At 41.5% G+C, this 57,363-nt stretch carries 56 protein-coding genes (2 of these 56 only partly in view); 37 read left to right on the forward strand and 19 right to left on the reverse strand.

What is annotated here, in order from left to right; all coding sequences use genetic code 11:
- Positions 1–593, forward strand: partial view of a glutamate-5-semialdehyde dehydrogenase gene (locus tag ACVCDT_RS10705; protein ID WP_447132769.1) — the 3' portion only. It extends 658 nt beyond the left edge of the window; the window shows 593 of its 1,251 coding nt (coding positions 659–1,251); its start codon lies off the left edge, out of view; it ends in the stop codon at positions 591–593.
- Positions 594–659: 66 nt separating this feature from the next.
- Here ACVCDT_RS10705 and ACVCDT_RS10710 read toward each other — a convergent pair whose 3' ends face one another.
- Both ACVCDT_RS10710 and ACVCDT_RS10715 read right to left on the reverse strand, forming a co-directional pair.
- A complete protein-coding gene (locus ACVCDT_RS10710) occupies positions 660–1,775 on the reverse strand; it encodes a TonB family protein (protein ID WP_447132770.1) in 1,116 nt (371 codons plus the stop codon).
- Between the two features lie 16 nt (positions 1,776–1,791).
- Complete coding sequence (locus ACVCDT_RS10715) at positions 1,792–3,273, reverse strand: M20 family peptidase (RefSeq protein WP_447132771.1); 1,482 nt, start codon at positions 3,271–3,273, stop codon at positions 1,792–1,794.
- 75 nt (positions 3,274–3,348) lie between these two features.
- Here ACVCDT_RS10715 and ACVCDT_RS10720 point away from each other — a divergent pair, with 75 nt between their 5' ends.
- Positions 3,349–4,248, forward strand: coding sequence for a DMT family transporter (locus ACVCDT_RS10720; RefSeq protein ID WP_447132941.1), 900 nt, complete (start codon positions 3,349–3,351; stop codon positions 4,246–4,248).
- On the opposite strand, the gene ACVCDT_RS10725 is transcribed toward ACVCDT_RS10720, so the two are convergent.
- Positions 4,235–4,489, reverse strand: a complete 255-nt coding sequence (locus tag ACVCDT_RS10725) for a hypothetical protein (RefSeq protein ID WP_447132772.1) — start codon at positions 4,487–4,489, stop codon at positions 4,235–4,237. The genes ACVCDT_RS10720 and ACVCDT_RS10725 overlap by 14 nt on opposite strands.
- Positions 4,490–4,689: 200 nt before the next feature.
- On the opposite strand from ACVCDT_RS10725, the gene ACVCDT_RS10730 reads away from it, so the two are divergent.
- From ACVCDT_RS10730 to ACVCDT_RS10755, 6 genes are all read left to right on the forward strand, one after another.
- A complete protein-coding gene (locus tag ACVCDT_RS10730) occupies positions 4,690–5,187 on the forward strand; it encodes an RNA polymerase sigma factor (RefSeq protein ID WP_447132773.1) in 498 nt (165 codons plus the stop codon).
- Positions 5,180–5,767, forward strand: a complete 588-nt coding sequence (locus ACVCDT_RS10735) for a hypothetical protein (protein WP_447132774.1) — start codon at positions 5,180–5,182, stop codon at positions 5,765–5,767. Before ACVCDT_RS10730 ends, ACVCDT_RS10735 begins: the two co-directional genes overlap by 8 nt.
- A 276-nt stretch (positions 5,768–6,043) precedes the next feature.
- On the forward strand, positions 6,044–7,195 hold the full coding sequence (locus ACVCDT_RS10740) for a GGDEF domain-containing protein (protein WP_447132775.1): 1,152 nt from the start codon (positions 6,044–6,046) through the stop codon (positions 7,193–7,195).
- Positions 7,196–7,293: 98 nt separating this feature from the next.
- Positions 7,294–7,884 carry a carbonate dehydratase gene (gene can / locus ACVCDT_RS10745; RefSeq protein ID WP_447132776.1) on the forward strand — a complete coding sequence of 197 codons (591 nt, stop codon included), beginning with the start codon at positions 7,294–7,296 and terminating at the stop codon, positions 7,882–7,884.
- Positions 7,881–8,366 (forward strand): SixA phosphatase family protein, encoded by a 486-nt coding sequence (locus ACVCDT_RS10750; RefSeq protein WP_447132777.1) that lies wholly within the window; start codon positions 7,881–7,883, stop codon positions 8,364–8,366. The genes can and ACVCDT_RS10750 overlap by 4 nt, the downstream gene beginning before the upstream one ends.
- Before the next feature lie 108 nt (positions 8,367–8,474).
- Positions 8,475–9,734 carry a multidrug effflux MFS transporter gene (locus ACVCDT_RS10755; RefSeq protein WP_447132778.1) on the forward strand — a complete coding sequence of 420 codons (1,260 nt, stop codon included), beginning with the start codon at positions 8,475–8,477 and terminating at the stop codon, positions 9,732–9,734.
- A 121-nt stretch (positions 9,735–9,855) separates the two neighbouring features.
- Here the strand turns inward: ACVCDT_RS10755 and ACVCDT_RS10760 are convergent, their stop codons facing one another.
- Positions 9,856–10,188 (reverse strand): hypothetical protein, encoded by a 333-nt coding sequence (locus ACVCDT_RS10760; RefSeq protein WP_447132779.1) that lies wholly within the window; start codon positions 10,186–10,188, stop codon positions 9,856–9,858.
- A 369-nt stretch (positions 10,189–10,557) separates the two neighbouring features.
- A complete protein-coding gene (ilvC, locus tag ACVCDT_RS10765; protein ID WP_447132780.1) occupies positions 10,558–12,042 on the reverse strand; it encodes a ketol-acid reductoisomerase in 1,485 nt (494 codons plus the stop codon).
- A 159-nt stretch (positions 12,043–12,201) separates the two neighbouring features.
- On the opposite strand from ilvC, the gene ilvY reads away from it, so the two are divergent.
- Positions 12,202–13,056 (forward strand): HTH-type transcriptional activator IlvY, encoded by an 855-nt coding sequence (gene ilvY / locus ACVCDT_RS10770; RefSeq protein ID WP_447132781.1) that lies wholly within the window; start codon positions 12,202–12,204, stop codon positions 13,054–13,056.
- Between the two features lie 3 nt (positions 13,057–13,059).
- On the opposite strand, the gene ACVCDT_RS10775 is transcribed toward ilvY, so the two are convergent.
- The gene (locus tag ACVCDT_RS10775) at positions 13,060–14,571 is read right to left on the reverse strand and encodes a YifB family Mg chelatase-like AAA ATPase (protein ID WP_447132782.1); all 1,512 of its coding nucleotides are present in this window, start codon (positions 14,569–14,571) and stop codon (positions 13,060–13,062) included.
- Between the two features lie 62 nt (positions 14,572–14,633).
- On the reverse strand, positions 14,634–15,263 hold the full coding sequence (locus ACVCDT_RS10780) for a trimeric intracellular cation channel family protein (protein ID WP_447132783.1): 630 nt from the start codon (positions 15,261–15,263) through the stop codon (positions 14,634–14,636).
- 226 nt (positions 15,264–15,489) lie between these two features.
- On the opposite strand from ACVCDT_RS10780, the gene ilvD reads away from it, so the two are divergent.
- The 6 genes from ilvD (at position 15,490) to ACVCDT_RS10810 (ending at position 22,953) form a co-directional block, all read left to right on the forward strand.
- The gene (gene ilvD, locus ACVCDT_RS10785; protein ID WP_447132784.1) at positions 15,490–17,337 is read left to right on the forward strand and encodes a dihydroxy-acid dehydratase; all 1,848 of its coding nucleotides are present in this window, start codon (positions 15,490–15,492) and stop codon (positions 17,335–17,337) included.
- Positions 17,338–18,888, forward strand: coding sequence for a threonine ammonia-lyase, biosynthetic (gene ilvA, locus ACVCDT_RS10790; protein WP_447132785.1), 1,551 nt, complete (start codon positions 17,338–17,340; stop codon positions 18,886–18,888).
- Positions 18,889–18,897: 9 nt separating this feature from the next.
- Positions 18,898–19,818: a glutaminase gene (locus tag ACVCDT_RS10795; protein ID WP_447132786.1), complete on the forward strand. Its 921-nt coding sequence runs from the start codon at positions 18,898–18,900 to the stop codon at positions 19,816–19,818.
- Between the two features lie 177 nt (positions 19,819–19,995).
- Positions 19,996–20,349, forward strand: a complete 354-nt coding sequence (locus ACVCDT_RS10800) for a cupin domain-containing protein (protein WP_447132787.1) — start codon at positions 19,996–19,998, stop codon at positions 20,347–20,349.
- The gene (locus ACVCDT_RS10805; RefSeq protein ID WP_447132788.1) at positions 20,346–20,555 is read left to right on the forward strand and encodes a hypothetical protein; all 210 of its coding nucleotides are present in this window, start codon (positions 20,346–20,348) and stop codon (positions 20,553–20,555) included. The genes ACVCDT_RS10800 and ACVCDT_RS10805 overlap by 4 nt, the downstream gene beginning before the upstream one ends.
- Positions 20,556–20,679: 124 nt before the next feature.
- Positions 20,680–22,953 carry a hypothetical protein gene (locus ACVCDT_RS10810; RefSeq protein ID WP_447132789.1) on the forward strand — a complete coding sequence of 758 codons (2,274 nt, stop codon included), beginning with the start codon at positions 20,680–20,682 and terminating at the stop codon, positions 22,951–22,953.
- An 83-nt stretch (positions 22,954–23,036) separates the two neighbouring features.
- Here the strand turns inward: ACVCDT_RS10810 and plsB are convergent, their stop codons facing one another.
- Positions 23,037–25,472, reverse strand: coding sequence for a glycerol-3-phosphate 1-O-acyltransferase PlsB (plsB, locus tag ACVCDT_RS10815; protein WP_447132790.1), 2,436 nt, complete (start codon positions 25,470–25,472; stop codon positions 23,037–23,039).
- A 197-nt stretch (positions 25,473–25,669) separates the two neighbouring features.
- Here plsB and ACVCDT_RS10820 point away from each other — a divergent pair, with 197 nt between their 5' ends.
- Positions 25,670–26,344 (forward strand): peptidoglycan recognition protein family protein, encoded by a 675-nt coding sequence (locus ACVCDT_RS10820; RefSeq protein WP_447132791.1) that lies wholly within the window; start codon positions 25,670–25,672, stop codon positions 26,342–26,344.
- 23 nt (positions 26,345–26,367) lie between these two features.
- Here ACVCDT_RS10820 and ACVCDT_RS10825 read toward each other — a convergent pair whose 3' ends face one another.
- Positions 26,368–27,195: a hypothetical protein gene (locus ACVCDT_RS10825; RefSeq protein WP_447132792.1), complete on the reverse strand. Its 828-nt coding sequence runs from the start codon at positions 27,193–27,195 to the stop codon at positions 26,368–26,370.
- A 9-nt stretch (positions 27,196–27,204) separates the two neighbouring features.
- The gene (locus ACVCDT_RS10830) at positions 27,205–28,212 is read right to left on the reverse strand and encodes a S66 peptidase family protein (RefSeq protein WP_447132793.1); all 1,008 of its coding nucleotides are present in this window, start codon (positions 28,210–28,212) and stop codon (positions 27,205–27,207) included.
- A 286-nt stretch (positions 28,213–28,498) separates the two neighbouring features.
- On the opposite strand from ACVCDT_RS10830, the gene ACVCDT_RS10835 reads away from it, so the two are divergent.
- The 6 genes from ACVCDT_RS10835 (at position 28,499) to ACVCDT_RS10860 (ending at position 34,528) form a co-directional block, all read left to right on the forward strand.
- Complete coding sequence (locus ACVCDT_RS10835) at positions 28,499–29,221, forward strand: hypothetical protein (RefSeq protein ID WP_447132794.1); 723 nt, start codon at positions 28,499–28,501, stop codon at positions 29,219–29,221.
- 101 nt (positions 29,222–29,322) lie between these two features.
- The gene (gene lexA, locus ACVCDT_RS10840; RefSeq protein ID WP_447132795.1) at positions 29,323–29,946 is read left to right on the forward strand and encodes a transcriptional repressor LexA; all 624 of its coding nucleotides are present in this window, start codon (positions 29,323–29,325) and stop codon (positions 29,944–29,946) included.
- A 392-nt stretch (positions 29,947–30,338) separates the two neighbouring features.
- Positions 30,339–31,448, forward strand: coding sequence for a cytochrome c oxidase subunit II (gene coxB, locus ACVCDT_RS10845; RefSeq protein WP_447132942.1), 1,110 nt, complete (start codon positions 30,339–30,341; stop codon positions 31,446–31,448).
- 12 nt (positions 31,449–31,460) lie between these two features.
- On the forward strand, positions 31,461–33,053 hold the full coding sequence (ctaD, locus tag ACVCDT_RS10850; protein ID WP_447132796.1) for a cytochrome c oxidase subunit I: 1,593 nt from the start codon (positions 31,461–31,463) through the stop codon (positions 33,051–33,053).
- A gap of 18 nt (positions 33,054–33,071) precedes the next feature.
- Positions 33,072–33,629, forward strand: coding sequence for a cytochrome c oxidase assembly protein (locus ACVCDT_RS10855; protein ID WP_447132797.1), 558 nt, complete (start codon positions 33,072–33,074; stop codon positions 33,627–33,629).
- Positions 33,630–33,646: 17 nt separating this feature from the next.
- Positions 33,647–34,528, forward strand: coding sequence for a cytochrome c oxidase subunit 3 (locus tag ACVCDT_RS10860; protein ID WP_447132798.1), 882 nt, complete (start codon positions 33,647–33,649; stop codon positions 34,526–34,528).
- Positions 34,529–34,568: 40 nt separating this feature from the next.
- Here the strand turns inward: ACVCDT_RS10860 and ACVCDT_RS10865 are convergent, their stop codons facing one another.
- The gene (locus tag ACVCDT_RS10865; protein WP_447132799.1) at positions 34,569–34,778 is read right to left on the reverse strand and encodes a DUF2909 domain-containing protein; all 210 of its coding nucleotides are present in this window, start codon (positions 34,776–34,778) and stop codon (positions 34,569–34,571) included.
- A 30-nt stretch (positions 34,779–34,808) separates the two neighbouring features.
- On the opposite strand from ACVCDT_RS10865, the gene ACVCDT_RS10870 reads away from it, so the two are divergent.
- From ACVCDT_RS10870 to ACVCDT_RS10895, 6 genes are read left to right on the forward strand one after another with little or no spacing between them, the layout of a single operon-like run.
- Entirely contained in the window at positions 34,809–35,540 is a 732-nt protein-coding gene (locus ACVCDT_RS10870) for an SURF1 family protein (protein ID WP_447132800.1), read from the forward strand.
- Positions 35,527–36,093 (forward strand): redox-active disulfide-containing membrane protein, encoded by a 567-nt coding sequence (locus ACVCDT_RS10875; RefSeq protein ID WP_447132801.1) that lies wholly within the window; start codon positions 35,527–35,529, stop codon positions 36,091–36,093. The genes ACVCDT_RS10870 and ACVCDT_RS10875 overlap by 14 nt, the downstream gene beginning before the upstream one ends.
- Positions 36,094–36,103: 10 nt before the next feature.
- On the forward strand, positions 36,104–37,081 hold the full coding sequence (locus tag ACVCDT_RS10880) for a COX15/CtaA family protein (protein ID WP_447132802.1): 978 nt from the start codon (positions 36,104–36,106) through the stop codon (positions 37,079–37,081).
- A 9-nt stretch (positions 37,082–37,090) separates the two neighbouring features.
- A complete protein-coding gene (gene cyoE, locus ACVCDT_RS10885; RefSeq protein ID WP_447132803.1) occupies positions 37,091–38,002 on the forward strand; it encodes a heme o synthase in 912 nt (303 codons plus the stop codon).
- A 2-nt stretch (positions 38,003–38,004) separates the two neighbouring features.
- A complete protein-coding gene (locus ACVCDT_RS10890; protein WP_447132804.1) occupies positions 38,005–38,646 on the forward strand; it encodes an SCO family protein in 642 nt (213 codons plus the stop codon).
- Positions 38,647–38,659: 13 nt separating this feature from the next.
- The gene (locus ACVCDT_RS10895; RefSeq protein ID WP_447132805.1) at positions 38,660–39,283 is read left to right on the forward strand and encodes a GNAT family N-acetyltransferase; all 624 of its coding nucleotides are present in this window, start codon (positions 38,660–38,662) and stop codon (positions 39,281–39,283) included.
- A 113-nt stretch (positions 39,284–39,396) separates the two neighbouring features.
- On the opposite strand, the gene ACVCDT_RS10900 is transcribed toward ACVCDT_RS10895, so the two are convergent.
- On the reverse strand, positions 39,397–41,010 hold the full coding sequence (locus ACVCDT_RS10900) for a hypothetical protein (RefSeq protein ID WP_447132806.1): 1,614 nt from the start codon (positions 41,008–41,010) through the stop codon (positions 39,397–39,399).
- Between the two features lie 52 nt (positions 41,011–41,062).
- Positions 41,063–41,353, reverse strand: coding sequence for a RyR domain-containing protein (locus tag ACVCDT_RS10905; RefSeq protein ID WP_447132807.1), 291 nt, complete (start codon positions 41,351–41,353; stop codon positions 41,063–41,065).
- 217 nt (positions 41,354–41,570) lie between these two features.
- Between ACVCDT_RS10905 and ACVCDT_RS10910 the strand changes: the two genes are divergently transcribed.
- Positions 41,571–42,998: a hypothetical protein gene (locus ACVCDT_RS10910; RefSeq protein ID WP_447132808.1), complete on the forward strand. Its 1,428-nt coding sequence runs from the start codon at positions 41,571–41,573 to the stop codon at positions 42,996–42,998.
- 157 nt (positions 42,999–43,155) lie between these two features.
- Here ACVCDT_RS10910 and ACVCDT_RS10915 read toward each other — a convergent pair whose 3' ends face one another.
- Positions 43,156–44,211, reverse strand: coding sequence for a polysaccharide deacetylase family protein (locus tag ACVCDT_RS10915; RefSeq protein ID WP_447132809.1), 1,056 nt, complete (start codon positions 44,209–44,211; stop codon positions 43,156–43,158).
- A gap of 16 nt (positions 44,212–44,227) precedes the next feature.
- Between ACVCDT_RS10915 and ACVCDT_RS10920 the strand changes: the two genes are divergently transcribed.
- Positions 44,228–45,565 (forward strand): MATE family efflux transporter, encoded by a 1,338-nt coding sequence (locus ACVCDT_RS10920; RefSeq protein ID WP_447132810.1) that lies wholly within the window; start codon positions 44,228–44,230, stop codon positions 45,563–45,565.
- On the opposite strand, the gene ACVCDT_RS10925 is transcribed toward ACVCDT_RS10920, so the two are convergent.
- Positions 45,528–45,773 carry a hypothetical protein gene (locus ACVCDT_RS10925; protein WP_447132811.1) on the reverse strand — a complete coding sequence of 82 codons (246 nt, stop codon included), beginning with the start codon at positions 45,771–45,773 and terminating at the stop codon, positions 45,528–45,530. The two genes, ACVCDT_RS10920 and ACVCDT_RS10925, sit on opposite strands and share 38 nt — an antisense overlap.
- 30 nt (positions 45,774–45,803) lie before the next feature.
- Positions 45,804–46,382 carry a Fe-S biogenesis protein NfuA gene (nfuA, locus tag ACVCDT_RS10930; RefSeq protein ID WP_447132812.1) on the reverse strand — a complete coding sequence of 193 codons (579 nt, stop codon included), beginning with the start codon at positions 46,380–46,382 and terminating at the stop codon, positions 45,804–45,806.
- A 139-nt stretch (positions 46,383–46,521) separates the two neighbouring features.
- On the opposite strand from nfuA, the gene ACVCDT_RS10935 reads away from it, so the two are divergent.
- Positions 46,522–49,080 carry a M14 family metallopeptidase gene (locus ACVCDT_RS10935; RefSeq protein ID WP_447132813.1) on the forward strand — a complete coding sequence of 853 codons (2,559 nt, stop codon included), beginning with the start codon at positions 46,522–46,524 and terminating at the stop codon, positions 49,078–49,080.
- On the opposite strand, the gene ACVCDT_RS10940 is transcribed toward ACVCDT_RS10935, so the two are convergent.
- Positions 49,064–49,741, reverse strand: a complete 678-nt coding sequence (locus ACVCDT_RS10940) for a ComF family protein (RefSeq protein WP_447132814.1) — start codon at positions 49,739–49,741, stop codon at positions 49,064–49,066. The genes ACVCDT_RS10935 and ACVCDT_RS10940 overlap by 17 nt on opposite strands.
- 48 nt (positions 49,742–49,789) lie before the next feature.
- Here ACVCDT_RS10940 and bioH point away from each other — a divergent pair, with 48 nt between their 5' ends.
- The 3 genes from bioH to ACVCDT_RS10955 all read left to right on the forward strand — a co-directional run bounded on the left by bioH (position 49,790) and on the right by ACVCDT_RS10955 (position 51,961).
- The gene (gene bioH / locus ACVCDT_RS10945; protein ID WP_447132815.1) at positions 49,790–50,560 is read left to right on the forward strand and encodes a pimeloyl-ACP methyl ester esterase BioH; all 771 of its coding nucleotides are present in this window, start codon (positions 49,790–49,792) and stop codon (positions 50,558–50,560) included.
- A 108-nt stretch (positions 50,561–50,668) separates the two neighbouring features.
- On the forward strand, positions 50,669–50,992 hold the full coding sequence (locus tag ACVCDT_RS10950; RefSeq protein WP_447132816.1) for a hypothetical protein: 324 nt from the start codon (positions 50,669–50,671) through the stop codon (positions 50,990–50,992).
- Between the two features lie 9 nt (positions 50,993–51,001).
- Positions 51,002–51,961: a putative metalloprotease CJM1_0395 family protein gene (locus ACVCDT_RS10955; protein ID WP_447132817.1), complete on the forward strand. Its 960-nt coding sequence runs from the start codon at positions 51,002–51,004 to the stop codon at positions 51,959–51,961.
- Between the two features lie 74 nt (positions 51,962–52,035).
- On the opposite strand, the gene ACVCDT_RS10960 is transcribed toward ACVCDT_RS10955, so the two are convergent.
- Positions 52,036–54,339 carry a Tex family protein gene (locus tag ACVCDT_RS10960; protein ID WP_447132818.1) on the reverse strand — a complete coding sequence of 768 codons (2,304 nt, stop codon included), beginning with the start codon at positions 54,337–54,339 and terminating at the stop codon, positions 52,036–52,038.
- A gap of 127 nt (positions 54,340–54,466) precedes the next feature.
- On the opposite strand from ACVCDT_RS10960, the gene greB reads away from it, so the two are divergent.
- A complete protein-coding gene (gene greB, locus ACVCDT_RS10965; protein WP_447132819.1) occupies positions 54,467–54,943 on the forward strand; it encodes a transcription elongation factor GreB in 477 nt (158 codons plus the stop codon).
- A 445-nt stretch (positions 54,944–55,388) separates the two neighbouring features.
- Here the strand turns inward: greB and bamJ are convergent, their stop codons facing one another.
- Positions 55,389–56,141 (reverse strand): BamJ family beta-barrel-assembly machinery protein, encoded by a 753-nt coding sequence (gene bamJ / locus ACVCDT_RS10970; protein WP_447132820.1) that lies wholly within the window; start codon positions 56,139–56,141, stop codon positions 55,389–55,391.
- Between the two features lie 79 nt (positions 56,142–56,220).
- On the opposite strand from bamJ, the gene ACVCDT_RS10975 reads away from it, so the two are divergent.
- Positions 56,221–57,210: a WD40 repeat domain-containing protein gene (locus ACVCDT_RS10975; RefSeq protein ID WP_447132821.1), complete on the forward strand. Its 990-nt coding sequence runs from the start codon at positions 56,221–56,223 to the stop codon at positions 57,208–57,210.
- Positions 57,210–57,363, forward strand: the 5' portion of a protein-coding gene (locus ACVCDT_RS10980; protein ID WP_447132822.1) for a SlyX family protein. It continues 59 nt past the right edge of the window; only the first 154 of its 213 coding nucleotides appear in the window; the start codon lies at positions 57,210–57,212; its stop codon lies off the right edge, out of view. Before ACVCDT_RS10975 ends, ACVCDT_RS10980 begins: the two co-directional genes overlap by 1 nt.

Genomic DNA, 57,363 nt, shown 5'->3' on the forward strand with positions numbered 1-57,363 from the left:
TGATCCAACATTACAAAGGGGTCTGCCATTTATATGTTGATAAAGCTGCGGATGAAAGCAAAGCCTTAGCCCTATTAAAAAATGGCAAAACCCAAAGAACAGGGGTGTGTAATGCCCTAGAAACCTTGTTAGTTCATCAAGATATTGCCGCAACATTTTTACCCAAAGCCGCCGCGCTTTTAGCCGAACATAATACTGTGGTGCATGCTTGTGAAACCAGCATAGAATATTTTGCAGGGGCACAAGCGGCTACCGAAGATGACTGGCATGCCGAGTATTTAGCAATGGAAATTGCAGTAAGAGTGGTAGCTGATTTTGACCATGCTATTGAACATATTGAAGATTACGCCTCGGGGCACACAGAAGTGATCGCCACCCAAGATTATTCTACTGCGCAAGAATTTATCAGACGGGTTAACTCAGCTGTCGTAATGGTTAACGCCTCTTCAAGATTTTCTGATGGTGGCCAATTAGGCTTAGGCGCTGAAATTGGCATATCTACCAGCAAATTACACGCCTACGGGCCAATGGGTGCAGCATCCCTTACAACTGAAAAGTTTATTGTGATGGGGGATGGTGAGGTGAGAGCTTAGTGATAAGCGAGCTTGCATTAGCAAGCCAAGCTAAGCCAAACCAACCTAATACGCATAGGGCTAGGGTTAAGATTTAGATAATTTGAAGTCTAGTTGTACCTCAAGGTTTTTGGCCTTAATGGCTTTGCCATTTTCAAACCTTGGGGCATAGCGCCATTTTTCTAATGCTTGAATCGAAACTTTGCCAAAGTCTTTTCCGCCTTTAACTTCTTGCAAGGTTATATCTTTTACAAAGCCCATTTCATCAATGCTAAACGACATTTTTGCATAACCTTCGCGACTATTTCTGGCGGCAGACATAGGGTATTTGGGCTCTATTCGATACAAAGGCATGGGTTCTAGTTCGTCTTGCCAGGGTGTCATTTGGCCTATTTGTATGCAGTGTTCTGTGGCTTTTTCTGATTGTCCTTTAGCTTCGTATAATTGCACTAGCCGACTGCGCGCACTTAATTCATAGGGGTGAGAGGTGTCTAATTGGGCCTCTATGGTACTAATGAGATTTTCGTATAGGTCTATGGCTTGGTTGGTTTTTTTCAAGCCAGTTTTGATGGTTGCTAGGGTAAATTGCATTTCGAGGGTGCGCAGGTCGTTGTTGCCTATGCTTGCTAATAAGCCTGAATAGGCCAGCTCTGTGGCTTTAATGGCATCTCGCCTTACATGAAATACAACTGGGTGTTGGGTGATGGCTTTGCTTAATTGATAATAATAAAAAGGGGCTTTTTTACTCGAGCGCTTTGCCAAGGCTTCGGTGACCTCAACCGCTTGTTTGGCAATAGGCTTAAGTTGTTGTTTTTGTTTGCTAATATTGCTTCCAAGAGTGGAGGGGAAATAGCCAATTTGTTCTAACAAGGCACCTAATAATTGTTCAGAGTGTTCACCATAATGCGCTTTGAATCCAGCAGTGACCTTGTGCATAGTTTCAAAGGCCAGTTGATGTTGTTTGGCAGCGGCATAAGCAGCCGCCAAGTTATATTGCAGATTTATGCTATTGATTGTTGTTTCGCCAAATTTTTGTTGGCCTAACTCAGCGGCTTGTTTAGCTAGGGCTAAGGTTTGGGTTGTGTTTTGAGTTTGCTGCGAAGCTAAATAGTCTTGATAGACTTGTGAAAAAGAGGCAGCCATGGCGTTTGCCGCCACGGCTAAATTAAGTCCTAGTGCTAAACTGAGTATGCGAATTTGCATGGCTATTCCTTTAGTATTAATGGGTTACTGCTACCGGCTTTCCTGCTGCGCTTTGTTCTAACATGGCGTAATAAAATTGTATGGCATTGATATAGTCTTGCACTGCTATTTGTTCGTTTAATCCATGAAACTGATTCAGACTCGTTGGGTTTAACGAGACCATCATAAAGCGGTAAATATTATCTGATAACCCTTGGAAGTGTCTGGCATCTGTGGCGCCAGTGACTAAGTAAGGGGTGACTAATATATTTTGGTCTAAACGCCTAATGGTTTGCTCTATCAGCTTAAATCCAAGATGCTCAGTGGGAGACACGCCCGAGGCTTCGTTGGCTAACTCTACCGACATTTCAACTCTTGGATCATTAATCACTTGTTTTAAATGCGCTTGAATACTGGCGATGGTATCACCGGGTAATATTCTTAAATTCACCACTGCTGTGGCCAGGGTAGGTAATACATTGGATTTGGTACTACCAGACAACATAGTCACGGCTGTGGTAGTGCGAGCGGTGGCCGCTGAGCCTGGACTATTAACTAGGGTGCTAAGAATAAGGGGTTCAAGTAACCACAGGTTGGCTAAGGGCAAACGATGTGCCAAGGGTAAGGTAAAACCTATGTTATCAAACATTAACTCAAAAAAGTCCATGCGCGGTTCAAAAGGATTGTTTTCAACCGCTACTATGGCTTTGGCTAAAATGCCTGCCGCTGTATGTGCTGGTGGCTGTGAAGAGTGGCCGCCTTGCCCTTTTACCGACAAGCGAATATTCACAAAGCCTTTTTCGGCAACCCCCACTAAAGCCACTGGCTCGCTTACACCTGGCACTAAGCCTTTGGCAACAACTCCGCCCTCGTCTAATACAAACTCAAATGTGATGCCTTGCTGGGCAAAGTGTGCGGCTATGGCTTGGGCCCCTTCACCTCCCACTTCTTCATCGTGACCAAAGGCAAAGTAGATGTCGCGTTGTGGCGTTTTCCCTTGCGATAAATAGGCTTCCATAGATTCCATTAGGGCTATAACACTGACTTTGTCGTCTATGGCGCCTCTGCCCCAAATAACTTCATCGACTATCTTGCCGCTAAAAGGTGGTTGTTGCCATTGTTCGCGGGTGTGTTTGTCTACCGGAACAACATCCATGTGGCCCATAAATAATACCGGCTTTAACTCTGGGTTTTGCCCTTTAAGGTGATACACCAAGCTGTAATCTTTAAAGGTTTTAATTTGGGTGTTGGCATGAGTTAGGGGAAACGCCTCGGCTAAATAATGATGAAAGTCGGTAAAAGCCTGATGGTCGAGCAAGCTGGGATCGTCGTAAGAAATGGTTTTAATTTGTAGGGCTTGGCTAAACCTGTTTAGCACTTCGGGTTTATCTAGCTCAATGTGAGTTAGCGGCTGAGTAACTTGGTATTGGTGGTTGGTAAATTGGGTTTCTGCGCGAAATAGCATAAAAACTATAAGTAACAGCAGAATTATCCCTAAAGATAGCAATATTTTTTTCATTGTTAGGGCTACGGTTTTGATTTTACTGGTTACAATAGCACATAGCATAAACCTTTCATTTTGAGTAATAAACCCTTGTCTAACCTAGTGCTTTTTTCTGTGGTGGTGCTTATTTGGGGCTCCACTTGGCTAGCCATTACCTTTCAGTTTGGGGAAGTTGACCCTACCCTTTCTGTGGCCTATAGATTTTTAATTGCGGCGCTTATTTTATACGGCTACTGCAAATTTAAGGGCTTAAGCCTGAGTTTACCTAGGCATATTCACTATAAGTTGATGGGGGTTGGCTTATGTTTATATACCCTTGATTACACTATGCTGTATCAAAGTCAGCAATATATTATTAGTGCCATAGTGGCCTTAATGAGCTCGGGTATGGTGTACATAAATGTGTTGCTACGACGAGTTTTGCTAAACAAGCCTATTCGTGCCGAGGTCATTGTGGGCGCCACCTTAGGCATGTTTGGCATTGCGCTGATATTTTTACCTGAATTTTCTAAGGTGAGTGCCAATCAGTTTTTATTATTGGGTATAGGTTGGGCTTTAGGTTCGTTCTTTTTTGCCTCTTTAGGCAATGTGATTTCTGAACGGGTGTTAGATCACGGTACCCCTATTATTCAAATGAACTTTTGGGCCATGGGGTATGGAGTGATTTTTATCTTTATTGCCGCTTTAGTAAATGGCGCTGAGTTTACTCTGCCCACCCAGCCTCAATATTATTATTCTATGTTGTATTTAGCGGTTTTTGGCAGTGTTTTAGCCTTTGGGGCTTATATGCAACTGGTTAAACAAATGGGCTCAGATAAAGCGGCCTATGTAGTGTTAGTTTACCCAATAGTGGCGCTAATTTTATCCACCCTGTTTGAAGGCTATCAATGGCATATTGAAGCATTGATAGGTGTGGGGGTAGTGTTAGTTGGCAATGCTATCGCTATGGGTAAGCTCAGATTGCCAATCTTAAAAACTACAGACGATTAAGCTTTTGGTTTAATTCATAACTGGGCTCTGTGACTATTTTTTCTAATACTTGGATCCTTTCTGTTAAGTTGTCTATCACAGCTTCTTGAGGCTTAGCTTTAGACGCTGGTGCAAAAGGTTGCTGGCTTTGGCCGTTGATCCAGTTCACCAGTTGCCAGCCATATTTGTTATCTAGCCATGCCAAGCCAAAATAAATAGCGGCGAAACTGCCAAATATTAATAAAAAGCTTAAGGTGCTCATAATTCACTCCTTGGTGGTGTTAAATTAAATTTAGCCTCACTGTTAGGCAAATGCTTTAGTTAAAAAAATCTGGTGTTTAACTTCTAGTCTTAGCGGCATAAAAATTATTACATCTGCCTGTAATAATTTTTAAACTCGTCAGACTAAGCAAATAGGCTGCAACATATATTTTTGTTTTGACAAAGGATTTAGGGCTTTTTTTGAATTCAGACTTTAACCAAGTGCTACAGCAACATGCGTCTTTATTGAGTCGTGTGGCTGCGACCTATGAGGCCAACTTTCACCTGCGTCAAGAATTGCTGCAAGAAGTGACTTTGGCGGTGTGGCAGGCGCTGGAAAAGTTTAAGGGTGATAGCAGTTTAAAAACCTACATTTTAAGAGTGGCCCACAATAAAGCCATTACCCATGTGGCTTATCATGCTAAACAACCACGCAACGACAATTATTGTGAAGTACAAAATCCCCTTGCCAGTAAAGAGGCGTGTACAGACGAACAGTTGGCTAAAGAGCAACAAGTACAAACCATGTTAGCTGCGATTAGATGTATGCCAATTCAAACGCGGCAAGTAGTGACTATGTCTATGGAAGGCTTAAGTTACCAAGAAATTGCCAATGCCTGTGGCATTAATGGGTCAAATGTTGGGGTGATATTAAACCGCGCTAGAAAACAATTAATGGAGAGCATTAGCCATGCATGAGAATCCCGATCCGTTAACTCAACTTTGGCAAAATCAAACAGTTGAACAAGCTGATTTAGCGGCCCTTAGTAAAAAGTGGCGACGCGTAAAATATAAACAGCGTGCTTATGTTGCGCTAGATTTTGGCTGCTTGTTGCTAGCGGGCGGCATTATTGCCCTAAAATTTGAACGCTTAGATCCTATTGTCTTAGCTCTTATGAGTATTGTTATGCTGATAGGTTTTGCTAGCGTGCTATATGTTACTTGGCTTAGACGTTTTTCTTTGGGCTGGAGCCAAGATAATACTGAGCTGCATATTAAGAACCTGCAAAAACAAATTCACAACAACATTAAGATTGCTCAACTAAGTAAGTATTCTGTGTGGGCACTCTTGGCGTTTTTTGCAGTATTTAATGCCTTGCTGTTTTACTTTGAGATTTTTCCCGAAGCGATATTTTGGCAAAAGTTTTATCTTACCTTAGTCATCAATGCTGTGGCGTTACCTTGTTTATGGATATGGGCCAACAAGCGTAAAAAACGTTTTGAGCTAGAATTAGCCGAACTAAAATCTTTGCTGTTAGGCAAACAAGCTGGTCAATAGTTTGTTACGTTTTTTATGAAATATTGCCCATAAGTTTTGACTTTCTTGGTTATTTTTCTGAGCCTATTTTTGTTATAGTCGAAAAATCTGCTTAACGATGTTTAGAAAATTACTGCTTTTAAAATCACTGTTTTATCGTTTTTATTCGCTAACTGCCTGTTAAAAAAGGTATTTAGACTGGATGGAGTATTTAGGCGATGGGTTGTTCATAGTGAAGATAAAGCCTAGTGGTTATTCTGCCGTTTTATTTATCCTAATTTTTATTTTGGACTGAAATTGTCGTATTTATTTCATTTAGTTGCCTCTCAAGGTTTAACTTATCTAATTTTTAGTGGTGTGCTTTTGCTTATATGGTGCACTGTGCATAGGCAAGCTTATATCTTGTATTGGGCTATAGGTTTTTTGTTTGGTGCATTAGGTTGGGTGATTAATCTAGTACCAGTTAAGGTGTTTGGGCTAGAGCCGTTTTTCTGGTTAATCGACATTGTTATTACCTTAGTGTCTGTGTCTTTTGTCACTTATGGTTTAGTACTGCGTTCGCAACGCCCTTGGAAAATCATTTGGTTTGTCTTTGCGACTTTTATTGCACTGCATTGGATAGTGTATTTTTCTGCGGTGCAAAATAACTTTGCTCTTAAAATGGCCATTAGTCCGTGGTTTATCGCTATATGTATGCAGCTCAACGCCTATATAGTTTGGAATAAACCAGGGCGTTTAATGAACTTAGAAAAATGTGTGGCGGCGATTTGCCAAGTGAGTGCGCTGATCCATGCATTGCGCGGTATATTGTTAGTTAATCAAGCTGCAGTGCCCGAGCAAAATTTAACCTCCGCCTACGAAATTGTGAGTTATCTGGTATTGCCGGCTAATTTTACCGCCATTGGGATTGCACTAATGTTATTGGTAATAGCCGACATTACCCAGCGCCTAAATATGGGTTTGATAAGTGATCAGCAATCGCTCACATTTAATCGCAAGGGCATGGCCGATATAGCTGAAAAAATTATGGCAAATTGCCAACGTTTTAATCAGCCCATAAGTTTGATCCTCATCGATATAGATCACTTTGCTTCGATTAAACAGCAATATGGCAGTAAAACTGGGCAACAAGCGTTAAACGCTGTAAGTCGTACTTTGGCCAATAGTTTACATAAGGGCGATTTTATTGGTGAACTTCAAGAAGCAAGATTTGTGTTGGTTCTTCCCAATGCCGATGAAATTAAAACCCTTAACTTAGCAGAACAATTGCGTTTAGCTGTGGGGCAAATTAGTTTGCAGCATGGCCATGAAAGTATTCGTCTTACTGCTAGCTTAGGAGTGTTAAGCACCCAAACCGACTATTGTTATGCGAGCTTAATTCGCCACGCCGAAGTTGCTCTGTCGCAAGCTGAAAGGGTAGAAAGAAACAGAGTGGTTCAGCTGCTTTAGCAGTGAATTTTTTATAGTATATAATCAGTCAGCATTTGAGGTTGGACTTGTTGCCGTTATAAGATTCTTTATACTGGCAGCCCTTACTGTGAGGTCTTATGAATAACATTTCTCAACTATTAGAAAACAATAAAAATTGGTCAGACAGCACCAAACAAGCTGATCCTAATTTTTTTAATAATTTGGCGACCCGTCAAACCCCAGAATATTTGTGGATTGGCTGTTCAGATAGCCGTGTACCCGCTAACCAAATTGTTGGTCTATTACCTGGTGACATTTTTGTACATCGTAATGTGGCAAACCTAGTGGTGCATACCGATTTTAACTGTTTGTCGGTATTACAGTACGCGGTTGATGTACTTAAAGTTAAACATATTATTGTGTGTGGTCATTATGGATGCGGTGGAGTAGACGCGGCATTAAAAGACGACTCTTTAGGCTTAATCGATAACTGGTTAGGGCACATTAAAGATATTGCCTACAAGCATAGAGAAGAATTAGCCCAGTTAGATGATAAAGCCAGAACCGCGCGATTATGTGAACTGAATGTGCTTGAACAAGCGGCCAATGTAAAACGTAGTAGCATAGTAAAAGATGCGATAAAGCGTGGGCAGTCTATTCAAATTCATAGTTGGATTTATAGCTTACGTGCCGGCTTAATTGAAGACTTAGCGACTAAAGGCAAGTGAAACAATTATTAGGTTTAAGCTTTGCTCTAGTCTTTAGTTGTATTTCGCTAAACAGTTGGGCAGAGCCGCAAACCTGGTATTTTGTTAGGCACTTTGAAAAACAAGCTGGTCAAGACCCTAGCCTAACCGCTAAAGGTAAGGCTAGAGCACTTGGTTTAATTGATTATTTTAAAGGGCGTCAGCTAGCTCAAGTATTCAGTACCGATTATCAACGCACTAAACAAACTGCTACTGGAGTGGCTGAGTCTAAACAGCTTGAGTTAAGTTTGTATAATCCGCGTGACCTCAAAGCTTTTGCCCATCAATTAAGCCAACTCAATCAGGTTTTGGTGGTGGGGCATAGCAACACCACTCCACAATTAATGGCACTTATGGGGGCTGCACAAGTACAGATCCTAGAAAGTGACTACGGCGATCTTTATATAGTGCAAAAAGATGTCGATTCAATTCGTACAACTAAAGTGCAAATTCCTGTTAAATAAACATTTTTTGTGATTTATAGGTTAGACTTTTGGCTTTTGGCAAAAATGTTATTAGCATAGTTTGATGACGATGCTAGACTCCTCGCCTTTTTATTAACGAGATACCTTATGTCAGCAAAGATCCCTTCAGCAACACCACCCATTAAGGCAGAAATTGGCTTAGTGGAATTTGTTGCGCTTATGGCTTTGATGACGTCTTTGGTAGCCTTAAGTATTGATGCCATGTTGCCGGCGTTAAGCCAAATTGGCCAAGACTTACAAATTAGCGATCATCGAAATACCCACTTAATCATATCTTTGTTTTTTATTGGCATGGGATTTGGGCAACTGTATTACGGCCCCTTGTCTGACGACAAAGGTAGGCGTTATGCCATTCTTTCAGGGTTACTGGTTTTTGCCGCTGGCTCATTGGTGTGTATGTTTGCGCAATCTTTAGAAGTGATGTTAGTGGGGCGGGTGATCCAAGCTTTTGGTGTATCTGGCCCTAGAATAGCGGCATTGGCGGTGATCCGCGATAAATACGAAGGCGAAGCCATGGCCAGAGTCATGTCTTTTATAATGATGGTTTTTATCTTAGTGCCTATGTTGGCCCCAAGTTTTGGCCAAGCCATTTTATTGATGTTTTCGTGGCGACATATTTATTCGTCTTTCTTAATTTTTGGTTTGCTGGTGGGTCTATGGTTTTTTATCAGGCAGCCCGAAACCTTACCTAAAGAAAAGCGTTTACCTTTTAGTTGGGCACAATTATGGCGCTCTAGTCGGTTTATTTTGACCCATAAATTGGTGATGTTTTACACCTTATCGGCAGGCATTATTTTTGGGGCCTTTTTGGCTTATATCAGTTCTTCGCAAACGCTTTTTCAACAGATTTATCTAACTGGCGATATGTTTCCAATTTATTTTGCCTTGTTGGCGTTTTCTATTGGTTTAGCGTCTTTTGTGAATGGCACCTTGGTAATGCGTTTAGGTATGCGAACTTTGTGTACTTGGGCGTTATATGGCTGGTTAGTGTTTTCGGTGATTCTAAGCGTGTTATGTTTGCTTCACTCAGGTATTCCGCCATTTTGGATGTTTATCAGTGTGTTATTTTGCGCGTTTTTTTGTATCGGAGTGTTATTCGGAAACGTCAATGCCATGGCCATGCAACCACTAGGTGAGGTGGCGGGCTTAGGCGCAGCTATTATTGGTTCGTTAAGTAGTTTAATTGCGGTGCCAACCGCTGTGTTTATTGGTAGCTTTATTCAAAACACCATTACCCCAATTGCTTTGGGGTTTGTTGGATTTGGTGCCTTATCTAGCTTGTTATTTTGGCGGGCAAACAAAGCTCGTTTACAAATGAAAAAAGCAAAACTTCTTAGTTCAGAATAGATTCATCTTTGGTTCAGTCAAAAGCCGTATTATCAATGGCGATTTGACCCTCAATTTTGCGCGCTATGTATGACGTTTTACCTTTTGGTGTTTGTGCATAGCGCTTTTTTTGTGCCAGTGTTTATTTAACTAAGCGCATATTGGGTCTGGCTATAGGCTCTTCTGATACTTCCACTCGTTTAGACGTGCGCAATCCATTTTTCACTCTGTCATAACTGATGCTTTTCATGCCCATAGACTGGCAGAACTTATAAATAGTCATAAAGTCATCTTTGGTTAACTCGGTATCATCCACAGATAAATGCGAATCGATATGCATGCTCTCGCCATTAGCAGTTAACTGGGCCACGGCAGAGTATGAGTCACCATAATTTTTAGATTTGATCGCTCTGACCATTTTTACTTCAAAAAACCAATCATCAATTTTGGCAACACGAGTTATGGATTTGTTCATAGTTATTCCTATTCGGGTAGAAAGTAAAAAAACGGATTGTTGCTACCACTTATCTGCACGCTAGGCTCACAGAGCAATACTTAGGCCAAATTAGCAAAGCCAATGAAATCAGGGGTTTTGTTAATCCTTATGCCAATATATGTCTGCTTTTAGTAACAGTTTTACGTGAGCTTGGGCAATTTCACTTGGTTTAGTTAAATTGAGCGCAAAGCCCCAGCTTTATTAGGCGTTCTAGCCAAAAACACCTAGTTTTTACTGTATGCAAATGGCTACAGCTTGCTGTTACTAAAGGTTAATCCAAAAAAAGCCCAGCGAAATAAGCTGGGCAAATAGGGAGAGTTTTTTTGGTTTTAACGCAATAAAATTAAATTAAACACTTTCAACTATGGCTTTCATGTCTGTCATGTAACCACGTAATTTAGCGCCTATGGTTTCTACACCATGTTCACGAATGGCGCGGTTTACCTCAACTAAGGTTTTGTTATCTACGCTATTCGAATCGGTTTTATAGGCTTTGCCTATCAGGTCTGTGCTGACTTGCGGCATAAATTTCTCTGCTAACAAAGGAATGGCAGCATTAGCAAATAAATAGTTTCCGTATTCTGCCGTATCTGAAATCACCACATTCATTTCGTATAAGCGTTTACGCGCAATAGTATTAGAAATTAACGGGGTTTCATGTAGTGATTCATAATAAGCTGACTCAGGTAAAATGCCTGCTTCAACCATTACATCAAAGGCTAGCTCAACACCTGACTTAATCATGGCGACTAAAAATACGCCGTGATCAAAGAATTCTTGTTCGTCGATTTCGCCGTCATAAGCTGGGGCATTTTCGAAGCCGGTTTGACCGGTTTCTTCACGCCACTTCAACAGGTTGGCATCGCCATTTGCCCAGTCTTCCATCATAGTGCGAGAAAACTCACCGCTGATAATGTCGTCTTGGTGTTTGCCAAATAAAGGGCGTAACAAGTCGGTTAATTGTTCAGAAAGCGCAAAGGCTTTGATTTTGGCTGGGTTAGAAAGCCTGTCCATCATATTGGTGACACCACCAATTTTTAGGGCTTCGGTAATGGTTTCTAAGCCTTCTTGGATTAGCTTGCCTGCGTAGCCTGGATCTATGCCATCAGCCACCATTTTTTCGTAACCTAATACCGCAGCAACTTGTTGCATGCCACATAAAATGGTTTGTTCACCCATAAGGTCTGATTTAACTTCGGCCACAAAAGAAGACTCTAACACCCCTGCTCTATCACCACCTGTAGCAGAAGCTAAGGCTTTGGCAATATCCCAGCCCTTGTTTTCTGGGTCGTTTTCGGGGTGTACAGCGATCAAAGTAGGGACACCAAAACCACGTTTATATTCTTCGCGAACTTCTGTGCCTGGACACTTTGGCGCGCACATTACTACTGTAATGTCTTGGCGAATTTGCTGACCTTCTTCAACAATATTAAAGCCGTGGGAGTAACCTAAGGTGGCGCCTTTTTTCATAAGCGGCATCACGGCTTCTACTACACTGGCGTGTTGTTTATCTGGGGTTAAGTTGTAAACCAAATCGGCACTAGGGATCAGCTCTTGATAAGTGCCGACTGTGAAGCCATTGCTGCTAGCTCGCTGAAAAGAATCACGTTTTTCATCTATGGCGGCTTGGCGTAAGGCATAACTCACATCCAACCCAGAGTCACGCATATTTAAGCCTTGGTTAAGACCTTGTGCGCCACATCCCACTATTACAATTTTTTTACCTTTAAGGTAGTCACAGCCAGATGAAAACTCATCTCGTTGCATAAAACGGCAGCGACCTAATTGGTCTAACTGCTGACGTAAACTAAGGGTATTAAAGTAATTAGCCATGAAGAAAGTACTCTTAAGTTTTCTTGCTGAATTTACAGCTAAGATTGAGGTTAAAAATTAAGTGAACTAAGCATAGAGCGAAAAGAGTGTTGTTTAAAATGATATGTTTGCAATACTATGTTTCATTATTTGCAACAATGAAGTTTAACTTGGGGGCCTATGGACATTCGTAGCCTAGAATTATTTCAACACTTAGCCAGCAGTTTACATTTTAATAAAACCGCTGAGTCTATGTTTGTTAGTCCATCGACTTTAAGCCGTGCAATTCAAAGGCTAGAGCAAGAGTGTGGAGCCATGTTATTTGTACGAGATAACCGTAAAGTTAAACTTACTGCTTCTGGGGCCAAGTTATTGAGTTTTGCTCAGCACACCCTTACTGAGTGGAAAAAAGTAAAATGGGAGTTAAACGAACAAGATCAACAATTAATGGGTGAGTTAAGTTTGTTTTGTTCTGTGACTGCCAGTCAAAGTCATTTACCTAGGTTACTCGACAGCTTTCGTCATGCTTATCCGCAAGTAGAAATTAAGCTAACCACTGGTGATCCTGCTTGGTCTGTGAGTAAAGTTATGCAACAAGAGGTGGATGCCGCTATTGCTATTCATACTCCAGATTTTCCAGCTGAGTTAAGCTTTTTGCCTTTAGACCGTATTCCGTTATTACTGATTGCGCCTAAAAGCACTATGTATACCCGCTTAGAGCAAGTGGACTGGCGCAATCATGGGGTAATTTTACCAGAGTCTGGACCATCAAAACGTATAGTGCATCATTGGTTTGCTGAGCAAGGGCTGCGGCCAAAAGTTTATGCCAAAGTGGCGGGTAACGAAGCCATAGTGAGCATGGTGGCCTTAGGCTGTGGTTTAGGCATAGTACCAGAAGTGGTGTTAGATCACTCTGCTATAGGGCAAAAAGTAAATCGTATTCACTTAGATGACATTGAGCCTTATCAACTGGGTTTATGTTGTTTACGTAAACGCGCCGACGAACCTAGTATTCATGCTTTATTTAATTGTTAGCTGTTATCGGGTTAATTGCGCTAACAGCCGATCAAAAGCACGATAATTAAGCGCTTCGGCTAAATGTTGGCGGCTTATCTTGGCGCTCTGGGTGAGGTCGGCAATAGTGCGAGACACTTTTAATACCCTGTGATAAGTGCGCAAAGACAGCTCAAGTTTGTCTACCGCCTGATGTAAAAACGTCTGATCGGCTGGGGCTAGCTGGCAAACTTTTTCGACCTCTTTGCTACTGAGTTGGGCGTTAACTTTGCCGCTGCGGTTAAGTTGCAGCTGATAAGCTTGAATGACTCTTTGGCGCACCTCTTGACTGGTTTGCCCGCGACTTTTGACCTGCTCAGAAAAATCATTATTAGGTAATTTAGGCACATCCACTTGTAAGTCTATGCGATCTAAAAAGGGGCCTGAGATACGATTTAAATAACGTAAAATTTGATCTGGACTACTGCGCCCATCTTGAATACTGCCCGTTGGGCTGGGGTTCATAGCAGCGACCAATTGAAACCTAGCGGGAAATTGCGCTTGTCGGGCGGCGCGCGAAATACTTACTGTGCCTGATTCAAGGGGCTCACGTAAAACATCTAGTACTTTTCGATCAAATTCAGGTAGTTCATCTAAAAACAACACTCCATTGTGTGCCAATGAAATTTCCCCCGGACGAGGAATGCTGCCACCGCCTACTAATGCCACAGCCGAGCTGGTGTGGTGTGGATGGCGAAATGCTCGATGTTTCCAAGTGGCTGGGTTAACGGCTTTACCTACAATAGAGTGGATCGCCGCTGAGGCTAGGGCTTCATCGTCTGTCATAGGGGGTAAAATGGTGATCAAACGACTGGCCAGCATAGTTTTGCCCGTGCCAGGAGGACCAGTAAAAAGTAAATTATGCCCCCCTGCTGCGGCAATTTCTAAGGCACGTTTGCCTGCCGCTTGGCCTACTACATCTTGTAAGTCTTGCGCATATTCAAGGCCTTGTTCTGGTTGTTCGATTGAATAAAAATTTAATGGCATTTGCCCACTAATATGATGGTAAACCTCTAAAAGTTGACTTGCAGGCAGTAACTTTGCCTGTTTAATTAACGAGGCTTCAGCGGCATTGGCGCTGGGCAAAATAGCGGTGTGCTTGGCTTGGTGGCAGGCGTAGGCAAAAGGTAAGGCACCAGTAATGCTACGAATTTCTCCGGTTAAGGCTAATTCTCCGACTAATTCAAGATTGCTTAATAGAGCTTGGTCTAGCTGTTGGCTAGCCGCAATAATGCCTATTGCAATGGCTAAATCAAAACGCCCACCATCTTTGGGTAATTCGGCTGGCGCTAGATTGATGGTAATACGTTTGGCTGGAAACTCGAATCCTGAATTAATTAAGGCGCTGCGTACTCTATCTTTGGCCTCGCGAACCGATGCTTCGGGCAAGCCCACTAGGTTAAAACAAGGCAAACCATTGGCTAAATGGACTTCTACTGAAATTAGTGGCGCGTCTATACCAATTGAGGCCCGCGATAACACTACGGCTAAAGACATGCTGCAACTCCTTTTGCATGGATTTAAATCTTAAGGCTAGCCAAAAGTCGCTAAATTGCGAGTTAATCGTCTGTGATGGCATCGTGTGGGTTAAATACTGGTAAGTGCCAATGCCATTTCATGGCGCCTAATCGACAGGCCAAAGTCACAGTAAACCCTATGAGCATGCAGCTGACAACTGGCCAATTAAAGTACACGCCTAGTACATAACAGGCGCCACCTAAAATACATGTGGTGGCATACAGCTCACCTTTTAACACTAAGGGAATTTCTCGGCAGATCACATCTCGAATTAAGCCGCCAAACACCCCAGTCATAGTACCTAAGGCGATGGCAATTAAAGGTGAGGCTCCATAGGTTAGGGCCTTTTGTAGACCCATCACATTAAAAAAAGCTAAACCAATGGCATCGGCAAATAATAAATATCGCAGTGGAAAGGTGGTTTTATGCCTAAGCCAAATAATAGTGCCTAAGGCCGCTAACATAATCACATAAAAAAAGCTGGGATCTTGCACCCAAAACACCGGCAAATCTAAAATCATGTCTCTTAAGGTGCCACCCCCAATGGCGGTGACTGACGCTAGCACCACCACCCCAAAACCATCCATGTGTTTTTTATAGGCCATTAATGTTCCAGCAATAGCAAAGACCGCTACGCCTGCTAAATCTACCCAATGTAACCAAGAAGCCATTTTTAATTCCTGAAGTTTTTAATTTTGCCAAGCCATTCAGCAGTAGCTTTAATATATAACCCGCTAAAATGGCATATAGCAATGCTTGATATGGTGAATACCATCATGCTATTTCTAAAAACACTGAACACAACCCTTCATTCCTAAGCGGATGATCTATGCTTTGCCAATCTGTGCTTTTTCAGACAAGGGTGTATGTCATTGAATTTAATAGCGAGTAAATAACATGCCAAAATTACGATCTGCCACCACCACTCAAGGACGAAACATGGCCGGTGCCCGCGCTCTTTGGCGCGCGACAGGCATGAAAGATGGCGACTTTGGTAAGCCCATTATTGCAGTATCTAACTCTTTTACCCAATTTGTACCTGGGCATGTGCACTTAAAAGACATGGGCCAGTTAGTGGCGCGTAGCATAGAAGCAGCGGGCGGTGTGGCCAAAGAATTTAATACCATAGCGGTAGATGATGGTATAGCTATGGGTCACAGTGGCATGTTGTACAGTTTGCCCTCGCGAGAAATTATTGCAGATTCGGTGGAGTACATGGTTAATGCCCACTGTGCCGATGCCATAGTGTGTATATCAAACTGCGATAAAATTACCCCAGGCATGTTAATGGCCTCAATGCGCCTAAATATTCCGGTTATTTTTGTCTCGGGCGGGCCAATGGAAGCAGGTAAAACCAAACTATCAGATCAATTGATTAAGCTAGATTTAGTTGATGCTATGGTAGCTGGGGTAGATGACAATGTTAGTGACGAACAAAGCGAGCAAGTAGAACGTTCAGCTTGCCCCACTTGTGGTTCATGTTCTGGTATGTTTACCGCCAATTCTATGAACTGTTTAACTGAAGCATTAGGTTTGTCATTACCTGGTAACGGCTCAATGTTGGCCACCCACGCTGATCGCGAAAACTTATTTAAACAAGCGGGCAGCCAAATTGTCGAATTATGCCGTCGTTATTATCAGCAAGACGATGAGTCTGTATTACCCCGTAACATTGCTAATTTTAAAGCCTTTGAAAATGCCATGAGTTTAGATATCGCCATGGGTGGTTCGACTAATACTATTTTGCATTTATTAGCCGCAGCGGTTGAAGGCGAGATCCCTTTTACCTTGGCCGATATCGACAGGCTTTCGCGTAAAGTTCCGCACTTGTGCAAAGTCGCGCCAGCTACACCTAAATACCATATGGAAGATGTACACAGAGCGGGCGGGGTAATAGGCATTTTAGCCGAGCTAAATCGTGCTGGTTTATTACACCCAGATTCACCCCATGTATTAGGTGAAACTATAGGCAAGGTGATCGATGAATGGGACATTGCCAAAGGTGATAATCCTCAAGCCTTAGAGTTTTATAAAGCTGGGCCTGCGGGTATCCGTACTACCCAAGCCTTTAGCCAAAATTGTCGCTGGCCTAGTGCAGATACAGATAGAGAAAATGGCTGTATTCGTAATCGTCAACATGCCTTTAGTGAAGAAGGTGGGTTAGCCGTATTATTTGGCAATATTGCCGAAAATGGCTGTATAGTCAAAACCGCAGGGGTAGATGAATCTATTCATACCTTTACCGGCAGAGCGCGTATTTTTGAAAGCCAAGATGCAGCTGTAGAGGCGATTTTGTCTGACCAAATAATAGCCGGCGATGTGGTTGTGATCCGCTATGAGGGACCTAAAGGAGGCCCTGGTATGCAAGAAATGCTATACCCCACTACCTACTTAAAAGCCAAAGGGTTAGGCAAGTCTTGTGCATTGATCACTGATGGGCGTTTTTCGGGCGGCACCTCTGGTTTATCTATTGGCCACTGTGCGCCAGAAGCCGCCAGTGGCGGTGGCATTGCCTTAGTGCAAGAAGGAGACAGTATTAGTATTGATATTCCTAAGCGCAAAATTGGGGTAGATATTTCTGATGAAGAATTAGAGCAACGCCGTGCGGCCATGCAGGCCAGCGCTAATCCGTGGAAGCCGCAAAATAGACAAAGAAAAGTGTCTTTAGCCCTTAAAGCTTATGCCCTTTTAGCTACCAGTGCCGACAAAGGGGGAGTGCGCAATGCTTCTATGTTGGAGGATTAAATGCCACTGAGCGCTAACCATTATTTAAAACGTATTTTATTATCACCAGTTTATGATGTGGCAGTGAATTCTGATCTGCAAAAACTGGATAAACTGTCGGCCAGCTTAGGTAACGACATTTGGCTAAAACGTGAAGATCAGCAGCCGGTTAAATCGTTCAAGCTTAGAGGTGCCTACAATAAATTATGCCAACTTAGTGAAGCTCAGTTAGCCAAAGGTGTGGTGGCCGCCTCTGCCGGAAACCATGCTCAAGGTGTGGCTTACTCAGCACGTAAAAAGGGTATTCATGCCACTATAGTGATGCCAGCTACTGCGCCAGATATTAAAGTCGAAGCGGTACGTAACTTTGGCGGCGATAATGTCACTGTGGTATTGCACGGCACAAGTTTTGATGAAGCCAAAGATGAGTCATTGCGCTTGGCTAAAACCCAAGGCTTAACGGTAGTTGCGCCTTTTGATGATGAAGATGTAATAGCCGGACAAGGTACTATTGCTCGCGAGCTACTAGAGCAAAATCCGCATTTAGATACCTTATTTATTGCCGTAGGTGGCGGTGGACTGATTGCTGGGATAGCGGTGTTTTTAAAACAATTAAAGCCCGATTTAACTATCATTGCCGTGGAATCAGATGAATCTGCTTGCCTACAGGCCGCCATGCAAGCGGGTAAACCTGTGCCGCTTGATCATGTTGGCATTTTTGCTGACGGGGTAGCGGTGAAAATAATAGGTGAAGAACCTTTTAGATTGTGTCAGCAATACGTTGATCAGGTGATGACGGTTAACACCGATGAAATTTGCGCCGCCATTAAAGATATTTTTGATGATACCCGTGTGATTGCTGAGCCTGCAGGGGCTTTGTCAGTTGCGGCCATGCGCAAATATTTAAAACAAAATCCGGTTAAAGGTAAAAAGTTTGGTGGCATTTTATGTGGAGCCAATATTAATTTTCACACCCTTAGGTATGTGTCTGAGCGTTGTGAATTAGCCGAACAAAAAGAAGCTGTATTGGCGGTAAGAATTCCCGAACGTAAAGGAGCATTTAGACAGTTTTGTGGATTATTAGGTGGCCGAGCTATCACCGAATTTAATTACCGTTATTCGAGCAATCAAGAAGCCCATATTTTTGTTGGCATAAAGTTAGCGAATGGCCAAGTAGAGCTGCAACAATTGAGTGAAACTTTGGCCGCTCAGGGCTACCAAAGCTTTGACCTATCAGAAAATGAACTGGCTAAATTGCATGTAAGATACATGGTTGGCGGGCGTCCCCCCACTTTATTAAATGAAAAATTGTTGTCTTTTGAATTTCCAGAATACCCAGGTGCCTTGAAAAAGTTCTTAGATACTTTGGGCGAAAGGTGGAATATCACTTTATTCCATTATCGAAATCATGGGGCCGCTGATGGCTTGGTTTTGGCTGGATTTGAAATTTCTGATGCAGACCAAGCAGAATTTGCCCAACACTTAGATGATTTAGGGTATCTTTACCAAGAGCAGACTGACAACCTTGCGTATAAATTCTTTTTAGCAGATGCAAATGGATCCTTAGATTAAGTGACAAAAATGCAAGACATCGTAGACCGTATAGCAGCCAAAATGGCGGCTACACAGGATAAAGGTGAAGTAGCCAGTTATATTCCTTCTTTAGCTGCGGTTGATCCTAAGCAGTTTGCTATGAGTGTGGCTCTGCCAGATGGCAGCATTTATAGCGCAGGCTGTGCGCAAACCTTGTTTTCTATTCAAAGTATTTCAAAAGTATTTACCCTAACCTTAGCTTTAGGCAAGTTAGGGGAGTTAGTCTGGAACCGCGTGGGCCGTGAACCTTCTGGTGACCCCTTTAATTCCATAGTACAACTCGAACATGAATTAGGTAAACCGCGTAACCCCTTTGTTAACGCTGGTGCCATAGCCATAGCCGATGCCATTTTGCAGAAACACCAACCCAAAGAAACCCTGGCCGAAATTCTACAATTTATGCGCTTTTTGGCGGATGACGACAGTATTGCCATAGATAAAAAAGTGGCCTTGTCTGAGCAAAAAACTGGCGATAGAAATGCCTCTTTGGCGCATTTTATGGCGTCTTTTGGGCATTTTGAAAACCCGGTAAATGCGGTGCTTGGCACCTATTTTCATCATTGCTCTATAGCCATGAACACTATTCAACTCGCTAAAGCCGGCCTGTTTTTAGCTAACGATGGCGTCAATCCTGTAACAGGCTATCGTGTGGTGTCGGCAAAAAGAGCAAGGCGTATTAATAGTTTGATGATGTTATGCGGCCATTATGACGGTTCTGGAGAATTTGCTTTTAGAGTAGGCTTACCCGGCAAAAGTGGCGTGGGAGGCGGTATTTTAGCCATAGCACCAGGTAAAGCCTCAATAGCTGTATGGTCACCTGGCTTAGATGTTATTGGTAACAGCAAGTTAGGCACAGAAGCCTTAGAGTTATTAACCCATGAAACCGGTTGGTCGGTATTTGGGCATTAAATCAGTGCAGATTATTTTTGACCCGTCCTAGTCGTTATTATGCTGGTTACAGTATCCACATAGAAAAAACCTTATTCACACTCACATCTAAAATTTAATTAATTTTATATTTTACCTGCCGAACGATTATTTATAAGGTATTGTTTTCAATATCTTTATTGATAATTAAGAGGTCTTATGAAGTTTATTTTCCTAGCTATAATTTCTGTTGTTTGTTCGACTATGAGTTTGGCAGGCGAAAAATTAGGTAAAAGAGAAGTCTTATTGGATAACACTGATGTGGAGGTGGTGCGTTTAACTTATCCAGTGGGCGCCGAGTCAGGCATGCATAGCCATATTCACCCCAATCGGGTTGTATACTTTGTTAAAGGTGGCGTTTTAGAGTTAGTGCCGCAAGATCCAACCCAGCCATCAAATGTGTTGAAGGTAACTGACGGAGAAACCTTATATTTACCAGCAACCACCCATAATGTTAAAAATATTGGTGAAACTGAAATAATCATTGTTGAGACTGAAATTAAGCGTAGTTGACAGCTGCTACTTTAGATCCTGGCCCAGACTCTCCAGATGCGCAATACGGTTTGGCCTATAGATATGATGTAAATGGTGATATTAAAGCTGCCTTAGCCCAAGCTAATAAAGCATTAGAGGTACTTGATGAAAGCCATGATTATTATGACTTTTTTGTTAAGGCTCAGGAAAAATTGAGTTTAAAGGCGGCTAAACAAATTAATTAGATGGCCCTTAAAGTAAAGAACCCATTAGTTTTAAAAAAATAAAATCTTTCGGCTTGCTTTTGTTGAGTGTATCAGTGATTTGACATAACCTAAGTGGTTATAAAATATACAATAATAAGCAGTTATGTCGGCTGCTTTTGCTGGGAGCCTTCCACCCATGTCCTTTTTCAGGGAATTGAAACGCCGTAACGTTTTTCGTGTGGCAACCGCCTATTTAATTGGTGCTTGGTTAGTTATACAAGTTCTGGCGACTATCGGCCCCTATGTGGGCATGCCAGCATGGCTGATGCCCGTTATTCTGGTGCTATTAGCCTTGGGATTTGGCTTAACTTGTCTTTTAAGCTGGATATATGACATTACACCGAGCGGCGCTATTGTTCGCACTCAGCAAGATAATGGGCAATCATCTCCCCCCGAACAAACTATCGCCTTAAATGCCAATAACAGAAAATTTGATCGCGCTATTATTGCCTTACTTGTAGCTGCATTGGTTTGGTTGTTGGTTGATAAATTCTGGATAACCACAACCACAACCACAACCACAACCACATCAAGCCCAACCAGTGCCATCGAACAAGCCCTCATCAAAACCGACGAATTAGATAGTAAGCCGTCTATTGCGGTGCTGCCCTTTGCCAACATGAGCAATGATCCCGAGCAAGAATATTTCTCAGATGGTTTGGCGGAAGAGTTGTTAAATGGTCTGGCTCGAATTAACCACTTGAAAGTCGCTGCGCGTACCAGTTCGTTTTTTTTCAAAGGAAAAAATATCGATATCCGCGACATAGCTCAGCAATTAAATGTAGCCCATATATTGGAAGGCAGCGTGCGCAAATTTGGCACGCAAATTAGAGTAACGGTGCAATTAATTGAGGCCAAAACCGGTTATCACTTGTGGTCAGGCACCTATGATTTTGAGATTACCGATCTGTTTAAAATTCAGGACCAAGTGTCTGCTGCTGTCATTGAACAACTACAAGTTACCCTGTTGGATGGTGAGTTGAGGGAAGTACAACAAACCGGTACGCGCAATATCGAGGCTTACGATGCCTATTTGCTGGGGCGTTTTCATTTGCGTAGCCGCTCTTCTTCGGGCATGAATAAGGCAGTGGCGTTTTTTAGACGATCTCTGGAAGCTGATTCCAATAACGAATTGGCCCACTCAGGTTTAGCCGACGCTTATTTGCTGTTATGGTCCTATGGCAAAATCACCCATCAAGAATACCTTGAGCAAGTTGCGCCATTAATGGGCCGTTTTCCTCACCCTAAGACGGCAGAAATGCTCACCTCCAAAGGTGCATATTTAGCGGCGCTGGACAACATAGACGCGGCGATCGCCACCTATTTGCAGGCAATAGAGCTGAACCCCAATTATGTGCTTCCCTATAACTGGTTACACAGTCATTTCTCGGACGTGGGACAGGATAACAAAGCAGATGAGTATTTGGCACGCGCATTGGAACTGGACCCCATGTCTTCGATACTCTTGTCCAATTTAGGCCTTCGCCAAATTGACGCAGGGGAACTTGAAAAAGCCGAACAAACTTATTTACGGATTTTCAAGACAACTCCAGGCTCACCCAAGGCCGCCGAAAAATTATTAAATCTTTATCAGAGCAAGGGCGAGTGGTCCAAAGCTTGGGCATTGACACAACGTACCGACCTAGAGCCCGATTATGAGTGGTCGCTGCGTAAAATATTTTTTTGGATGATGCTGGGCGAATTTTATCAAGCCGAACAGGAAGCAAGCAGGTTAATGCAAGTTGAGCCCAACCAGCTAAACCAGCGAATATTAATGGTATATCAGGTGTCAGCATGGCGAGCTGGCTTAATACCTAAACAAATCCCGTTGGATACTTTGCAGCGCAATACAAGCGAGTTTAACAATGCTTACGCTCCACTCGACGCCATACTGTTTGGGTGGTTATTAGACGAACAAGACACCGCTCGAAAGCTGGCCTTAGAAAATTACACTCCGCTCCTCGAATCAGAGCCTAAAATAGCTAATGCTGAGCAGCAATGGGCCATGATGATGCTTTTAAACATAACAAAAGTGGACAATCCATCGGCAAGGGCTTGGCGAACTCACTTGCTGGAATATTTCCAACCGAGATTAAAGCGCGCCTCTTGGCAGTCATCATATTGGTCATTAGCGCTAACTTGCCTTGAATCACCATTGCAGGCCAGTGAAGACGCCATGCAGACCTTGAAGAAAAAACTGCAGAAGGGGATCCCATCCAGTTTCAGACTGTTCCCCTACAGCCCATTATTCACCTGTTACCGCGCCCATCCGGACATTGACGAGGTCATGGCCATGGTTGATAAAAAAGTCTCTGAGATTCGTGCTCAGATTGGTTTGGAGCCTCTATCTAGGCCACCTACAGTAGGTAGGCAGTGAGCGCATGCGGCTTAGAGTCATTCTTTAATAAACACGGGTTAACCTTAATTAATACAAATGAGTTAATATCCATTCTTAAGGTTTTATATCTGCTGCAAGCGCTGTGCTATTTCTGGTGAAATCAAACTTATCACTTGGGTTTTAAGGGTTTCGCTTTTGTCTGTATGGCGCAACTGTCCGTCGTCACAAGTGTTGATTAAATCATTTTCTTTTAATGCGTTAATAAAACTCGCCAGTACATTTTTATCAAAAAACTCTGGTGAACTTATGCCGTGTAAACTGGCTAGACGCTGGGCAAATTGTTGGCTTTTTTTCTCTAACTGCGAACGGCTGATCAGCTTATGATTAGATAACAGGGTTAGTACCACTGCATAACGGTGCAAGGTTTCTTGCACACTGCGATTGAGTAGCCACACCGAATAAAATCCTGCACTGGTTGGTGCTGGTGGCAGTATGTGTTGATTTTCTTCTGCCAATAACCCCATGTCGAGCATAGTGTCTAAAAGCCTTGTAATGTAATGGCTAGCTTGCTCTGTATCCATATGCATAAAGAGTTCGCGTTTTAATAGCGGGTAAAGCTTGGCCATCAATTCTATTATTTGGGTTTTATTTAAGTGTTGATTCACAAACACTATGGCGGCAATTAAGCCGGGCAAGGCAAATAGGTGCAATATATTGTTGCGATAGTAGGTTAAGGCCACCGCATTTTGATCTTTTAACGAAATGATTTTGCCAAAACTGTCTTCGGTGACGCTAAAACGATTGAGCTTTAAGGTGTTGGCCAAAATATCTTTAGCTGATTGACTAGGTAAAGTTGTACAAGGGCTGTAGGGCGTTTTTTGCATTAAGTCCAAAAAGTGTTCAATGGCTTGTTCTAGTTCACTTTCGGTCATGGCGTGCTTTTTGGCCGAGAGTAAAAAGGTAGCGCATAGCGCCATGCCATTTATGGCGGCACTTTGGTTTATGCGACTCATTACCTCAGTGGCTAAGCTGTTTACCACTGGTGTGAGCCATTGTGGTTTTTTATCTGCCCCTTGGTTTGGTTCTTCACGCCAACTGGGCTGGTTTTGGTCTAAAAAGTTTGTGAGGTTAATAGGGTCACCAAAGTTCAGGTAGCCATAACCATAATTTTTAAGCTTTTTAATGGCCGAGAATATTTGAAAAAACGACTCTTTTTTCTTACTGGTGCCTTTTAACTCTTTCAGGTAACTGGATACTTCCATGACATGTTCGTAGCCAATATACACTGGCACTATGCTAACAGGGCGGTTTACCCCTTTTAATAAGGCTTGCACAGTCATGGCTAACATTCCGGTTTTAGGCGGTAATAAGCGCCCGGTTCTGCTGCGTCCACCTTCAGGAAAGTACTTTACCGAATAACCTTTGTTAAATAGTAATTCTAGGTACTCTCTAAATACCGCTGTGTAGAGTTTATTGCCTGCAAAGCTGCGTCTTAAATAAAAGGCGCCACCCTTACGTAAAATACCACCTATGGGAGGGAAATTTAAGTTGATACCCGCAGCTATATGCGGGGTAACTAAGCCTTCGTGGTATATCACATAGGTCAATAATAAATAATCCATATGACTGCGATGACAAGGTACATAGATTATTTCATGGCCGTTTTGCGCCAGTGCTCTGACTTTTTCAGCGTGGCGTACTTCAATGCCGTTATAAATTTTATTCCACACTTTGGTTAAAATCTTTTCTCCCAGCCTGATTAGCCCTGGGCGATAGTCGGCTGCAATTTCGTCTACGTATTTTTTGGCGAGCTGTTTAGCTTGGTGTGGGCTTAGGTGTTTCTCTTTGGCCTCTTCACTAATTTGTGCGCGCACCGATTCTGAACCCAACACGCCATTGTATAATTGGTGACGACCTAAAATTTGTGGACCAGTTAAGTTTTGTTGGCGGCGATAAAAATGGGTGCCTGCCACGCGAATTAATTTATGGGCTAAGTCGTGATCACTGCCTTTTAGTTCCAGCATTTTTTTCGAGGATACCGCCTTGCTGTAACACACAAAGTTGTCGCGACCTAAAAACAAAACGATAAAAAACTTGCGTAACCAACTTGGTGACATTTGATTGGCAATTACATCTGACCAACCCGAAATACTTTTGCTTGGGGTACGTCCCCATAAAATGGTGACTGGCACGAGTTGCACGTCTAGATCAGGGTTTTCTCTGTGCAAACTAAATAGGCGTTCGGCATCATCATAAATAGAGGTGCTGGTTCTAGCACGATTAAACACTGAGCGAGGTTTTTGTAAAAACAAACAAGCTGGATGACTTTGCTGAGCTAGCTCAATTTTTTGCGTAGGTTTGGGTAAACCTAATTGAGCGGTAGACATTTTTAATGCTAGTTGATCGGTAACAGAGCGAGTGCGCAACAAATAAATAATAGGTTTAGATTTATCGATACCTAACTCGGTCACTAAGTCGCTAGGAATACTATTCACTTTAACTAGCCATTTCACTGGCACAGTGACTATTGTTAACAGCAATTTATGCAGCCACAACATATAGATTTTTGCCTCATAGAATTTAACTGCTGAAGCATACCACAGAGTTAAAAAGCTGTTTATCTTTGATAGCTTATACAAGGCTTTATTTCGCTTAAATTGATGGTGTATGTGGGTATTCGCAGCGAAAATCGCTAAATCAGACTTTTCTACGGCAACTTTAGTTGTTAGCTTAAGCAAAAAGGACAACAAATTTTATGAGTATGCTACGAGTTTATATTGTATTGCTAATCACTGGTCTAATGGGCTGCGCCTCTCAAGCTCCAGTGCAAATAACCCAATGGCCAATAGTCTTTGATGAAGAGCGCAAACGCTTATCTTTAGACTATTTGCGTACGCGTTACGGCATAGTGCAAAGTGAACCCAGCATTCAACCCAAAATGGTAGTAGTGCATTGGACAGTGGTTCCCACTTTAGAAAAAACTTTTGAGGTGTTTAACCCTGCGGTATTGCCTTCGAGTCGTGAAAATATCAATGCAGCCAGTGCCTTAAATGTGTCGGCCCACTTTTTAGTGGATCGCGACGGCAGCATTTATCAATTACTGCCAACTACAACTTTTGCACGCCATACTATAGGGTTAAATCACAGCGCAATTGGCATAGAAAACATTGCAGACGGTAAAGCCTTACCCTTAACTCAGGCACAGATCCAAGCCAATATTGCGCTAATTGACTATCTTGCTGGCCAACACCAGCTAGAGTATGTGATTGGTCATCACGAATATAAACAATTTATTGGTCATGCTTTGTGGAAAGAAAAAGATCCCAATTATTTAACCGAAAAAAATGATCCTGGCGATAGCAATATGCAGCAAATTCGCGCTGGTCTTAAAAAGGCCAAAATAAAACCTGTCCCCAAACCAGCAATATAGTTGGCTGCAAGGAGCCTCCTTGGTTATTGGGTAGATTTTGTTTGTTGAGTTAATAATTCAAAGACTAAATCAATCATGTGTTTTTGTTGATTGAGGTGGTTTTCTCCAAAGCCGTCATGATCACTGCGCTCAGCTTCAATATTGATGTACCTATAACCGCGCTTTTCAGCAAGTACCGATAACGAACCATCGTCTTCAGACGGATCTGTGGCTACCTTAGGGTTTTGCCTTACCACGTTATAACCCGCTTGACGCATAGCCTCAAAGTCTTGGCTATGGGTGATAAAAAACAGATCATCTTCATCTTGTTCGGCATCATTTACCTGGATCAGATAATTTGCTCCAGATAGTAGTTTTTTGGCATAACGTTTAATCGACACATTGCCACGTCCTCCATGCCCATCACCAGTGTAACCATTGGTATTGTTATGTATGGCTACCCAGGTTTTAACCTTATCAGCTTGCATGGTTTGTAAGATAAACTCGGCCAAGTCTGCACTTCTTTTAAGGGCAAGCTGCAAATCTTTAGGCTGATTGGCTAACTGTGGATTTAAGCGCAGCAAACTTTGTTTACGCCCTAAAGGGGTAAAAATTCGATTTGGATCCACTTGATAGCTATTTTGCTGAATGGTTAAGTAAATATGGCGTTTGCCATTTTGCTTGAGCACCACAAAAATGCCGCCTTTTTGTTGAATTTGGCTAGCCACATAATCGTTGGCTATGTGCTCAGTTTGGTGCGGCGCTAAAAATGCCCAATGACTGCTTGGCTCTGATTGAGTTACTTCTAAGCGAATGTCTGGCTGTGGCGCAAAGATTAGGGTTTGACTGAGTAATAAAGCAAATAAAGACATGGCTATTCCTTAACTTACCGCGGCTTCAAGCATAGCAATGCCAGAAACCTTGGTATCTAAATGGGCCATAACGCCAATAGGAATAGTAGCGTTGTCTTCTATGTGGCCAATCATTAAACCACGCACAACCGGAATACCAAGTGGTTTTAAATGGTCGTTTAATACTTGCTCTATGCTAAGCGAATTGCCCTTAGACTCGCAGTCACTGCATTTTCCAAAGACTATGCCGGCTAATTGCTGTAAGCGCCCGGATAATTTTAAATGGGTAAACATGCCATCAATGCGGTAAGGGGCTTCGCCTACGTCTTCTAAAAACAAAATATTGCCTTGGTATGAAGGTTCGTAAGGGGTGCCAACTAATTTGACCATAAGTGATAAGTTGCCGCCAATTAGTTTGCCTTTGGCTTGTCCATGCTGAATGACACTAATACGGTTTTCGCGTTCGGCCCGACCTTCTGCCATTTCAAAAGGCGGCGGCTGGGCAATAAGGCTAGGCTGTGGCTGATAAAGTACTTGTTTAAATTGGGCAAGGGTGTAGTCAGAAAAACTTTGCGCGGCAATAGGCCCATGAAAAGTGATCATGCCGGTTTGAGTATAAATGGCGTTGAGTAAAGCAGTTACATCACTGTAACCCATAATAATTTTGGGATATTGACTGATACTGTCGAAGTCTAAATAAGGTAAAATACGCGGAGACCCATAGCCCCCACGCAGGCAAAATATGGCGTCTACTTGAGGGTCAATAAACATCTGATTGACATCTGCTGCCCGCTCTTGATCTTCACCGGCTAAATAGCCATGTCTTTGATATAAATGTTGGCCTAACTTTACCTTAAAACCAAAAGACTTAATGATGTCTATGGCAAAGGCGATATCTTGGTTTTCAGCCACATTACTGCTTGGTGCAATTAGGCCAATGGTCTGCCCAGCCTGTAAGTGTTTAGGTTTGTTTAATGTTAACTTTTTGGTCTCTGTTGCCGCCGAAGAGCGCATTACAGAAGCCAGAGTGGTTGCCATGCTTAACCGCAAAACGTCGCGCCTAGTAAACATAAATACTTGCCCTTTTTATTTTTTGATTTCTAGTAATTAACCTATCACTTTCAATGCGTTAGCCTAAAATTGTGGCTTTATCTATGCATTTGTTATTTGAATTCTACAACAAATAGATAGTTTGAATAGGGCTAAGGGTAACACAGACTTTTTTGCCCCAATCTTAACAAACACTTGCTTATAAAATGTTGAGGTCTGTTTACACTGAGCAACCAAGGTCGCTAATTTATGAGAATCTGCAGCTTGTGTTAGCATGCCTAAAACAGCGCATAAACTGTGCTTTATTAATCATCAAGTAGGGATTCAATTGATTACCAAAAACACTATTAGCTTCATTTGCAGCTTAGGGATCTTTTTAATACTTATGGCTTGTGGTGGCGAGCCAGCAAAAACCGAATCTATGCTAAGGCTAGAAGAGGCGCAACATCAGGCCCAATTATTAGTGGATAAAGCCAATGCTTTATTAAAAAACAAAGTAATGCATTCACCAAAACAGAATTTAGACTCTTTGATAATCGCAAAAAAAGTCAGTGAAGAGGCAATCAATGTATACGCCAAGGCTAATATTCGTGATTGGACCCACCCAGAGTTAACACTGCTACGTCAGAATATTCTGGCATTGCAACCTGAACTGGCGGCATATGCCATTGATTTACTGATCCAAACCACAGACAAAACCACTGCCTTAAATCAGCGCTTAGAAGAAATTAAAACTATCCCTATTGGTGGCAATAATATGGGTACAGACAAAATGGTTGAGTACTTATCCAAAAATTATAATGCTGAGATTGCCGATTGTTGTTTAGTCAGTGTTACTCGTATTAGCGAAATTTTAATGATGAGCCCAGATAAATATGCCGAGTTAATTAAATTGAGTCGTTATATTTACTTTGAATTGGGCAAGGTAGTGAGCGACCCACAAAAGGGCGTTGAGTTGCTAGCGAGATTAAACAAGCTCAAGGCATCTAACACTTAAGCATGGTTAGTTGAGTATTTGGGTGGTGTGTTTAAAATCACGTTGCCATTTAAACATAACTGTATATACTCACACCAACTGTATAGAAAAACAGGCTGTTTATGCGTCCACTAACTGCACGACAAGAAGAAGTTTTACAACTCATTAAAGACACCATGCAAGATACGGGTATGCCACCTACCCGCGCTGAAATTGCCCGTCAACTTGGTTTTAAATCGGCCAATGCTGCTGAAGAACATTTAAAAGCTTTGGCACGTAAAGGGGTGATTGAAATTTTGCCTGGTACGTCGCGTGGGATTAAATTAAATATCCCCCTTGAAGATCAATTAGAAGACTTAGGTTTGCCGTTAATTGGTCAAGTGGCGGCGGGTGAGCCTATATTGGCGCAAGAGCACATTGAAGGTCACTATCAAGTGGATCCGAGTTTATTTAAACCCAGTGCTGACTTTTTACTCAGGGTAAATGGCATGAGTATGAAAGACATTGGTATATTAGATGGTGATTTGCTTGCAGTACATCGCACCACTGATGTTCATAATGGTCAAGTTGTGGTTGCTCGGGTCGACGAAGATGTCACGGTTAAGCGCCTAGAAAAGAAAGGCCGCGAAGTATTATTGCATGCAGAAAACCCAGACTTTTCTCCGATTAAGGTCGATTTAGCTTCACAACCTTTTAATATTGAAGGTATTGCGGTTGGCGTAATTAGAAACGCTGATTGGATGTAAGCTTTTTCTATAATTCTTGTACCTCGCTTTTACGCATATAAAACGCAGAATGCTTTTACGGCTTCTGCGTTTTTTTATGTGAATTCAAACACTTCAGTTATTCGTTAAGTAAGAAATAACAAAAAAAAGCCATTATTTGCAATTTTGTGTTTAAAAAATCACCACTTGGCGGTAAGTTAAACAAAAAAGCTAGACTAGTAGCTATTAAATAAGCGACCCTTAACATCCCAGTAGCAAAAAATTACAATATTTTAACTAAATCTTAACTAAGGCGACTTAAATTTAGCCGCTTTAGCTTGTGACTTTAGAAATAATAATAAGTACGTTTGACGTATACGAGGTGCCAAGTGAAGAAAACATTGTCCAAGGCTGGAGTTATGCTATCTGCGTTGATGGCTTCACCGGTGTTTGCAGAAACACAAGCCAAAATTGATCAATATCAGCTTAATATGACCAAAGGCGTGACTGATATCAGTACTGAAGTCTACGACTTACACATGCTGATGTTTATTATTTGTGTCGTGATAGGCGCAGGTGTATTTATCGCTATGTTTGTTTCTATGTATTTTCATAGAAAATCCAGAGGGGTAAAACCTGCAAACTTCCATGAGAATGTGCAAGTTGAAATAGCTTGGACAGTGATCCCTTTTATTATTTTGATCGCCATGGCTGTACCGGCCATGAATTTGCTGATCGATATGGAAGACGCCAGCGAACCCGATTTAACTGTATTGGTAACTGGCTCTCAGTGGAAATGGCATTACAAGTATATGGATAATGACGTTGAATATTATTCAAAAATGGCCACTCAAGCTGAGCAAATCTCTGGCAAACTATCGAAAGGTAAAAATTACTTATTAGAAGTTGATCGTCCTCTAGTTATTCCTACTGGTAAAAAAGTCCGTTTTTTAATTACCTCTGATGATGTTATCCATGCTTGGTGGGTTCCGGACTTTGCGGTAAAACAAGATGCTAACCCTGGTTTTATTAACGACGCTTGGACCTTAGTAAACGAGCCCGGCATATACCGTGGCCAGTGTGCTGAGCTGTGTGGTAAAGACCACGGCTTTATGCCCATAGTGGTCATTGCTAAAGAGCAAGCAGAATACGACCAATGGATTGCCGAACAACAAGCAATTCAGCAAAGAGCCAAAGAAGAAGAACAACGTCTACTCGCTATGAATATGACTATGGCCGAAGCTATGGATTTGGGCGAAAAAGTGTATAACGCCAACTGTGCGGCATGTCACATGCCTAACGGTGAAGGTTTACCTGGTGTATTCCCAGCCCTAAAAGGCAGCCAAATCGCATTGGAAGATCAGCCTAAACACATTGATGTGATCATTAATGGTGTAACAGGTACAGCCATGCAAGCCTACGCAAAACAATTAACTATGTCTGAAATCGCCGCAGTGGTGACCTACGAGCGTAACGCTTGGGGTAATAACACTGGCGACTTGGTGCAAGCCAAAGATATTAACTCAGCCATAAACGGAAAATAGGAGAAGGTGACCATGACAGCAACAACCTCAGATTCACATCATGATGACCATCACGAGCATCACATTCCTAGCGGTATTAAGCGCTGGTTATACACAACTAACCACAAAGACATAGGTACCTTATATTTATGGTTCGCCTTTATTATGTTTTTAGTGGGCGGTGCCATGGCTATGGTCATTCGTGCTGAGTTATTTCAGCCTGGCCTGCAAATAGTTGATCCTAATTTCTTTAACCAAATGACCACAGTACATGGTTTAATCATGGTATTTGGTGCGGTTATGCCAGCCTTTACTGGTTTGGCTAACTGGCTTGTGCCTATGATGATAGGTGCGCCAGATATGGCCTTGCCACGCATGAATAACTGGAGCTTTTGGATTTTACCTTTTGCCTTTTTAATCTTGCTCTCGTCGTTATTTATGGAAGGAGGCGGCCCAGCTTTTGGTTGGACTTTCTATGCGCCTTTATCTACTACCTATAGTAATGATGGCACAGCCTTATTTGTGTTTGCCGTACATATAATGGGTGCCTCATCTATTATGGGGGCAATCAACGTAATAGTGACCATATTTAATATGCGCGCACCAGGTATGACTTGGATGAAAATGCCGTTATTCGTTTGGACTTGGTTAATTACCGCGTTCTTACTTATTGCAGTTATGCCGGTATTAGCTGGCGCAGTAACTATGGTACTAACAGATAAGTTCTTTGGTACGAGTTTCTTTGATGCCGCTGGTGGTGGTGATCCAGTGATGTTCCAGCATATTTTCTGGTTCTTTGGTCACCCAGAGGTATACATAATGATCTTGCCGGCCTTTGGCATTATTTCGCAAATTGTTCCTACATTTGCGCGCAAACCATTATTTGGTTATGCCTCTATGGTGTATGCAACTGCATCTATTGCCTTGTTGTCATTTATCGTGTGGGCACACCATATGTTTACCACAGGTATGCCAGTGGCAGCCGAGCTGTTCTTTATGTTCGCCACTATGCTGATTTCGGTACCAACAGGGGTAAAAGTGTTTAACTGGGTAGCCACTATGTGGCGCGGCTCTATGACCTTTGAAGTGCCTATGTTGTTTGCCTTAGCCTTTATTGTGCTATTTACCATAGGTGGTTTGTCAGGCTTGATGCTGGCCATTACACCAGTAGATTTCCAATACCACGATACCTACTTTGTGGTTGCTCACTTCCACTATGTATTAGTAACAGGTGCTATTTTCTCGATTATGGCGGCGGTTTATTACTGGTTACCTAAGTGGACAGGGAAAATGTTTGATATCACTTTAGCTAAATGGCATTTCTGGTGTTCATTAATTTCGGTTAACGTATTGTTCTTCCCTATGCACTTTGTAGGTTTGGCAGGTATGCCACGTCGTATTCCTGACTATGCCCTACAGTTTGCCGATTTTAATAAGTGGATCAGTATTGGCGGTTTTGCTTTTGGTTTATCGCAGTTGATCTTCTTAGCCTTGCTTATTAAAGCCTGTAAAAAACAAGGTGAGCCTGTTACTGACCAAGTATGGGAAGGAGCAGAAGGTTTAGAGTGGGAAATTCCTTCACCTGCACCTTATCACAGCTTTGAAACACCACCTGTAGTTAAGTAACAACTAAGGTAACTAGCTATGAGTGCACAAAATAATCAAGCTAAAAACAACAAGATGGTGCTGAAACTATGCGCCATTGTTGTTGGCATGTTTGGTTTTGGTTTTGCTTTAGTGCCACTTTACGATGTGTTGTGTGATGCCTTAGGTATTAATGGTAAAACCGCTGATACAGCAGCGGTTTATCAGAATGTGGAAGTAGATGAAAGCCGTTTGATTACAGTGGATTTTATCACTCGCATTAATACAGGTATGCCTTGGGAATTTAGAGCCGAAACTAGGCAAGTAAAAGTGCACCCTGGCCAAATGAGTCAGGTTAACTTTTATGTTAGAAACCCAGCCGCAACAAATATTGTAGGTCAAGCCGTACCTTCGGTTTCACCTGGGCCCGCTGCTTTATATATGAATAAAACCGAGTGTTTCTGTTTTGAACAGCAAACACTTAAAGCAGGAGAAGAAGTGTTGATGCCTATGCAGTTTTACGTCGACCCTCAACTTCCTGAAAATATTACTTATTTTACCGTGCAATATACCTTGTACAACGTTACCGCATCGGCTGATGTTGTGGCAATGAACTAAAGGTAAAGGAGAACACTATGTCAGAAAAAGAATACGAAAAATATTATGTTCCCGCTGAAAGTCCCTGGCCATTTGTGGGGGCGGTTGCGTTGTTTTTAATTGCTGTGGGGGCTGGCAATTTTGTAATTGAAAGCACTCGTGGCAAAGAAGGTTATGGTGGTTACATTCTTACCGCCGGATTAATTACTTTATTTGTAATGTTATTTGGTTGGTTTAGAAATCAAATACATGAATCTATGAGTGGCATGTATAGTGCGCAGTTAGGTCGTTCTTACCGTCAGGGTATGGCCTGGTTTATTTTTTCTGAGGTGATGTTTTTTGCCGCATTTTTTGGCGCGTTATTTTACGCACGCTTTATTTCGGTACCTTGGTTAGGCGGCGCGTCGAACAATGATATGACCGCTGAAGTGTTATGGCCTAGCTTTCAGGCAATTTGGCCTTTGGTTGAAACCCCTGGAGGTGTCACAACTGAGGCTATGCCTTGGACTGGCTTGCCACTAATTAACACCTTAATATTGTTAACTTCTTCTGTTACTTGTCACTATGCCCATGTTGCTCTTGAACAAGGAAATAGAACTAAATTAAAGTGGATGTTAGGCATAACAGTATTGTTAGGTGCCATCTTTATGGGCTTACAAGTTGAAGAATATATTCATGCCTACACTGAAATGAATTTAACATTGCAATCGGGTATTTATGGCAATACTTTCTTCTTGTTAACGGGTTTCCACGGTTTCCATGTTACTTTAGGGGCGATTATTTTGTTTGTGATGTTATTACGCATCATGAAAGGTCATTTTACTAAAGATAACCATTTTGCCTTTATGGCGGCGAGTTGGTACTGGCACTTTGTTGATGTGGTGTGGGTATTACTCTTTGCTTTTGTGTATATCTTTTAAATAAAATCAATAGGCTAGGTAAACAACCTAGCCTTATTTTTTAATAAGGGGTGGGGTTAGGATCAATTAATCCCGTCGCGACCGCAATAAGGATTAGCACCACTATCACGGCAGATGTCATCACTCTACGGCCTATAAACTTGCTCATAGAAGGTTGATTTGGATCGTTTTTGAGCATAATCATCATGGCTTTAAATAAATTGAACACCATAAATAACAATAACCCACCCACAAGAATTTTGACTAACATCGCACTTTCCTTTAAGACTACTTAATTATTATGTTTCGTTTGATTTCACGATTACCCATAGTCGCTACCATATGCACTTTTGTCTGTGTTGTCATTATGTTTGCTTTAGGAATGTGGCAATTACAACGGGCCGAAGAAAAAAGTTTAAGGCTAGCGGCTATTCACGAAGCCCAACAATCTCAGCCGCTGAGCTTAACTGAGGTGTTAGCCGCTAATTTAGAGCAGATGTTAGATATCCCAGTCTCTATACAAGGCCAAGCTCAAACCCAAAGCTTATTTTTAGTGGACAATAAAATTCATCAAGGGCGAGTGGGTTATCAAGTTTTGCTACCAATTCAAACTGCACGAGGTCTATTAGTCAGTAATTTGGGTTGGGTTTCAGCCACTAATAGTCGTGATAAATTACCTGAGATTGACTTAGGAGCATTGGCTTCAAACTTTAATGGTGTGGTATCTATACCCAGTCACAACACTATGGTCACCGAAACTGCGCTAGTTGATGGCCTATGGCCTAAGGTTATTCAACAACCCGACTTAACAGTAATACAACAGCATTTACAACAACCCATACTGCCTTTTGTGTTGTTGTTAGATCCGGACCCAACTCAGGATTTTGTCAGAAATTGGCAGCCTGTAGTAATGCCCCCAGAAAAACATTTGGGTTACGCTATGCAATGGTTTCTGTTAGCTTTTGCAGCTGTGCTGGTATTTAGTTTTGCTCAACGAAATAAAATTAGAAGGAAAAACAGTGGACACACCTAAAAAAAATAATAAATCATTAATCTTACTGTTTGTGGCAGTGTTTTTACTGCCTGTGATATTAGCCAAGTTGGCCTTAGATAATGGCTGGTTCAATCAAGCCGCCACTAACAAAGGTGAGTTGTTAGCCACGCCTTTGGATATGGCTGTGCTTAATCAGGGGCAAGCTGAGCCAAAATGGAAGTTACTTTATGTATTGCCACAAAACTGTGACCAAGCATGTGAAAACGCCTTGTATAGTATTGCACAGGTACATAGTGCGCTAGGTAAACACGCGGATAGGGCCGAAGCCTTAGTGTTAGCACACGAACTAAGTGATGCCCAGCAATTAGCCAAACTCAATCAACAAACTCAAATACGCTTGCAGATAAGCGACTCAAAAATTCTGCAACAAGTGTTTAAACAAACTAACACTGATGGTATTTTCATAGCCGATACTTTGGACAATGTGATTTTACGTTATCCATTACAGAATAATAAAGAACAGGCAGTACAGCATAGTCGCGATATTTTGGCCGACATGCGCAAAGTACTCAAACTGTCGCGTATAGGCTAGAGGAAAGTCGATGAAAAAATTGGTGCTGGTAAGTATTCTTTTAGCCATGGTGGTTATAGTTTTAGGTGCTTATACCCGTTTAACTGATGCAGGCTTAGGTTGCCCTGATTGGCCAGGTTGTTATGGACATATCAGTTTTGCAAAAACCACAGAAAACATTGAAGTTGGCCAACAAGCTTTTCCAGATCGCCCTTTTGAAGAACATAAAGCCTGGAACGAAATGATCCATAGGTACTTTGCCAGTGCTTTAGGCTTACTTATAGTCATGATCTTTGTGACCAGTTTGTTTCGTAAGGCATTTAACAAAACCGTAAAACTACCGCTTTTTTTGGTGTTTTTAGTGTGTTTTCAAGGCGCGCTAGGAATGTGGACGGTTACCTTGAATCTCTTACCTGTGGTGGTGATGGGGCATTTGCTGGGTGGCTTTAGCGTATTGTCCTGCTTATTTTTATTATACCTCAGGCTCACGCCATACCGCATACCTGGCGGCGACCCAAGACTACGCAATTACGCTAAATTTGCGGTGTTGGGCATTCTTATACTTACAGCACAAATAGCCCTAGGTGGGTGGACTTCGGCAAATTATGCCGCCTTAGCTTGTACCGAGTTACCCATATGCCAAGGTGCTTGGTATGAAAGATTAGATTTTAGTGGGGCCTTTAGTGTGCCTGAAGCTCAAAACTATGAATTTGGTGTGCATGATTATGACGAACGCATGACTATGCACATTATGCACAGAGTTGGCGCACTCATTACCTTTTTATACCTTTGTTGGTTGGGTATTCGATTATATGCCGCTGCCAGTTCAAATTTGGTTAAACAACTGGCCGTTTTAATGGTAATAGTGTTAGGGGTGCAAATTATTTTAGGAGTAAGCAATGTGGTCTTTAGTTTGCCCATTGCGGTTGCCGTTTTACATAATGCAGTAGCAGCATGTTTATTATTGGTGTTAGTGGCAATAAGCTACACCTTGTATCGAAAAATTTAGGGGACAAGTTTGAGTAAGTCAGTGGCTGCAGAGCAGCACAAAAACAAAGTAAAGTTTTGGGATATTTGCCAAGACTATTATGAAATGACTAAGCCTAAAGTGGTGTTGTTATTATTGTTAACTGCACTTGTAGGCATGTGTTTAGCAAGTGATAGCTGGATCAGTTGGCAAATATTAATTGCCGGTTTAACCGGAATAGGCTTTTTGTCATCAGCCGCCGCTGTAGTTAATCATGTTGTGGACAGACGTATAGATAGCAAAATGGCCCGCACTTTTAATCGCCCTGTGGTAAAAGGTAAAGTTTCACCTAAAAAAGCCTTAATTTTTGCGGCTGTGTTAACCCTAGTGGGTTATGTGATTTTAGAGATATGGGTCAACCGACTAACGGCCATTTTAACCTTTGCAGGCTTAGTGGGTTATGCGGTGATTTATACTATGTATCTTAAACGTGCCACCCCACAAAATATTGTGATTGGTGGTTTAGCTGGAGCCATTCCACCTTTGTTAGGATGGACCTCGGTGACAGGTGAGATCCACCCTCATGCTCTGTTATTAGTGTTAATTGTGTTTACTTGGACTCCCCCACATTTTTGGGCGTTAGCTATTCACCGCGAAAAAGACTACGCCCGTGCCGAGATCCCTATGCTGCCAGTGACGCATGGCATAGAATTTACTAAAACTTCTATTTTGTTATACACAGTATTGTTATGTGTTGTGTGTTTATTGCCCTATTTAATTGGCATGACAGGGCTGATTTATTTAATTGGTTCAACCTTATTAAATGCCGGATTTTTGTTTTACGCTTGGAAATTAAAATACACAGCCAATGAACAAACTGCCATGCAAACGTTTAAGTTTTCGATAATTCATTTAATGGTGTTATTTGTGGTCTTGTTAGCCGATCACTACTTAAGGTTTTAAACATGAATAAATTCCAGTCAGGTTTAGTGGCTTTAGTTGCCTTGATTATTGGTATAGTAGTGGCGCTAAATATTGCGCCACCTAGTACAGAACAAGAAGTGAAATACCTAAGTGTGTATCCTCAACCAAGGGCCTTACCTGAATTTAGCTTAACCGATCACAATGGCATGGAATTTACCCAGCAGCAGTTTATTGATCATTGGAGTTTAGTATTTGTGGGCTATACCTATTGCCCTGATATTTGCCCAACTACTTTGTCTGAATTACAAAGCATTTACCCACAGTTAAAAGCCATTAAGTCTCAGTACCCCATTCAAGTGGTCTTAATGTCGGTTGATCCTAAGCGCGATACTACTGAACGTTTAAACGAATACATTAACTTTTTTGATCCAGAGTTTGTGGCTATCAGTGGTGAGCATCCGCAACTATTTCCTCTAGTGCGAGCCATGGGCATGATGTATTCCATGTCTGAAAGCACCGACAAACCTAATTATTTAGTCGACCATAGTTCTTCGGTGGTGGTGATCAACCCACTAGCACAAGTGGTTGGGCGCTTTAAACCAGAGTTTGCAGCGGGTAAATTGCCTATTAGCGAAGGTAAAAAGATTTTGTCAGATATGCCAAAAGTTATAGCAAACTACTAGTTTTGCCCATTGCATGGCGATTAGACGAGCCACACAACAAGATGCTGAGCCCTTAGCTAAGTTAATTCTGGCCTCTGCCACCCATTCACTAAACATAGTCTTTAGCCTTGGCAGTGAAACTCAAGCCTTAGATTTTTTAACCTTTAGCTTAAATCACCCAGATGGGCAGTTTGGCTATCAAAATCACTGGGTGATAGAAATAGATAACCAATTGGTGGCCTGCGTCTGCGCTTGGACTAATCAATTACCCGAGTCATTCCACCAAGCCACCTTAGCAAGCTTAGTGAGCTTTTATGACCCTAGTGACCTATTAACAGTGATCCAGCGCAGTAAAGTACTGCAAGAATGCCTACCTAAGCCGACCTCAAAAGAGTGGTGTGTGGGTCATATTGCCGTTGCCCAAAGTCACAGACGTAAAGGCTTAGGCAAAAAACTAATTAAAACCATGCAACACCAAGCTCAAGCAAATAACAAATCATGCCTGAGTTTAGATGTCGAAAAATCCAATATCGATGCTGTGAAATTCTATCTAGATCAAGGGTTCAGAATAAAATCTGAGTCCAAAGTAACCATCAACATGCAAGCTCTAGGCATTGGCCAACATCTGCATTTAACTAAAGATGTAGTCGACGAGTAAATAGGTTTATTTTCAGGCTTTTCTGTCCGATGTAAATATAAGCGCAGTGCAAGTGTATGGCTTATTCTTTTTATATTTAAGGATAGTGAATAGATGTTTATGGATCACGAAAATTAACTATTCACCAATCGCATCAACCCATCCTGAGCCGCTTTGACAGAATGTACGCTTTTAGTATTAAACCATTCTAATATTTCTGTTGTGGCTTCAACTAACAAGGTGCGCATGATGATATGTCGGCTAACTAACTCATCACTTTGCTTGAGCATTCTTTCGCCATTTTTGAGTACGTTAAACATACGCTGATTAAGTTGTTTAACATCCTCATTGGCCATTTTCATTTTGTACACTTCTAAAACCGCAACAGCTAAGGCGAACCAACCGGCCATAAAAATAAAAATATTACGCAATAAATTAAGCTCCCAATGTTCAGGAAACCAATGGCTAAACAACATCGTACTTATAGACATGGTGCCAGACATAATTGCTGTGCACATAGTGACTATCGATAAAGCTGATAACCGTTGTTTTAGCTTGCTAAAACGCACCAAGGTTTTATTGAAATAACCTTTTTGATCGGCAATCCAAGACGAGGCAAGGATGTCTTGGCATCGCTGTTCATTCTGGCTGAACAGGCCTCGTTGAGGGCAATTTTTCAAGCTTGCCATTATCCAGCCAAGGTTAGACACAGTTCGCAATGTAACGTGATCATGATAATAAGCAGGTTCTTCTTGACTGGACTCATTGAGTAACCAAAAAAATTTAATACGAAAAAATTCTGATAAACAACGAAATTGCAGGTGCTTTTCATAATATTTTTTTCGTGAAGCATACATGGTCAGCATAAAGCCAATAAACAACAAACTTAAGTAACAGGCCATCAATGAAACGTGTTTAAAAAGATTGGCATTGATCAGAAAAATAGTGGCACTTAAGAGCGAAACAACTGCCATCAATCGTAAAGCAAGGGTTGATTTTTGTTGTTGCTGCATGGCTAATACGTCTGCCTGCAAATAGTGCTGATGACACTCTGACAAAGGCCCATCTTCGACCAATTTTAACGCTTCAATTTGTTGAGCATTTAAAAGCGGATAGCTTGATGCTATTTGCTTTTCACTGATCATAGATAAGCTTTTATTGTACTCATCGAGTTGTTGCAAGTCGTGGAGTTTTTCTTCTGTAAATGCATCGCAGAGCTGGACTTTTTGCGTAATCGGTTCGTTACATCGCCAATACTGCCATTCAACCTGATCTTGGTTAGTCATCAATCGCAGCATTTCTACTGTAGCGTTGCCATGCAATTTCGTAGATAAAATTTGTATGCGACTATGTTTAGGTAGAAGAAAGTTTAATTCCTCTTCGGTAAGGCTAGTTTTTTCGATACCCGCAACTGACAGTATTATGTCTGGATGTGCTTTAGTAGTGCTTGCATCAGGTTCAGAATCTTGGCTTTCTTGTTCGTCTGTAAATGCCCCAGAATTTTGTAATTCACTAAAAACCCTCACTCGACTGAGATTCTCTCCGGATAAAAGACGTAAAGAATCAAGGATTGCTGCACTTTTTGTGCAGATTGTGACGTTTAGTCTGGTATTACTATAGGTGTTACTTAAAGTTGCCAGCTTTTCTTTGATATTGTCTAAAACAGCAGGTGAAAACATCTTTTCATCTTCAATGAGCAAGCTGATGCAGATAGGAATGGTTTGTATATTTTGTGCAAAATTTGCCATAAAACTTTTCTTTTATTTGGTCACTTTATTCGTGTTGTATAAAACTATTTTCTTATTGTTCTTTTTCAACACGGTACCCCTGGGCTAGCAATAATTTTAATACAGTTTCTACTGTTGCTCGGTCAACGTTTTTCTCTGCTTCTGACAACTGACTGTAAGGAATGATGGAAGGATGTGTTTTTAATTTATCTGAGCGTTCTTTACCGAGTACCCAACCAGTGGAAAGACGCTCGTAAGCCCATCTATCATGTACTTTTTCTGATAATGGCTCGATAAGTTCAACAAGTGAATCAGGTAAAGGTGAATTTAACAATGGCTTGATATAATTTGGATCATAAGACATAGGTTTGATGGCGCTTTTTAATTAGTAAAAAATATAATAACAGGTCAAAACGATTTGACTTTCGATTGTTAAGTAAATGGTTATCTGATCATAAAACCTTATTTTTTAGTGACGTTTGTATAGTAAAATTCATTTAGCATAACCTAAGCATAATAAAAGTGAAAAATTAAGCATGCCCAGAATATCAATGTTTTTAAAATGTTTCAGAATAAGATTTATGGAGGTTTTATTAATTTTAGCTGGAGTAGCGATAAGCATTTATATTTATCAAGATTACCAAGCAAACTACAATGAATTTACATCTGCCGAATCACTGTCATTAATCCTACTTGCAGCATTTGGTTCAATCTTAATTATTGTCCCTTTGATTCTCATCATTCATCGCACAGTAGAAACAATGCATAAGATGCAAACCTATACTCGCTCCATCACAACAAACTTAAGGCATATTTATATTGGCGAAATAGCAGCGAATTTCAAACTTATCAAAACGGCATATTTTTTACTTTTTCCGATGCTAGTTTTTATTTTCCTCGTGAATTCATCCATATACGGGTTGCAGGCACCCACTGTATTGTTGCTTACTATCTTTTTTGCCTGTCTGTATATTGCTAAGCGGCCTGTTTATTGGGGAGTGTATATATTCAGTGCGATTGCAATCATAATCGTTCTCGATGCCTTTTCTTTTTGGCACACCGAAATTTTTACTTTAATGGCGATTATATGCGCTATTGTGGCTTTAGGCTTTTGCGGTCTTGCATTTATTTATCACAAAACAGGCTGTGAAATTTTACATGCAAATCATGGAAATCTTTTTAAGATTGAGGCGGCATATCGCAGTCAACATAAACAACAATCCTTAACCTCTCGTTTTTTCTTTGCATTTGTTAGCGCACATAATCGAAAAGCTGCATGGTTATGGTATTTCATAGCAATGGGCACATTAGTTTTTAGTTTGTTACTTGCAGCAATTGCTACTATTTATGGGTTGTTATTGGCGGGTTATAGTTTTTATGCCATTACAAAAGCTCGCCAATACCATCAACCGGATGCCCTAGACGTCATCAAATATGAGCAAAGAGTACCTATTTTATTGCTGCGCTCTTTTAATGATGATGGCAACCGCACGGATCTTCAAGCTACGATTTTTGAAGACGTGATCATTTCAATCACTAGTAAAATAGGACCCACAATTTGTATCGGTGATCCCAGAGAAAAAGTGCCTACAACCGGTGCTTTTCGCACCTATATCAGAGAAGACAACGACGAATCTTGGCAAACTGTGGTTCAGACTTGGATGGAACAATCTCAGTTAGTGATGTTAGTCGCTGGCGCCACACCCTTTTTAGGTTGGGAACTTGATCAATTAAACACTAAACAGTGTTTGGCTAAAACAGTTATCCTAATGCCACCGGAAATATTAGAAAAGCGCGGAGAACGATGGAAGACATTCTTAAATTACCTGACTCCTTTGTACCCTGACATAGCTATACACAGCACCCCGTTTGAGTCTCTATTGGCCATAGTACATGACCAACAAGGGGTACCCACATTTATTCATTCAAACACGGACTCTGCAGTGGACTATAAACAAGCAATAAAAATTGCTATTGGTTTGCAAAAACTAACGAAACCGGTTCCTTAAGAGATTAAGGAAGCGTTTGCCTCTCTATAGTCGCCAAGCACTCTGGATTTCAACGGAATAATTAAGTCATCCACTTTCAAAATAACAAAATTAAATATCAACTGAAGCCTTTGGTAATGCAAAATGATAGATAATTGGGAGCCCTACTTCATGACTATTAATCTAACCACTTTCCATTAGCTGTAGGAATAAACATGGGATGGGAATACCAATAATATCTGCCTTTCTGTTGGATGCTAGGTGCGGTGCAGTTTATTCTTTTTCTGCCTGGTTTTTTTATCTCTTGGATGGCAGCTGTAACTTGATTTTCTAGAATTTGAATTTCTAAACTTTGCCCATATTGAAAACAGCTTATTTGCTTTAGGTTTATGTCTTTGCTGTTTACCTCAAAAGAAATTTGCTCAGGTGCTTCTGATAACAACACTTCTGGTTCGCTAGGCTTGGGGTTGCTAACTGGCATTGCTAAGCTGTTTAGTTTTACTTTAAGTGATTCAAGTTTGCTATAAATCCCAGCCGCTGGGAAACGCGGTAACGCTGCAAAGTCACTATGAGGGCCAATGGCGCCGCTATGTTGGGCGAAGCTTGTGTAACCTAAATTGGTTAAATGTTGTTTAAGGGTTGAGTTAAATTCGCCGTAGGGGTAGGCAAAATATTTTAAACTGTAACCTAATTTTTTCTGCAGCATTTTTTCTGCACTTTCAATGTTCTCAGTGACCCTTGCTAACCAGTCTTGCTCTGACTCAGTGGACTCTTTAGTTAGTAGGTGTAAATGTTCACTGGCGTGATTGGCGAAAGTGGCATTTTCGCTGGCCATTTGCTCAACTTGTTGCCATGTTAATTGATAACTAGCTTGACCAATTAAAGGTGGGTTAATAAAAACCGTATAAGCAAAACCAAACTCTTTTAAGATGGGGTGGGCTTGGTGATATAAATTGTTATAGCCGTCATCAAAGGTAATCACTACGGTTTTATTTGGTAAAGGTTGTTTGTTTTTAAGCTTTTCTACCACAGTTTTTAACGGCAATACGTTATGATGTTCGGACAAATATTGCATATGTTGTCTAAAAGTATCAGCGGATACAGATGTGACGGCTGGGGTAGATTCACTGACATGGTGATAAAGTAAAATCACGGCATTGTCGTTAGCCCATAAACGAACACTATAAAAAACCAGTGTTAATATGAATAAAATTTTTCGCCCAAATAACCGCATGGCACCCCTTTTTTAAATGAATAAAAACAACATCTTATCAAATTTCTTTCAGCTTAACTTACACCATAAAATTTTGCTTATTGCTGTGCCTATGGTGTTAAGCAATATCACCACCCCCCTAATGGGATTAGTTGATACCGCCGTTCTTGGGCATATGAATGGTACCCATATTTTAGCTGGCGCCTCGGTCGCCGCCTTGATTGTAACTCAGCTTTATTGGTTGTGTGGTTTTATTCGTATGACCAGTACCGGGCTGAGTGCGCAAGCTAAAGGTAGCAAAAATCCAGAATCAAGCAGCCAAGCCTTGTTTCAAGGGGCTTTTGTTAGTGTGATTTTAGGCAGTGTTTTGTGGCTGGCGCAAGACTGGGTGTTGGCTTTAGGTTTGTATTTTGCCAACGCCAGCTTTGCAATAGAAGAAGTCATAATAGAATATTTTCAGGTGCGTATTTTTGGTGCTCCTGCCGCCATGTTGAACTTAGCCGTAGTTGGCTGGTTGATTGGGCAGCAAAAAACGAAACAAGTGTTAAGTATTCAGGTGTTGGCAAACTTACTTAATATTGGGCTTAATTTGTGGTTTGTGTTTGGTTTGCAGCTTAATGTTAAAGGTGTGGCGTTGGCCACAGTGTTAGCTGAGTATTTTATTAGTATCGCCAGTGTTTTGGTGGCTTTGCGGGTATTAGGCAAAGTGCACTTTCGTTTAAGTTGGTTTTCTTGGGTAAGTTTAAGTCCTTTATTGCAGCTAAACGGCCACACTTTTGTACGTAACTTAGTGTTACAAGCCTGCATTGCTTTTTTGATTTTTAAAGGGGTGGGGTTTGGCGCAACCAGTGCAGCAATCAACGCCATTATGTTGCAGTTTTTCACACTTATTGCCTTAGGACTAGACGGTATCGCTTATGCGGCTGAGGCTTTGGTGGGTGAACAAAAGGGGCAAAACAATGCTAACGGAATTAAACAGGTTACTTTGCATGGTTTAGTTTGGTCATCAGTAGTGGCCATATTGTATAGCTTGAGTTTTTATTGGTTTGGGCAGCCCATCATGCACTTGCTTACCGATCAAAGTCAGTTGCATTGGCACATGCAAGCGTATTTGCCTTTTGTATATTGGCTGCCATTAGTTGCCCATTGGTGTTTCTTTTTTGACGGTATTTTTGTGGGCTTAAGTCGAGCTAAAGCCATGAAAAACACTATGTTGTTAAGTGCTTTATTGGTATTTTTCCCAGTTTTTTATGGGTTAGCAGCACAACAAAATTTTGCATTATGGATAGCCATGTTGATGTTTATGTTAGCTAGGGGGATTAGCTTAGGGGGGTATTTTATTTATCTTTATCGAAGCGCGAAGGTGGCGGGGTAAAACTTGCGCTCATTCTGTAGGCTAAAATGCCAAAGTAACCTTTGATGGCATAAAGGCTACCTATCACTAATAAAAGTAATCCTGGAATTTGTAGCCAATAGTAGTATTTGGCACCCAGCAATATGCCTACTGCACCTATACAAAAAATCCCCACACCACGCTTAAACTGTATCCAGCTGGTATGAGGATCTTTAGCTAATTTTTGCAACCAGTTAATCAGTTTACCTTTTGTGCTAAATTAGTAATAAGAATGCTCACCTGCTTGGTGTTCTGTGGCATCTTTCACCCCAGTTAATTCACCAGCAAACTGTTCTAGCATTTGTTTTTCTATTCCATCTTTTAAGGTGACATCAACTTGTGCACAGCCATTACAGCCGCCGCCAAATTGCAAGACAGCTTCTTTGTCTTCAGTTATTTCAACCAACATTACTTTGCCGCCATGGCTGGCAAGTTGTGGGTTGATTTCTGACTCTATCATGTAAGTCACGCGCTCGGCTAAAGGTGCATCGCTGTCTACTTTACGTGCTTTAGCATTAGGGGCTTTTAGCGTAAGTTGTGAACCCATTTGGTCGGTCACAAAATCAATTTCTGCCTCTTCTAAAAAGGGAGCGCTTTCTAAATCAACTACTGCATCAAAGCCATTAAAGTTAAGTACAGTATCAGATTCTTCTACTGCATCAGGTGGACAATAAGATACACCACACTCTGCGCTAGGCGTTCCTGGATTCACAACAAATACACGAATATGGGTATCTGGCTCTTGATTGGCAAGTAATTTGCCAAAATGGGCTTGGGCTGATTCGGATATCTTAATCATGGACTCTCTACCTGTTAAATATGACTTATGACATAATAACAAAATTACTTGACTAAAACACTCAAGTAATCGCCCTTGCTTATGTTAAATTAATTTAATGAGCGCGATTTATTTACAAGAACGATTGGATGAAAAATTTATGCAGTTACTAGTTCGAAGCATTTTTTTGGGTTTTATATTTGTTAGTACAGCCTTATGGGCAGTATCAGATACAGACTATCTACCAGACAATACCAGTTACAACTCTGCCATTACCACCCCCACTCAAGCACTTGGGGCACAAGTAGGCGAATGGCATGTGAGACACGATCAACTAGCCAACTATATGCAGTTGTTAGCCGCACAGTCTGAGCGGGTAAGTTTGATTGAAACGGGTCGTACACATGAAAATCGACCTTTATATTTATTGGCCATAAGTTCGCCAAAAAATCAGCAAAAACTGGCTGATATTCAAGCTAAGCATCTAAGTAATTTAGGTAAAAAAACCAATAAAAACGACCCACTCATTATATGGATGGGATACAGCGTGCATGGCGATGAGCCATCGGGATCTAACGCTGCTTTATTGGTGGCTTATTATTTAGCCGCAGGCAATAACCCTGACTTAGACAATTTATTAGCCAACAATGTGATCTTACTCGATCCTAGTGTTAACCCCGATGGCTTGTCGCGTTTTGCTCAGTGGGCCAACATGCACAAAGGAAAAAACTTAGTTGCTGATCCTAATCACAGAGAGCATCAGCAAGGCTGGCCGTCTGGACGTACTAACCATTATTGGTTTGATCTAAACCGAGATTGGTTATTGCTTACCCACCCAGAATCACGCGCGCGTATTGCGCAATTTCATCAATGGCGCCCACATGTGTTAACTGATTTTCACGAAATGGGCACTAATAGTACCTACTTTTTTCAACCCGGCATTGCTTCGCGTAAAAACCCTTGGACGCCACTTAAAAATGTTGAGTTAACCGGTGCGTTAGGAGATTTTCATGCCAGCGCGTTAGACCAAAGCAAACAACTGTATTTTACCGAAGAAAGCTTTGATGATTTTTATTATGGTAAGGGCTCTACTTATCCTGATGCCCATGGCAGCATAGGAATATTGTTTGAACAGGCCAGTAGTCGCGGTCATCTTCAAGACTCAGTACATGGTCCACTAAGTTTTTCTGCCAGCATTCAAAATCAAGTCACCACTTCTTTATCGACTTTTGCCGGAGCTATGGCTAATAAACAAGCCTTACTCGATTACCAAATCGAGTTTGCCAATCAAACTAAACAATTAATTAAAGATGATGAATTAGCCGGTTACATTCTTACCGAAAAGCACGATAAGAGCCGTTTTGCTAAATTACTCAGTATCTTAACTGCGCACAATATTCAGTATCAGTCGTTAAGTAAAAAAGTGACCTTAGACGAGCGTAGCTTTGACCCCTTAACCAGTTTATTTGTGCCACTTGATCAACCTCAATACCGCTTAATTAAATCGTTGTTTTCTACCCGCCAAAGTTTTAATGACAATACTTTTTACGATGTGTCGAATTGGAACATTGCCCTGGCATTTAATATCGCCTTTGATGAAGTGAAAAAAAGAACCTGGCGTAAGTTACCGGTAAGTGATCAGCCGATTGATTTATCCCAACCGCTGCAGCCAGAAATTGACCCTAATGCCTATGCTTTTGCGTTTTCTTGGCAAGACTATCAAGCACCTAAATTGTTGCAGCGTTTATTAGCTAAAAATGTCAAAGTCAAAATCTCGGGTGAGGCCTTTTACGCACAAACTACCCAAGGTGGAATTAGCTTTGCAGCAGGCTCAGTTATTATTCCTAGCGCCTTAGCTCAACCCGATAATTTGTTGGCCATTATTAGTGAAGCTAATCAAAAAATTAACCTACCTATTCATAGTGTCACTTCAGGTTTAACTCGCCAAGGTATTGATTTAGGTAGTCGTAAAATGTTGAACCTTAAACTGCCTAAAGTGTTGTTAATTGGTGGCAAAGGTACCTCGCAATATGAAATAGGTGAAATTTGGCATTATTTTGATCAACATGTTGATATGCCTGTGTCTATTACTGATTTAGCGCTAGTGAGCAAGTTAAATCTTGATGACTACACTCATATGATTTGGGCTGAAGGTAGTTACAGCACAGTAGAAAAGTCCAGCATAGACAAGTTGGACGCTTGGGTAAAAGCTGGGGGCGTGTTAATTGGACAAAAATCTGCCACACAATGGTTTGCCGACAACAATTGGTTAAAAGCTGAATTCAAAAGTAAAAAAGACATAGAGCAAGCTTTTGATACTGCCTCTATGGGATATGCTGATATCGAAAGGCTGGCCGCCAAACAGCGTATTGCTGGTGCCGTGTTTAATACACATTTAGATCTTGGTCATCCGTTAGCATTTGGCTTTCAAAACGACACTTTACCGGTGTTTCGTAACAGCGCCATACTCATGCGCAAGCCAACTCAACCTTTTGTTACCGTGGCCAGTTATCCGCAATCACCTTTATTAGCTGGTTATACCGCTACAGAGCTACAACAGTTATTAGGTGGTAGTGCTGCAGTTATTGCACATAATGTGGGCAAGGGTAAGGTCATTGCTTTTGCTAACAATGTAAACTTTAGAGGGGTGTGGTACGGCACTAGCCGCTTAATGAGTAATGCGGTATTTATGTCGCAATTTATTAACGCACCAGGGTAAGGCAAATACTCCACACATCTATACGTAGATGTGTGTATTGCTTAGCTAAACATTGATAGGCACAGTTCATAGTTGTGCCTGTTGTGATTACGTCATCGAACAAAGCCACATGGCTAAATTGGTCTAAACAAGGTCGAGCTAAAGCATTCACTTGAAAGGCTTGGGCGAGATTTTGTCGTCTTTGCACTGCACTCAAAGCCGTTTGTGCCTGAGTGGCTTTAATTCTTTGAAGCGCAAGGCTGTGCATGGGGATTTGGCTAAACTTGGCAATATGTTTAGCTAACTCAATGCTTTGATTGTATTTTCTGAATAAATACCTATTGGCATGCAAGGGCATGGGAATAATCAGCTCTGGGAGTTCGGGGTGATGGCTTAAACAATGGTTAAAAAACAATTTGGCCAAGGCTTTAGCGTGGGGGATTCGCGCAGAAAATTTTAAGCTGCTAAGTAATCTAGACAAAGGCCACTGATAATCTGCTAAAGCAAGAAGGTGAGTAAAATCAATTTTGCCTAAACCGGCTTTGATTTTAGGGGCTAACAACAGGTTGTAATGATGCCTATCTAGGTCAAAAAACTCTAGGTCATACAAGCAATATTGGCAGATAGTGGCTGGACTATCTTGATTGCATATTAAGCAATTTTGTAACAGGCCAAAAGCCATGGGGATTGTCCCTAATCCTTACAAATTTTAATTAAAGTGTAGTGTAAAATGTCGATTAAATTACAAGTAACAACTCAAGGCCAAGGCCAGCCGCTAGTTTTTTTACATGGCTGGGGGGTAAACAGTGGTGTATGGCAACCCATATTAGGGCAATTAGCGGAACATTTTTGTATTAGCACAATAGACTTACCCGGCTATGGACTGAATCAACAACAACTCCCTGAACCTTATGATTTAGCTAGTGTCGCCCATTTAGTGGCACAACATATTCCTGAAAATAGCATTGTAGTAGGTTGGTCTTTAGGTGGGTTGGTGGCGCAAAAAATAGCCATTGAATACCCAAACAAACTTGCCCAATTGATATTAGTTTGTTCTAGCCCAAAATTTTCTAAAGAGGGTGATTGGCCTGGGATTGAGCCAAAAGTGTTAGCATTTTTTATGCAACAACTGCAAAGTGACTTTAAAAAAACCTTAGAGCGCTTTTTAGCGATTCAGGCTATGGGTAGCCCCCATGCGAAACAAGATATAAAGATAATCAAACAGGCGGTTCAATCTCACCCAGAGCCTAACCTAAATGCTTTGGCGGCTGGGTTGGATATGTTGAAAAACGTCGATCTCAGTAAACAATTAGGCCAACTGGCCTTGCCTGTTCATGTATTTTTAGGGCGCTTAGATACCTTAGTCCCAGCCTCTTTGGCCACTAACTTAAATACTATTGCTCCCAATGTTCAAGTAGAAGTGCTAGACCGCACGGCTCACGCACCTTTTATCACTAATCCGCAAGATTTTGTTGAACGGATTTTGCAAATTACCCTCTAATATTTGTGGATGGCGTTGTTTACAAGGCCTATGTAGATAAAACCTTTTAAAAAGCCTAAAAATGGTCAATAATTGAGCATGAGAGGTTTGGGTGTAGAGGTATAAATTGTGGATATCAGTAACAATATTAATTCTGCGATAGTCAGTGGATTGTCGGGTTTTAAAAAAGCGTCTGAAGGCGTCACTCAAAATGCGGCAAATTTGTCGAGCCTGTCAATTAGAAATCAAACTAATAATCAACCCAGTGATGTGTTAGCCAATGCTACCACCACCCAATTAGGCGCGATTAAACAAAGTATTCCACAAGCCGAGCAAGGCATTACTTCAGATTTGCTGGGTTTGTCGATTAATCTGAATAATGCCCAAGCATCAACTAAAGTAATAGGTACCGCCAGAGATACTGTGGGTACTATTTTGGATATTCTGGCTTAGGGGCTGATGATGAATATTGTTGCGCCAGTGCCTATTCCTATCGTTTTTAATGCCGGTACAGTCAATACTGAGTCTGTACGTCGCGACAACACTCAAAGAGAAGCTATTCCTCAATTGGCCGCCAATGAACAGTCGGCTGCCGAAACCGCTGTGGGATCGGAATCTGATAAAGTTAAAACACCAGGTCAAGCACCAGCACCGTTAACCTATGAAAAACCTGTTATTCAAGCTAACCAGCAGCCTAATACTCAAAGCTCAGCCGAGCAAGATAACGGCCAAGATGAAAGTGCTGGAAAGGAAAACGCTGAACAGCAACAACAACAGCAGGCTGAACAACAAAAAATCACAGAATTAAAACAGCGAGACGCTGAAGTTCGCTCACATGAACAAGCGCATGCTGCAGCTGGTGGGCAATATGCTGAGTCACCTCAATATGAATATGTGCGCGGTCCAGATGGAAAGCAATATGCGGTTGATGGTGAAGTGGCGATAGACGTTTCTGAAGCTTCAACGCCTGAAGAAACCATACGCAAAGCACAGCAAGTTAAAGCTGCTGCTTTGGCGCCAACTGAACCTAGCGCTCAAGACCTGCGTGTGGCAAACGAAGCCACTCAAATTGCCCTAGAAGCGCGTAACGAAATTGCCCGCGAAAGAGCAGAAAAAGCCCAACAAGCTTATGAAAAGGCAACCACCCCTAGTGAAAGTACTGAAGCAAGTCAGCCAATAACCCAAAGCCCAGAGTTAGATGAGATTGTTGATGGCTTAGATGTTAATTTGCCTACCAGAACCTTAGATACTGGCGCACAAGGTGAAGATGAATTGGGGTTACAAAGAGAATCGGTTTTGCTTCAGGCTCAGCCATTTATCACTAAAAGAGAACTAGAGATTAGCCGCAGAGTGTCGGTGATTGAAGGTTTTTACCAAAAGGTTGCCAATCCATCACAAGCGAGTTTTCAGCAATCAGCTTAAGTTTTGGTTAAATAATTTAATAAATCCCTCATTTTGCCTAGACAAAATGAGGGATTTTTTTGTTTTATTACAGCTTATTTCTTAGCCTTGGCAAAGGCCTCAGCGAAGGCGTTACCCATCATTTGGTTTGTTTGTTTTGGGGTTTTGTCCTTGGCTTTGTTTGGCCCTTTTTTGCTAGGGCTTTTAGTGAAAGCGGGTTTAGTATCTTGGCCAGGAGTATCACCCATACGCATAGAAAAAGACACGCGTTTTCTAGCGGCATCAACTTCCATAACTTTAACCTTAACTATGTCTCCGGTTTTTACTATTTCCCGTGGATCAGAAATAAACTTATCTGTCATGGCACTAATATGCACTAAGCCGTCTTGGTGTACGCCAACATCTACAAATGCACCAAAGTTGGCCACATTGCTCACTACACCTTCTAAAATCATGCCTGGTTTTAGATCACTTAAAGACTGAACATTTTCTTTAAAGTTTGCGGTTTTAAACTCAGGGCGAGGATCGCGCCCAGGTTTGTCTAATTCTTGAATAATATCGGTAACAGTAGGCAAACCAAATTGCTCGGTAACAAAGCTTTCAGGGGTTAACTTTTTAAGTAATTCGCTATTACCTATTAAGTCGTTCACTGCCACTTGGGTTTGTTCGATTATGGTATTCACCACAGGGTAAGCTTCGGGATGCACTGCAGAGGCATCTAGGGGATCTTCTCCATCCATAATACGTAAAAATCCAGCGGCTTGTTCATAAGCTTTGGGTCCTAATCGCTCGACTTTTAATAAAGCATTGCGCTTGGTAAAGGCGCCATGTTGGTCACGATACATAACAATGTTGTTGGCTAAGGTTTTGTTTAATCCAGAAACATGGCTTAACAAGGCGCTAGAGGCAGTATTGATATCAACCCCAACGGCATTTACACAATCTTCAATCACAGTGTTGAGTGATTGGCCTAGGTTGCTTTGACTAACATCATGTTGATATTGCCCCACACCTATAGCTTTGGGCTCAATTTTAACTAATTCGGCCAATGGATCTTGTAAGCGCCTGGCTATAGATACTGCGCCTCTAAGAGATACGTCCATGTCTGGCAATTCTGCAGAAGCCAGTTCAGAAGCGGAATAAACAGATGCTCCAGCTTCGCTTACTATAATTTTGCTGAGGCCCAAATCAGGGTTAGCTTTCATCATTTCAGCCACTAACTTGTCGGTTTCGCGCGAACCTGTGCCATTGCCTATGCTAATGAGTTGAACTTTATGCTGTTTGCAAAGGGTGGCTAGGGTGCGTAGCGACTTATCCCACAATTTTTGTGGTACATGAGGAAAAATAGTGGCTGTTGCTAATACTTTGCCGGTGGCGTCAACTATGGCGACTTTTACCCCTGTTCTTAACCCAGGATCTAAACCCATAGTGACCTTAGGACCTGCGGGAGCGGCCATTAATAAATCATTCAAGTTTTTAGCAAATACATTAATAGCATCGGCTTCAGCGCGCTCACGTACCGCTCCGAATAGCTCAGTTTCCATATGTAATTGTATTTTTACTCGCCAGGTCCACTGAACTACAGAAGCTAACCAAGCATCAGCAGCTCTATTGGCAAATTTAATATTAAAGTGTTCAGCAATTATCTGTTCGCAATATGAACTTTTATCGCCTTCATCTTTTTGTGGGTCGGCATCTAAACTAACTTGTAGAATATTTTCGTTGCGGCCTCTAAACATGGCTAGTGACCTGTGTGAAGGCACTTTTTTTAGTAATTCGCTATGGGAAAAATAGTCTTTGTATTTATGCCCTTCTGTTTCTTTTCCAGCAATCACTTGGCTTTTAATGTGAGCATTTTGCGTGAGGTACTGGCGAATTTTTTGTAATAGCTGCGCATCTTCGGCAAAACGCTCCATTAAAATATATTTTGCCCCGTCTAAAGCGGCTTTAGTGTCTGGCACCTCAGGCGCTTTTATATAAGATTGAGCAAGGCTTTCAGGCTCTTGCTCTGGATTGCTCAATAAAGCATCAGCTAAGGGCTCTAACCCTGCTTCAATCGCTATTTTACCTTTAGTCCGCCTTTTGGGTTTGAAGGGTAAATAAATATCTTCTAGCTCAGTTTTGTTATCAGCCTTCATTAAACTGGCTTGTAACTCGGGGGTCATTTTTTGTTGATCTTCGATCGACTTTATAATGACTTTACGGCGGTCTTCTAAGTCACGTAAGTAAGTTAACCTTTGCTCTAACTTTCTTAGTGCTACATCATCTAAGCCGTTGGTCGCTTCTTTTCGATAGCGTGCAATAAAAGGAACAGTCGATCCCTCATCTAATAAAGTAACCGCTGCTTGCACTTGTTGCGCAGAAACCTGTAACTCCTGCGCAATTTTATCCACTATCATCATAAAAACCTTGTTAACCTTTTATTTAATCTAGCCCCTATATAAGGTCCTAGTAGATAAATTACCAGCGTTTAAGCAATAAAAGTGGCAATATTTATGTAACTAAAAAAATAAGCTGTTTTTTAACATGAAAAGAACCAACTACATTACCCGTCAGGGCTGGGAAAAATTAGAGCGAGAACTTAGGTTTTTATGGAAAGAAGAGCGGCCTATGGTTACTCAGGCGGTATCTGAGGCTGCAGCATTAGGCGACCGCTCAGAAAATGCTGAATATATCTATGGCAAAAAACGCTTGCGCGAAATAGATCGTCGCGTTCGATTTTTAACCAAGCGTATGGACCAACTTACTGTGGTTTATCCTTCTCCCCAACAAGAAGGCAAAGTTTTTTTTGGTGCTTGGGTAGAATTAGAAAACGAACAAGCAGAAATTGAGTGTTATCAGTTAGTTGGCCCAGACGAATTTGAGCTAAGAGAAAATAAAATTAGCATCGACTCTCCATTAGCCAGAGCCTTGATTGGCAAAGCCGTAGACGACCAAGTAAAAGTTGCAACACCAAGTGGGAATAAAAACTATTTTATTAGTGCAATTTATTACAAAAAATAGGTCGAGTTACTAGTGTAAAATAAGCAAGCTTTACTATACTCATTAATAGTCAAAGTGTAACAACTTGCGATGCATTAAAATAATGCTAACACCTTGTTAAATAAGCACTTTGATTTAACTAGCGTAAAATAGCGTTGCCCTATTTTACGACTAAGATAATGTTATTCAAAATTGTAAAAGTCAGTCATTCTACCTTTAATTTGGCAACCTTATTGAAGAGGTAAATATAGGCATTAAACATTTTGAAATTAGCATACAAAATGAGTAGTAACGATAGTTAATTTTTATTTATATTACCCGTTAATTCGGGAAAACTAGCCCTTTCGAAGGGCCAAAAAAATGAAGGAATAAGGTTCAGCAAGGATACAAGCTGAGGTCAAAGTAAATGCAGTAAGCCGAACATGTTCTCATGTTCGGCTTTTATTTTTGGGCTGAGATGCGGGCTTTATTGAGTCTGAGCGGTTTTTTCAGTGTCTATAATTTCTATTAAGTTAACCTCAAAAATTAAGCTCGAATGACTAGGAATAGTGCTGGTATTGCGACTGCCATAGGCTAATTCGGAAGGAATATAAAACTTATACTTAGCGCCCACTTGCATTAATTGTAAGCCTTCAGTCCAGCCTTTAATTACCCTATTTAAAGGAAAGGTTAAGGGTGAACCACGGGTGTAGGAAGAATCAAATTCAGTGCCATCTAATAAAGTGCCGCGATAATGCACTTTAACTGTATCTGTGGCTTTAGGCTTTGCTCCTTGCCCTTGTTTTAATACTTCATATTGCAAGCCTGAAGGCGTCACAGTAATCCCTTTACGATTTGCATTCTGTTCCAGAAACGTCTGACCAGCCATTAAATTTTGTTGCCCGATTTGTTCTTTATTTAACGCCTGTTTTTCGCGTATTTGTTGTTCTATTTGGCGAGTAATGTTTTGAATTTGGGCTTTATCTAATTGCGACTGCCCCTGCATTGCTGCAACAAACCCTTGCACCACTAGGTGCTTTTGATATTCAACGCCATGTTTTTGTTGTGAAAGCATTTTAGTTTGTACTATATGCCCCATATTGGCGCCTAATGCATAAGATTGTTTTTGTTGATCGTTAAGCAATACTTCTTGATTAACCTGCAAAGGATCAACAGCAGGTTGGCATGCCATAAGAGCAATAAATAGCAAAGGCAAAAAAGTCGCGGCCTTTATTTTCATAACAATTGTCCTAACTAAGGGTATGTGAATGATCTATAAACACTTATACTAAACCTCTAGTAGATAAAAGAGAAACCCGTTGAGTTTGCAATCAAATCTAGCTTACATATTTTTTGCATTAATAAGCGCTATGTTAGTGTCTTGTGGTGGGGCCAGCAATGCTCCACTAACCTCTGTTGTGCATGCTGAAGGAGGGGCGCATGCAGCACATATTTCGGCAGATAACTCTATTGCCATAGTGTCGAGCATAGACAATGGCATAACCGTTTGGGATATAGCAGCCAACAAACAGCGTTATGTGTGGCGACATCAAGATGATGGCAATAATACTGTCACTAATATTCATGCAGCCTTTGATAATTCTTATGTGGTGACCTCAGATAGAGAAGCCTTTGCGCTGTGGAATTTAAATATTGGTGAGCCAGAAGGGTTTTGGCGTATCGATGAAGCAAGTATTCGGGATATAGCGGTCAGCAACCAAGGTCGAGGTATTCTAGTTGGGCGTGGCAATGGCAAAGTGATGTTTTTTGAGCCTAAAACAGGTCGAAGATTGGAGTTTTTAGGCCATCAAGAAAAAATTAATAGCGTCGACATTTCGCCAAATGGATTTTACGCCCTGACAGGTGGCAACGATTATGTGGCCTATCTATGGGATACACGTACTGGGCAGGTGATACATAAATTTAATCATTCAAGTCGAGTGACTAAAGTGGCCTTAGATGATGAAGGCAGATTTGCTTTTACCGCCGACAGCAAACGCGACGCTAGGGTATGGGATTTACGCACAGGTACAGAAGTGAGTAATTTACAATACCTTGCAAGACAACGAATATTCACCGCCGTTGTTTTCTCTGCTGATGGTAAGTATTTACTTACAGGGTCGCCATCTAAAAGAATCAACCGCTGGGATGTGCAAACAGGAAAAGAACTCAACGAATGGCGTGTTACCGCAAGGGAGGGAAGCAAACCAGCCTCAGCCGTGGTTCACGACATAGGATTTTTAACTAACCAAACCATTATTTCACATAGCAGCAGTGGCTTGCTAGAAACCTGGGCAATAGAAAATTAATGAATAATATGCAAAACGATATTGAACAATTGCAGATGAAAATCGCATTTCAAGAAGACACCATAGAAAGCCTTAATCAAGCTTTAATTGAACAGCAAAAACAAATGGACGAATTACAATTTCAACTTAAACGCTTAGACTCAAAAGTGAGTG

The sequence above is a fragment of the Paraglaciecola aestuariivivens genome (genome assembly GCF_052983255.1).

What these genes read in the sequence shown, in the direction of transcription:
- ACVCDT_RS10710 (WP_447132770.1), bottom strand. Translation starts at nt 1,775, where the DNA reads ATGCAAATTCGCATACTCAGTTTAGCACTAGGACTTAATTTAGCCGTG.
- ACVCDT_RS10715 (WP_447132771.1), bottom strand. Translation starts at nt 3,273, where the DNA reads ATGAAAAAAATATTGCTATCTTTAGGGATAATTCTGCTGTTACTTATA.
- ACVCDT_RS10725 (WP_447132772.1), bottom strand. Translation starts at nt 4,489, where the DNA reads ATGAGCACCTTAAGCTTTTTATTAATATTTGGCAGTTTCGCCGCTATT.
- ACVCDT_RS10735 (WP_447132774.1), top strand. Translation starts at nt 5,180, where the DNA reads ATGCATGAGAATCCCGATCCGTTAACTCAACTTTGGCAAAATCAAACA.
- can (WP_447132776.1), top strand. Translation starts at nt 7,294, where the DNA reads ATGAATAACATTTCTCAACTATTAGAAAACAATAAAAATTGGTCAGAC.
- ACVCDT_RS10755 (WP_447132778.1), top strand. Translation starts at nt 8,475, where the DNA reads ATGTCAGCAAAGATCCCTTCAGCAACACCACCCATTAAGGCAGAAATT.
- ACVCDT_RS10760 (WP_447132779.1), bottom strand. Translation starts at nt 10,188, where the DNA reads ATGAACAAATCCATAACTCGTGTTGCCAAAATTGATGATTGGTTTTTT.
- ilvC (WP_447132780.1), bottom strand. Translation starts at nt 12,042, where the DNA reads ATGGCTAATTACTTTAATACCCTTAGTTTACGTCAGCAGTTAGACCAA.
- ilvY (WP_447132781.1), top strand. Translation starts at nt 12,202, where the DNA reads ATGGACATTCGTAGCCTAGAATTATTTCAACACTTAGCCAGCAGTTTA.
- ACVCDT_RS10775 (WP_447132782.1), bottom strand. Translation starts at nt 14,571, where the DNA reads ATGTCTTTAGCCGTAGTGTTATCGCGGGCCTCAATTGGTATAGACGCG.
- ACVCDT_RS10780 (WP_447132783.1), bottom strand. Translation starts at nt 15,263, where the DNA reads ATGGCTTCTTGGTTACATTGGGTAGATTTAGCAGGCGTAGCGGTCTTT.
- ilvD (WP_447132784.1), top strand. Translation starts at nt 15,490, where the DNA reads ATGCCAAAATTACGATCTGCCACCACCACTCAAGGACGAAACATGGCC.
- ilvA (WP_447132785.1), top strand. Translation starts at nt 17,338, where the DNA reads ATGCCACTGAGCGCTAACCATTATTTAAAACGTATTTTATTATCACCA.
- ACVCDT_RS10795 (WP_447132786.1), top strand. Translation starts at nt 18,898, where the DNA reads ATGCAAGACATCGTAGACCGTATAGCAGCCAAAATGGCGGCTACACAG.
- ACVCDT_RS10800 (WP_447132787.1), top strand. Translation starts at nt 19,996, where the DNA reads ATGAAGTTTATTTTCCTAGCTATAATTTCTGTTGTTTGTTCGACTATG.
- ACVCDT_RS10810 (WP_447132789.1), top strand. Translation starts at nt 20,680, where the DNA reads ATGTCGGCTGCTTTTGCTGGGAGCCTTCCACCCATGTCCTTTTTCAGG.
- plsB (WP_447132790.1), bottom strand. Translation starts at nt 25,472, where the DNA reads ATGTTGTGGCTGCATAAATTGCTGTTAACAATAGTCACTGTGCCAGTG.
- ACVCDT_RS10820 (WP_447132791.1), top strand. Translation starts at nt 25,670, where the DNA reads ATGAGTATGCTACGAGTTTATATTGTATTGCTAATCACTGGTCTAATG.
- ACVCDT_RS10825 (WP_447132792.1), bottom strand. Translation starts at nt 27,195, where the DNA reads ATGTCTTTATTTGCTTTATTACTCAGTCAAACCCTAATCTTTGCGCCA.
- ACVCDT_RS10830 (WP_447132793.1), bottom strand. Translation starts at nt 28,212, where the DNA reads ATGGCAACCACTCTGGCTTCTGTAATGCGCTCTTCGGCGGCAACAGAG.
- ACVCDT_RS10835 (WP_447132794.1), top strand. Translation starts at nt 28,499, where the DNA reads ATGCCTAAAACAGCGCATAAACTGTGCTTTATTAATCATCAAGTAGGG.
- lexA (WP_447132795.1), top strand. Translation starts at nt 29,323, where the DNA reads ATGCGTCCACTAACTGCACGACAAGAAGAAGTTTTACAACTCATTAAA.
- coxB (WP_447132942.1), top strand. Translation starts at nt 30,339, where the DNA reads ATGGCTTCACCGGTGTTTGCAGAAACACAAGCCAAAATTGATCAATAT.
- ctaD (WP_447132796.1), top strand. Translation starts at nt 31,461, where the DNA reads ATGACAGCAACAACCTCAGATTCACATCATGATGACCATCACGAGCAT.
- ACVCDT_RS10855 (WP_447132797.1), top strand. Translation starts at nt 33,072, where the DNA reads ATGAGTGCACAAAATAATCAAGCTAAAAACAACAAGATGGTGCTGAAA.
- ACVCDT_RS10860 (WP_447132798.1), top strand. Translation starts at nt 33,647, where the DNA reads ATGTCAGAAAAAGAATACGAAAAATATTATGTTCCCGCTGAAAGTCCC.
- ACVCDT_RS10865 (WP_447132799.1), bottom strand. Translation starts at nt 34,778, where the DNA reads ATGTTAGTCAAAATTCTTGTGGGTGGGTTATTGTTATTTATGGTGTTC.
- ACVCDT_RS10870 (WP_447132800.1), top strand. Translation starts at nt 34,809, where the DNA reads ATGTTTCGTTTGATTTCACGATTACCCATAGTCGCTACCATATGCACT.
- ACVCDT_RS10880 (WP_447132802.1), top strand. Translation starts at nt 36,104, where the DNA reads ATGAAAAAATTGGTGCTGGTAAGTATTCTTTTAGCCATGGTGGTTATA.
- ACVCDT_RS10890 (WP_447132804.1), top strand. Translation starts at nt 38,005, where the DNA reads ATGAATAAATTCCAGTCAGGTTTAGTGGCTTTAGTTGCCTTGATTATT.
- ACVCDT_RS10895 (WP_447132805.1), top strand. Translation starts at nt 38,660, where the DNA reads ATGGCGATTAGACGAGCCACACAACAAGATGCTGAGCCCTTAGCTAAG.
- ACVCDT_RS10900 (WP_447132806.1), bottom strand. Translation starts at nt 41,010, where the DNA reads ATGGCAAATTTTGCACAAAATATACAAACCATTCCTATCTGCATCAGC.
- ACVCDT_RS10905 (WP_447132807.1), bottom strand. Translation starts at nt 41,353, where the DNA reads ATGTCTTATGATCCAAATTATATCAAGCCATTGTTAAATTCACCTTTA.
- ACVCDT_RS10910 (WP_447132808.1), top strand. Translation starts at nt 41,571, where the DNA reads ATGGAGGTTTTATTAATTTTAGCTGGAGTAGCGATAAGCATTTATATT.
- ACVCDT_RS10915 (WP_447132809.1), bottom strand. Translation starts at nt 44,211, where the DNA reads ATGCGGTTATTTGGGCGAAAAATTTTATTCATATTAACACTGGTTTTT.
- ACVCDT_RS10920 (WP_447132810.1), top strand. Translation starts at nt 44,228, where the DNA reads ATGAATAAAAACAACATCTTATCAAATTTCTTTCAGCTTAACTTACAC.
- nfuA (WP_447132812.1), bottom strand. Translation starts at nt 46,382, where the DNA reads ATGATTAAGATATCCGAATCAGCCCAAGCCCATTTTGGCAAATTACTT.
- ACVCDT_RS10935 (WP_447132813.1), top strand. Translation starts at nt 46,522, where the DNA reads ATGCAGTTACTAGTTCGAAGCATTTTTTTGGGTTTTATATTTGTTAGT.
- ACVCDT_RS10940 (WP_447132814.1), bottom strand. Translation starts at nt 49,741, where the DNA reads ATGGCTTTTGGCCTGTTACAAAATTGCTTAATATGCAATCAAGATAGT.
- bioH (WP_447132815.1), top strand. Translation starts at nt 49,790, where the DNA reads ATGTCGATTAAATTACAAGTAACAACTCAAGGCCAAGGCCAGCCGCTA.
- ACVCDT_RS10955 (WP_447132817.1), top strand. Translation starts at nt 51,002, where the DNA reads ATGAATATTGTTGCGCCAGTGCCTATTCCTATCGTTTTTAATGCCGGT.
- ACVCDT_RS10960 (WP_447132818.1), bottom strand. Translation starts at nt 54,339, where the DNA reads ATGATAGTGGATAAAATTGCGCAGGAGTTACAGGTTTCTGCGCAACAA.
- greB (WP_447132819.1), top strand. Translation starts at nt 54,467, where the DNA reads ATGAAAAGAACCAACTACATTACCCGTCAGGGCTGGGAAAAATTAGAG.
- bamJ (WP_447132820.1), bottom strand. Translation starts at nt 56,141, where the DNA reads ATGAAAATAAAGGCCGCGACTTTTTTGCCTTTGCTATTTATTGCTCTT.